The organism is Belnapia arida, assembly GCF_016773205.1.
Classification (GTDB): Bacteria; Pseudomonadota; Alphaproteobacteria; order Acetobacterales; family Acetobacteraceae; genus Belnapia; species Belnapia arida.
Map to the genome: position 1 here is coordinate 53,737 of NZ_JAETWB010000005.1, position 54,516 is coordinate 108,252.

The 54,516-nt window shown below is 71.0% G+C and carries 53 protein-coding genes and 2 riboswitches (2 of these 55 cut by a window edge); of the genes, 21 read left to right on the top strand and 32 right to left on the bottom strand.

The window, feature by feature from the left end; genetic code table 11:
• Window positions 1–190, bottom strand: partial view of a TRAP transporter substrate-binding protein gene (locus tag JMJ56_RS13385; protein WP_202832270.1) — the 5' end (the start) only. 902 nt of this gene lie to the left of the window's left edge; the window shows 190 of its 1,092 coding nt (coding positions 1–190); it begins with the start codon at window positions 188–190; the stop codon falls past the left edge of the window.
• A 127-nt stretch (window positions 191–317) separates the two neighbouring features.
• On the opposite strand from JMJ56_RS13385, the gene JMJ56_RS13390 reads away from it, so the two are divergent.
• The gene (locus JMJ56_RS13390) at window positions 318–1,220 is read left to right on the top strand and encodes an NAD(P)-dependent oxidoreductase (protein ID WP_202832271.1); all 903 of its coding nucleotides are present in this window, start codon (window positions 318–320) and stop codon (window positions 1,218–1,220) included.
• Here the strand turns inward: JMJ56_RS13390 and JMJ56_RS13395 are convergent.
• From JMJ56_RS13395 to JMJ56_RS13430, 8 genes are all read right to left on the bottom strand, one after another.
• Complete coding sequence (locus JMJ56_RS13395) at window positions 1,217–1,402, bottom strand: hypothetical protein (protein ID WP_202832272.1); 186 nt, start codon at window positions 1,400–1,402, stop codon at window positions 1,217–1,219. The genes JMJ56_RS13390 and JMJ56_RS13395 overlap by 4 nt on opposite strands.
• The gene (locus JMJ56_RS13400) at window positions 1,402–2,340 is read right to left on the bottom strand and encodes an alpha/beta hydrolase family protein (RefSeq protein ID WP_202832273.1); all 939 of its coding nucleotides are present in this window, start codon (window positions 2,338–2,340) and stop codon (window positions 1,402–1,404) included. The genes JMJ56_RS13395 and JMJ56_RS13400 overlap by 1 nt, the downstream gene beginning before the upstream one ends.
• 50 nt (window positions 2,341–2,390) lie before the next feature.
• Complete coding sequence (locus JMJ56_RS13405) at window positions 2,391–2,717, bottom strand: cupin domain-containing protein (protein WP_202832274.1); 327 nt, start codon at window positions 2,715–2,717, stop codon at window positions 2,391–2,393.
• A gap of 17 nt (window positions 2,718–2,734) precedes the next feature.
• The gene (locus JMJ56_RS13410) at window positions 2,735–3,292 is read right to left on the bottom strand and encodes an NUDIX hydrolase (RefSeq protein ID WP_202832275.1); all 558 of its coding nucleotides are present in this window, start codon (window positions 3,290–3,292) and stop codon (window positions 2,735–2,737) included.
• Complete coding sequence (gene gcvP / locus JMJ56_RS13415; RefSeq protein WP_202832276.1) at window positions 3,289–6,186, bottom strand: aminomethyl-transferring glycine dehydrogenase; 2,898 nt, start codon at window positions 6,184–6,186, stop codon at window positions 3,289–3,291. Before gcvP ends, JMJ56_RS13410 begins: the two co-directional genes overlap by 4 nt.
• Window positions 6,183–6,560: a glycine cleavage system protein GcvH gene (gene gcvH, locus JMJ56_RS13420; protein ID WP_202832277.1), complete on the bottom strand. Its 378-nt coding sequence runs from the start codon at window positions 6,558–6,560 to the stop codon at window positions 6,183–6,185. Before gcvH ends, gcvP begins: the two co-directional genes overlap by 4 nt.
• A 12-nt stretch (window positions 6,561–6,572) precedes the next feature.
• Complete coding sequence (gene gcvT, locus JMJ56_RS13425; RefSeq protein WP_202832278.1) at window positions 6,573–7,679, bottom strand: glycine cleavage system aminomethyltransferase GcvT; 1,107 nt, start codon at window positions 7,677–7,679, stop codon at window positions 6,573–6,575.
• Window positions 7,680–7,718: 39 nt separating this feature from the next.
• Window positions 7,719–7,823: riboswitch (glycine riboswitch) on the bottom strand.
• Window positions 7,824–7,926, bottom strand: a riboswitch (glycine riboswitch).
• A 55-nt stretch (window positions 7,927–7,981) separates the two neighbouring features.
• On the bottom strand, window positions 7,982–8,509 hold the full coding sequence (locus JMJ56_RS13430) for a hypothetical protein (protein ID WP_202832279.1): 528 nt from the start codon (window positions 8,507–8,509) through the stop codon (window positions 7,982–7,984).
• A gap of 107 nt (window positions 8,510–8,616) precedes the next feature.
• Between JMJ56_RS13430 and ispH the strand changes: the two genes are divergently transcribed.
• Genes ispH through rnhA form a run of 3 tightly spaced genes read left to right on the top strand, consistent with a single transcriptional unit; the run spans window position 8,617 to window position 11,030 of the window.
• On the top strand, window positions 8,617–9,600 hold the full coding sequence (gene ispH, locus JMJ56_RS13435) for a 4-hydroxy-3-methylbut-2-enyl diphosphate reductase (RefSeq protein ID WP_202832280.1): 984 nt from the start codon (window positions 8,617–8,619) through the stop codon (window positions 9,598–9,600).
• Window positions 9,601–9,607: 7 nt separating this feature from the next.
• A complete protein-coding gene (locus tag JMJ56_RS13440; protein ID WP_202832281.1) occupies window positions 9,608–10,588 on the top strand; it encodes a homoserine kinase in 981 nt (326 codons plus the stop codon).
• Window positions 10,578–11,030 (top strand): ribonuclease HI, encoded by a 453-nt coding sequence (gene rnhA / locus JMJ56_RS13445; RefSeq protein ID WP_202832282.1) that lies wholly within the window; start codon window positions 10,578–10,580, stop codon window positions 11,028–11,030. Before JMJ56_RS13440 ends, rnhA begins: the two co-directional genes overlap by 11 nt.
• 125 nt (window positions 11,031–11,155) lie before the next feature.
• On the opposite strand, the gene JMJ56_RS13450 is transcribed toward rnhA, so the two are convergent.
• Entirely contained in the window at window positions 11,156–11,554 is a 399-nt protein-coding gene (locus JMJ56_RS13450; RefSeq protein WP_202832283.1) for a RidA family protein, read from the bottom strand.
• Window positions 11,555–11,722: 168 nt separating this feature from the next.
• Between JMJ56_RS13450 and JMJ56_RS13455 the strand changes: the two genes are divergently transcribed.
• Together JMJ56_RS13455 and JMJ56_RS13460 are read left to right on the top strand one after the other, a co-directional pair.
• Window positions 11,723–12,295 carry a TetR/AcrR family transcriptional regulator gene (locus JMJ56_RS13455; RefSeq protein ID WP_236037733.1) on the top strand — a complete coding sequence of 191 codons (573 nt, stop codon included), beginning with the start codon at window positions 11,723–11,725 and terminating at the stop codon, window positions 12,293–12,295.
• A 460-nt stretch (window positions 12,296–12,755) separates the two neighbouring features.
• A complete protein-coding gene (locus JMJ56_RS13460) occupies window positions 12,756–14,117 on the top strand; it encodes an HlyD family type I secretion periplasmic adaptor subunit (protein WP_236037758.1) in 1,362 nt (453 codons plus the stop codon).
• Between the two features lie 2 nt (window positions 14,118–14,119).
• On the opposite strand, the gene JMJ56_RS13465 is transcribed toward JMJ56_RS13460, so the two are convergent.
• The 8 genes from JMJ56_RS13465 to JMJ56_RS13500 form a co-directional block, all read right to left on the bottom strand.
• A complete protein-coding gene (locus tag JMJ56_RS13465; RefSeq protein WP_236037734.1) occupies window positions 14,120–15,001 on the bottom strand; it encodes an NAD(P)-dependent oxidoreductase in 882 nt (293 codons plus the stop codon).
• Window positions 15,002–15,006: 5 nt separating this feature from the next.
• Window positions 15,007–15,201: a hypothetical protein gene (locus JMJ56_RS13470; protein WP_202832287.1), complete on the bottom strand. Its 195-nt coding sequence runs from the start codon at window positions 15,199–15,201 to the stop codon at window positions 15,007–15,009.
• Window positions 15,202–15,270: 69 nt separating this feature from the next.
• Window positions 15,271–16,623, bottom strand: a complete 1,353-nt coding sequence (locus JMJ56_RS13475; RefSeq protein WP_202832288.1) for a sensor histidine kinase — start codon at window positions 16,621–16,623, stop codon at window positions 15,271–15,273.
• Window positions 16,623–17,864: an FIST signal transduction protein gene (locus JMJ56_RS13480; RefSeq protein WP_202832289.1), complete on the bottom strand. Its 1,242-nt coding sequence runs from the start codon at window positions 17,862–17,864 to the stop codon at window positions 16,623–16,625. The genes JMJ56_RS13475 and JMJ56_RS13480 overlap by 1 nt, the downstream gene beginning before the upstream one ends.
• Before the next feature lie 175 nt (window positions 17,865–18,039).
• Complete coding sequence (locus tag JMJ56_RS13485) at window positions 18,040–18,441, bottom strand: response regulator (protein WP_202832290.1); 402 nt, start codon at window positions 18,439–18,441, stop codon at window positions 18,040–18,042.
• 177 nt (window positions 18,442–18,618) lie between these two features.
• Window positions 18,619–19,113 carry a response regulator gene (locus tag JMJ56_RS13490; protein ID WP_202832291.1) on the bottom strand — a complete coding sequence of 165 codons (495 nt, stop codon included), beginning with the start codon at window positions 19,111–19,113 and terminating at the stop codon, window positions 18,619–18,621.
• Between the two features lie 49 nt (window positions 19,114–19,162).
• Window positions 19,163–21,031: an MHYT domain-containing protein gene (locus JMJ56_RS13495; protein ID WP_202832292.1), complete on the bottom strand. Its 1,869-nt coding sequence runs from the start codon at window positions 21,029–21,031 to the stop codon at window positions 19,163–19,165.
• A 560-nt stretch (window positions 21,032–21,591) separates the two neighbouring features.
• Window positions 21,592–22,512 (bottom strand): pyridoxamine 5'-phosphate oxidase family protein, encoded by a 921-nt coding sequence (locus JMJ56_RS13500; protein WP_202832293.1) that lies wholly within the window; start codon window positions 22,510–22,512, stop codon window positions 21,592–21,594.
• A 514-nt stretch (window positions 22,513–23,026) separates the two neighbouring features.
• Between JMJ56_RS13500 and JMJ56_RS13505 the strand changes: the two genes are divergently transcribed.
• The 4 genes from JMJ56_RS13505 (at window position 23,027) to JMJ56_RS13520 (ending at window position 26,579) form a co-directional block, all read left to right on the top strand.
• Complete coding sequence (locus tag JMJ56_RS13505) at window positions 23,027–23,527, top strand: cupin domain-containing protein (RefSeq protein WP_202832294.1); 501 nt, start codon at window positions 23,027–23,029, stop codon at window positions 23,525–23,527.
• Window positions 23,528–23,815: 288 nt separating this feature from the next.
• Window positions 23,816–24,820 carry a TRAP transporter substrate-binding protein gene (locus JMJ56_RS13510; RefSeq protein WP_202832295.1) on the top strand — a complete coding sequence of 335 codons (1,005 nt, stop codon included), beginning with the start codon at window positions 23,816–23,818 and terminating at the stop codon, window positions 24,818–24,820.
• Window positions 24,821–24,951: 131 nt separating this feature from the next.
• Complete coding sequence (locus JMJ56_RS13515) at window positions 24,952–25,251, top strand: hypothetical protein (RefSeq protein ID WP_202832296.1); 300 nt, start codon at window positions 24,952–24,954, stop codon at window positions 25,249–25,251.
• Between the two features lie 212 nt (window positions 25,252–25,463).
• Complete coding sequence (locus tag JMJ56_RS13520) at window positions 25,464–26,579, top strand: fatty acid desaturase (RefSeq protein WP_202832297.1); 1,116 nt, start codon at window positions 25,464–25,466, stop codon at window positions 26,577–26,579.
• 48 nt (window positions 26,580–26,627) lie between these two features.
• Here JMJ56_RS13520 and JMJ56_RS13525 read toward each other — a convergent pair whose 3' ends face one another.
• A complete protein-coding gene (locus tag JMJ56_RS13525; protein ID WP_236037735.1) occupies window positions 26,628–27,836 on the bottom strand; it encodes an MFS transporter in 1,209 nt (402 codons plus the stop codon).
• 302 nt (window positions 27,837–28,138) lie between these two features.
• On the opposite strand from JMJ56_RS13525, the gene JMJ56_RS13530 reads away from it, so the two are divergent.
• On the top strand, window positions 28,139–31,498 hold the full coding sequence (locus tag JMJ56_RS13530; RefSeq protein ID WP_202832298.1) for an ATP-binding protein: 3,360 nt from the start codon (window positions 28,139–28,141) through the stop codon (window positions 31,496–31,498).
• Here JMJ56_RS13530 and JMJ56_RS13535 read toward each other — a convergent pair.
• On the bottom strand, window positions 31,495–32,196 hold the full coding sequence (locus JMJ56_RS13535; RefSeq protein WP_043338340.1) for a response regulator transcription factor: 702 nt from the start codon (window positions 32,194–32,196) through the stop codon (window positions 31,495–31,497). The two genes, JMJ56_RS13530 and JMJ56_RS13535, sit on opposite strands and share 4 nt — an antisense overlap.
• Window positions 32,197–32,279: 83 nt before the next feature.
• Here JMJ56_RS13535 and JMJ56_RS13540 point away from each other — a divergent pair, with 83 nt between their 5' ends.
• The 4 genes from JMJ56_RS13540 to JMJ56_RS13555 all read left to right on the top strand — a co-directional run bounded on the left by JMJ56_RS13540 (window position 32,280) and on the right by JMJ56_RS13555 (window position 37,587).
• A complete protein-coding gene (locus tag JMJ56_RS13540) occupies window positions 32,280–33,005 on the top strand; it encodes a HugZ family pyridoxamine 5'-phosphate oxidase (protein WP_202832299.1) in 726 nt (241 codons plus the stop codon).
• A gap of 156 nt (window positions 33,006–33,161) precedes the next feature.
• A complete protein-coding gene (locus JMJ56_RS13545; RefSeq protein WP_202832300.1) occupies window positions 33,162–34,757 on the top strand; it encodes a phosphoenolpyruvate carboxykinase in 1,596 nt (531 codons plus the stop codon).
• 173 nt (window positions 34,758–34,930) lie between these two features.
• Window positions 34,931–37,060: a hypothetical protein gene (locus JMJ56_RS13550; protein ID WP_202832301.1), complete on the top strand. Its 2,130-nt coding sequence runs from the start codon at window positions 34,931–34,933 to the stop codon at window positions 37,058–37,060.
• A 128-nt stretch (window positions 37,061–37,188) separates the two neighbouring features.
• Entirely contained in the window at window positions 37,189–37,587 is a 399-nt protein-coding gene (locus JMJ56_RS13555; RefSeq protein WP_202832302.1) for a DUF2237 family protein, read from the top strand.
• Window position 37,588: 1 nt separating this feature from the next.
• On the opposite strand, the gene JMJ56_RS13560 is transcribed toward JMJ56_RS13555, so the two are convergent.
• The 7 genes from JMJ56_RS13560 to JMJ56_RS13590 all read right to left on the bottom strand — a co-directional run bounded on the left by JMJ56_RS13560 (window position 37,589) and on the right by JMJ56_RS13590 (window position 43,589).
• The gene (locus tag JMJ56_RS13560; protein WP_202832303.1) at window positions 37,589–38,332 is read right to left on the bottom strand and encodes an ABC transporter ATP-binding protein; all 744 of its coding nucleotides are present in this window, start codon (window positions 38,330–38,332) and stop codon (window positions 37,589–37,591) included.
• Window positions 38,310–39,044 (bottom strand): ABC transporter ATP-binding protein, encoded by a 735-nt coding sequence (locus JMJ56_RS13565; protein ID WP_268885010.1) that lies wholly within the window; start codon window positions 39,042–39,044, stop codon window positions 38,310–38,312. The genes JMJ56_RS13560 and JMJ56_RS13565 overlap by 23 nt, the downstream gene beginning before the upstream one ends.
• The gene (locus JMJ56_RS13570) at window positions 39,023–40,006 is read right to left on the bottom strand and encodes a branched-chain amino acid ABC transporter permease (protein WP_202832304.1); all 984 of its coding nucleotides are present in this window, start codon (window positions 40,004–40,006) and stop codon (window positions 39,023–39,025) included. Before JMJ56_RS13570 ends, JMJ56_RS13565 begins: the two co-directional genes overlap by 22 nt.
• A complete protein-coding gene (locus JMJ56_RS13575; protein ID WP_202832305.1) occupies window positions 40,003–40,884 on the bottom strand; it encodes a branched-chain amino acid ABC transporter permease in 882 nt (293 codons plus the stop codon). Before JMJ56_RS13575 ends, JMJ56_RS13570 begins: the two co-directional genes overlap by 4 nt.
• A 7-nt stretch (window positions 40,885–40,891) precedes the next feature.
• Window positions 40,892–42,154, bottom strand: coding sequence for an amino acid ABC transporter substrate-binding protein (locus JMJ56_RS13580; RefSeq protein WP_202832306.1), 1,263 nt, complete (start codon window positions 42,152–42,154; stop codon window positions 40,892–40,894).
• Window positions 42,155–42,186: 32 nt separating this feature from the next.
• The gene (locus tag JMJ56_RS13585; protein ID WP_202832307.1) at window positions 42,187–43,101 is read right to left on the bottom strand and encodes a dioxygenase family protein; all 915 of its coding nucleotides are present in this window, start codon (window positions 43,099–43,101) and stop codon (window positions 42,187–42,189) included.
• 68 nt (window positions 43,102–43,169) lie between these two features.
• Window positions 43,170–43,589: a cupin domain-containing protein gene (locus tag JMJ56_RS13590; protein WP_202832308.1), complete on the bottom strand. Its 420-nt coding sequence runs from the start codon at window positions 43,587–43,589 to the stop codon at window positions 43,170–43,172.
• Between the two features lie 215 nt (window positions 43,590–43,804).
• On the opposite strand from JMJ56_RS13590, the gene JMJ56_RS33845 reads away from it, so the two are divergent.
• From JMJ56_RS33845 to JMJ56_RS13605, 4 genes are all read left to right on the top strand, one after another.
• Window positions 43,805–45,103: a glycoside hydrolase family 1 protein gene (locus JMJ56_RS33845; protein WP_236037737.1), complete on the top strand. Its 1,299-nt coding sequence runs from the start codon at window positions 43,805–43,807 to the stop codon at window positions 45,101–45,103.
• Window positions 45,100–46,326: an MFS transporter gene (locus tag JMJ56_RS13595; protein WP_328702375.1), complete on the top strand. Its 1,227-nt coding sequence runs from the start codon at window positions 45,100–45,102 to the stop codon at window positions 46,324–46,326. Before JMJ56_RS33845 ends, JMJ56_RS13595 begins: the two co-directional genes overlap by 4 nt.
• Entirely contained in the window at window positions 46,307–47,134 is an 828-nt protein-coding gene (locus tag JMJ56_RS13600; RefSeq protein ID WP_202832310.1) for an aldo/keto reductase, read from the top strand. The genes JMJ56_RS13595 and JMJ56_RS13600 overlap by 20 nt, the downstream gene beginning before the upstream one ends.
• 223 nt (window positions 47,135–47,357) lie before the next feature.
• Window positions 47,358–48,095 carry a Crp/Fnr family transcriptional regulator gene (locus JMJ56_RS13605; protein ID WP_236037738.1) on the top strand — a complete coding sequence of 246 codons (738 nt, stop codon included), beginning with the start codon at window positions 47,358–47,360 and terminating at the stop codon, window positions 48,093–48,095.
• 108 nt (window positions 48,096–48,203) lie between these two features.
• Here JMJ56_RS13605 and JMJ56_RS13610 read toward each other — a convergent pair whose 3' ends face one another.
• From JMJ56_RS13610 to JMJ56_RS13620, 3 genes are all read right to left on the bottom strand, one after another.
• Entirely contained in the window at window positions 48,204–49,358 is a 1,155-nt protein-coding gene (locus JMJ56_RS13610; RefSeq protein WP_202832311.1) for a patatin-like phospholipase family protein, read from the bottom strand.
• Between the two features lie 6 nt (window positions 49,359–49,364).
• Window positions 49,365–49,502: a hypothetical protein gene (locus JMJ56_RS13615; protein ID WP_202832312.1), complete on the bottom strand. Its 138-nt coding sequence runs from the start codon at window positions 49,500–49,502 to the stop codon at window positions 49,365–49,367.
• 78 nt (window positions 49,503–49,580) lie between these two features.
• Window positions 49,581–50,081 carry a Pvc16 family protein gene (locus JMJ56_RS13620; protein WP_202832313.1) on the bottom strand — a complete coding sequence of 167 codons (501 nt, stop codon included), beginning with the start codon at window positions 50,079–50,081 and terminating at the stop codon, window positions 49,581–49,583.
• A gap of 217 nt (window positions 50,082–50,298) precedes the next feature.
• Here JMJ56_RS13620 and JMJ56_RS13625 point away from each other — a divergent pair, with 217 nt between their 5' ends.
• Window positions 50,299–51,342, top strand: a complete 1,044-nt coding sequence (locus tag JMJ56_RS13625; RefSeq protein WP_202832314.1) for an isocitrate/isopropylmalate dehydrogenase family protein — start codon at window positions 50,299–50,301, stop codon at window positions 51,340–51,342.
• Here JMJ56_RS13625 and JMJ56_RS13630 read toward each other — a convergent pair.
• Both JMJ56_RS13630 and JMJ56_RS13635 read right to left on the bottom strand, forming a co-directional pair.
• Window positions 51,317–52,465 (bottom strand): CaiB/BaiF CoA transferase family protein, encoded by a 1,149-nt coding sequence (locus JMJ56_RS13630; RefSeq protein WP_202832315.1) that lies wholly within the window; start codon window positions 52,463–52,465, stop codon window positions 51,317–51,319. The two genes, JMJ56_RS13625 and JMJ56_RS13630, sit on opposite strands and share 26 nt — an antisense overlap.
• Before the next feature lie 75 nt (window positions 52,466–52,540).
• Entirely contained in the window at window positions 52,541–52,906 is a 366-nt protein-coding gene (locus tag JMJ56_RS13635; protein ID WP_202832316.1) for a cupin domain-containing protein, read from the bottom strand.
• A gap of 169 nt (window positions 52,907–53,075) precedes the next feature.
• Between JMJ56_RS13635 and JMJ56_RS13640 the strand changes: the two genes are divergently transcribed.
• On the top strand, window positions 53,076–54,516 hold the 5' portion of the coding sequence (locus tag JMJ56_RS13640; protein ID WP_202832317.1) for a PAS domain-containing protein. The gene runs 110 nt beyond the window's last position; only the first 1,441 of its 1,551 coding nucleotides appear in the window; it begins with the start codon at window positions 53,076–53,078; its stop codon lies beyond the right edge, outside the window.

Below are 54,516 nucleotides of genomic sequence, written 5' to 3' on the forward strand. Positions count from 1 at the left end.
CGTCGGTCATCTCCGAGACGCGCTTCGCGATGAACTCCTGCGTGCCATAGAGCGTGTCGAGCGATTTCGGGAAGCTGCCCGGGCAGCGCCAGCGGATGCGTGGTTGGGCGGAGGCGAGGTTCGGCGTGGCCAGCACAGCGGCGCCGGCCGTGCCGGCGGCACCCGTCGCGATGAAGCGGCGGCGATTCATGCAGGATGACTCCCTTGGTCCGGTTTCCTGGCGCCAGATTGCGCGGAATGCGCTCCTGGCGCAACGACCGGGTGGCTTTTCCGCCGCGCGGCGCGGTGGCACTTTGCGCGCCTTTGAGGAGGGACGCATGAGCGACAGGATCGGGTTCATCGGGCTGGGGCGGATGGGGCGGGGCATGGCCTCCAGCATCCGCCGCAAGCAGCATCCGCTGACGGTGCACGACATCGCGCCGGGGCCGGTGGCGGCGCTAGAGGAGCTGGGCGCGGCCTCGGCCGGCAGCGCGGCGGCGGTGGCGCAGGCGAGCGACGTGGTGCTGACCATGCTACCGGGGCCGCGCGAGGTGCAGGCCTCGATCCTCGGCACCGACGGCATCCTCGCCAACATCAAGCCGGGCGGGCTGGTGATGGACATGTCGACCGTCGATCCTGAGACGACGGATGCGCTGGCGGCCGCCTGTGCGGCGCGCGGCATCGGCTTCGTCGACGCGCCGGTCGGGCGACTGGCCTGGCATGCGGACCGGGGCGAATCGCTCTTCATGGTCGGCGCGAGCGATGCCGACTTCGCGCGCGTGAAGCCGCTGCTGGAGGCGATGGGCAGCACCATCCACCATTGCGGCGGCCCCGGCGCGGGGACGCGGACCAAGCTGGTCAACAATTACCTCGCCATCATCCTCTGCCAGCTGAATGCCGAGGCGCTGTCGCTCTCGGCCGCCTTCGGCCTCGACCTCGAGAAGACGCTCGAGGTGCTGCATGGGACGACGGCGACCAACGGGCAACTCAAGGTGAACTGGCCGAACAAGGTGCTGGCGGGCGACACCGAGCCGGGCTTCGCCATCGATCTGGCGCACAAGGATCTGTCGCTGATCGTGCAGGCGGCGAACGCGGCGAAGGTGACGCTGCCGGTGGCGGCGATCGCGCGCGAGGCTTTCAGCAGCGCGCGTGGCCGCGGCTGGGGGCAGAAGGACTTCTCGGCAATGCTCGACGCACAGTGCGAGCTGGCGGGGATCAAGCCGCCGCGGCTGAAGGGCTAGTCGTCGCGCCCGCCCGGCGTGCTGTCGGTGACCCCGGGCGGGTCGGGATAGAGGTCGGAAGGCACCTTCGCCTTAGGGTTCGTGGTGGTGCCGCCCTGCTGGACCTTGGCCGCCGTCGTCTTCGACTTGGGGTCGGCGGAGTTCATCGTCTCCGAGGCACCGGTCGGGCTCTTGTCCGTCATCAGCCGAAATCCTTGCAGGTAAGGCGGTCGCCCGGCACGAGCAGGCCGGACATGCCGGCGAACAGCGCCGCGCGCGCCGCGGCATCTCCGAGCAGCGTGGCGCGGAGGAAGGCCACGGCAAGCCCCGCCGTGCGGGCGTGGAAGGCCGGGTCGGCCCAGCGCGGGCCGGCGGCGCGCTCATCGGCGAAGGCGGCATGGGTGGCGCCGGCCAGCACGGCCAGCGCCTGGGGCGGGCCGCTGATGGAGTGGAAGGGCAGCTCTCGGTCCTCCGCCGTGGCGCCGTCGATATAGCCGGAATCGAGCGTGCCAGTGACATGCAGCATCGGCCGGGCGATGCGGCCGAAGGCGAAGCGGGGCGACAGGCCGCGCGGCGGGATGGGCGAGAGGGCGATGCCCGCCTTCAGCCGCGCATCCGGCAGGGCGAGGCCGTGGTCGCCGCCGGGCAGGCGCTGGCCGAGCATGTGCTGCACCAGCCAGGCGCCGTAGGAGTGACCGGCGATGGCGAGGCGCGATGCATCCACCCGCTCCCGCAGGCCGGGGCGGCGGGTCAGCTCGCCCAGGGCGAAGATGCCGTCCTGGAGCCGGGCGAAGGCTTGGCCGGTATCGAGCGCGGCAGCGGCCATGGTGGCGGAGATGTCGGTCCGGCCCTGCCAGATGCCGGCATCGGTGCCGGGATGCTGGATGTGGAGGACGAGGAAGCCCGCCTCGGCCAGCGCCTGGCCGAGATAGGCGAGGCCCTCGCGCGAGCCGCCGAGCCCGTGCGAGACCAGCACCGCAGGCGCGGGCGCCTCGGCATCGGGCAGGCGGATCAGCGCCGGCAGGCGGCGGTTACGGGCCGGGTCAGTCCAGTCCTCGCAGATCATGGGCACAGGCGCGGCGGCCAGGGGGGCGGGGATCGTGGCGAGGCCCGCGAGGGCGAGGAGGCGGCGGCGCTGCATCGGGTCCGGGACGGGTTCACCCGGGCGGAACGCCGCGTGCCGCTGGCGGTTCAGGCGGCCTCGCCGCCCTTCGGTCCGTAGAGGATCATCCAGGCGCCGAAATCGGCCGAGAAATCCTCGAAATGGTGCTCGCTGCCGGCGGGGGCGAAGATCAGGTCTCCGGCACGGCAGGGGGTGAGGTCGCCGTCGCAGCGGAAATGTCCCTCGCCGGAGGCGACGACATAGACCTCGTCGCGATCATGCGGCGTCTGGTTGTCTATGCCGAAGGGAGCATACCAGCGCAGGTCGAGCGAGCCGTGGCGGAAGACGTCGACGGAAACGCGGCCGGGCAGATTGGGCAGCCGTGCGGCGTGGGCGGCGGCGAAGACATGCGGCATGAAGGCGTCCCTCCCCTTCAGGCGCCTATCCGACCGCGTTCCCTCAGGGCGAGCAAGAGGCTACCCACATGGTTGGCATTGCCGATCAATCCCTCGGCCAAGCCGGCGAGGACGCTGGCGAGGGGCAGGACCTCCACCGCGATTTCCTCGCCATGGTCGAGACGCTGGCCGGAGGTCGGGACGGCGCCCTCGGCGAGGACGACATGGACGCGGTTGCCGGCATGAGCGGGGTCGTTCCGCAGGCTGGTGACCAAGTGGAAGGAGGGGGCGTCGTAACCCGTCTCCTCGGTGAATTCGCGGCGCGCGGCCTCGGCCGGGTCGGCCTCGCCCGGTTCCACCATGCCGCCGGGGAGTTCGAGCGCGATGGCGCCAAGGCCGGGGCGGAACTGGCGGACCAGCACCAGCCGGCTATCCGGCGTCAGCGCCACGACATTCACCACGTCGGGCCAGTCGAGCATGTACCAGGGGTCGAGGACCGCGCCGTCCCCGGTTTCCCAGGATTCGGCGCGGAGATGGACCCAGCGGTCGCGGTGGACGGTGCGGTTGCCCGTCCGCCGCCAGGGCTTCGGCGTCACTCCGCGGCCTGGAGGTGCATCCGCTCCGCATAGGCCTCGAGCGGTGCGCAGGTGCAGACCAGGTTGCGGTCGCCATGCACGTTGTCCACGCGCTTCACCGGCGGCCAGTACTTGTGGGCGCGGACGAAGTGCAGCGGGAAGGCCGCCTCCTCCCGGCTGTAGGGGTGCGTCCACTCGCTCGCCATGACCTCGGCGGCGGTGTGGGGCGCATTCTTCAGCGGGTTGTCGGCGCGGTCGCTGCGGCCCTGCTCCACCGCGCGGATCTCGGCGCGGATGGCGATCATGGCGTCGCAGAAGCGGTCTAGCTCCTCCTTCGGCTCGCTCTCGGTGGGCTCCACCATCAGCGTGCCGGAGACGGGCCAGGACATGGTCGGCGCGTGGTAGCCGTAGTCCTGCAGCCGCTTGGCGATGTCCTCGACCATGACGCCGCCGCCCTGCTGGAAGCCGCGGCAGTCGAGGATGCACTCATGCGCCACCATGCCGCGCAGGCCCCGGTAGAGCACGGGGAAGTGCCCCTCAAGCCGGCGGGCGATGTAGTTGGCGGAGAGGATGGCGACCTGGGTCGCCCGCGTCAGCCCATCGGCGCCCATCATGCGGATATAGGCGTAGGAGATGGGCAGGATGGCGGCGCTGCCGAAGGGCGCCGAGGAGACGGGGCCATAGCCCGTCGCCGGGCCGGCGCCACGATGGAAGGGGTGGTTCGGCAGGTGCGGCGCCAGGTGGGCCGCGACGCCGATCGGGCCGACGCCCGGCCCGCCGCCGCCATGCGGGATGCAGAAGGTCTTGTGCAGGTTCAGGTGGCAGACATCGGCGCCGATGGCGGCGGGCGAGGTCAGGCCGACCTGGGCGTTCATGTTGGCGCCGTCCATGTAGACCTGGCCGCCATGCTGGTGGACCAGGGCGCAGATCGCCTTGATCTCCTCCTCGAACACGCCGTGCGTGCTGGGGTAGGTGACCATCAGCGCGGCGAGCCGGTCGGCATGCTGCTCCGCCTTTGCGCGGAGGTCGGCGAGGTCGACATTGCCGTCGCGGTCGCAGCCGACGACGACGACCTTCATCCCCGCCATCACCGCCGAGGCCGGGTTGGTGCCATGGGCGCTGGAGGGGATGAGGCAGACGTTGCGCTGTTCATTGCCTTGGGCGCGGTGCCAGGCGCGGATGGCGAGCAGCCCGGCATATTCGCCCTGGCTGCCGGCATTCGGCTGCAGCGAGACGGCGGCGAAGCCGGTGACGGCGCAGAGCCAGCCCTCCAGCCGCTTGATCATCTCGAAATACCCCTCCGCCTGGTCCTCCGGCGCGAAGGGGTGGATGTCGGCGAAGCCGGGGAAGGTGACCGGGATCATCTCCGCGGTCGCGTTCAGCTTCATCGTGCAGGAACCGAGTGGGATCATGCTGCGGTTCAGCGCGACATCCTTGTCCTCGAGCCGCTTGAGGTAGCGCAGCATCGCATGTTCGGAGTGATGGCTGCGGAAGACCTCGGCGGTGAGGTAGGGGGTGCGGCGGGCGAGCGCCTCGGGCAGGCTGGCCTCCGGGCGCAGCGCATCAAGGGCGCCGCCGCCGAGCAGGTCGGCCAAAGCGGCGAGTTCGTCGCGCGTCACCGTCTCGTCGAGGGCGATGGAGACGCAGCCGGCCTCTGTGCGCCAAAGGTTGAAGCCGCGCGCGACGGCGCCCTGCATCAGCGCATCGGCGCGGTCGCCCGCCTCGACGGCAATGGTGTCGAAGAAGGCGTCGTGCCGCAGGGTGAAGCCGCCGCGGCGGGCGGCATCGGCCAGCAGCCGGGCCTGGAGGTTCACGCGGCGGGCTATGCGCGCCAGCCCCTCCGGCCCGTGCCAGACGGCGTACATGCCGGCCATGACGGCGAGCAGCACCTGGGCGGTGCAGATGTTGGAAGTCGCCTTCTCACGGCGGATGTGCTGCTCGCGGGTCTGGAGGGCGAGGCGCATGGCGGGGTTGCCGGCGGCATCGACGGAGACGCCGACAAGGCGGCCGGGCAGCAGGCGCTTGAGTGCGTCCTTCACCGCCATGTAGGCGGCATGCGGCCCGCCATAGCCGAGGGGGACGCCGAAGCGCTGGGTGCTGCCGATGACGACATCGGCGCCCATCTCGCCGGGCGGCGTCAGCAGGCAGAGGGAGAGCGGGTCGGCCGCGACGATGGCGAGGCCGCCCACGGCCTGGACCGCGGCGATCTCGGGGGCGAGGTCGCGCACCTCGCCGGTGGTGCCGGGGTAGTTCAGCAGCAGGGCGAAGGGCTTCTCGGCCGCGGCGGCCTCGGCGATGCCGGCGGGCGGGGCGACGACGACGCGGAGGCCGACGGGCTCGGCGCGGGTGCGGACCACGGCCAGGGTTTGCGGATGCAGGTCGGCGGCGACCAGCAGCGTGGTCGATTTGCCCTTATGCGCGGCATGGGCGAGCGCCACCGCCTCGGCCGCCGCCGTGCCCTCGTCGAGCAGGGAGGCATTGGCGACCGGCAGGCCGGTGAGGTCGGCGACCATGGTCTGGAAATTGACCAGCGCCTCCAGCCGCCCCTGGGCGATCTCCGCCTGGTAGGGCGTGTAGGCGGTGTACCAGCCAGGATTCTCCAGCACGTTGCGGAGGATCACCGGCGGGGTATGGGTGCCATGGTAGCCGAGGCCGATCAGCGACTTCGCCCGGCTGTTGCGCTCCGAGAGGGCGCGCAGCTCGGCGATGACCTCGGCCTCCGTCGCCGGCGGCGGCAGGGCCGAGAGGTCGGCTCCGGCGATGGCGGCCGGCACGGTGCGGGCGGCCATCTCCTCGAGGCTGGCGGCGCCGACGAGGCGCAGCATCTCGGTGATGTCGTCCGGCCCCGGGCCGATATGGCGGCGGGCGAACTCCGTGCCTTCCTCCAGCGCGGCCAGTTCGGCGAGGGCGCTCATGCCTGGCTGTCCACGAAGGCGGCGTAGGCGCTCTCGTCCATCAGCGCGGCGACGGCGCCGGCATCGGCGGGCTCGATCTTGAAGAACCAGCCCTCGCCGGTCGGCTCGCGGTTGATGAGGCCCGGATCGTCGGTCAGGGCGGCGTTCACCTCGACGATGCGGCCGGCGATCGGGGCATAGACGTCGGAGGCGGCCTTCACGCTTTCCACCACGGCGATGGCCTCGCCGGCCGCCACCTCGCGCCCGACCTCGGGCAGGTCGACGAAGACCACGTCGCCGAGGGCGTTCTGCGCATGGTCGGTGATGCCGATGGTGGCGGCGTCGCCGTCCGCCCGCACCCACTCATGGTCCTGGGTGTATTTCAGCTCTGGCATGGGTCGGTGTCCTCAGCGGGCGTAGCGGTGGGGAACGAAGGGCATGGGCGCGATGCGGGCCGCGAGGGGCTTGCCGCGCACGATCAACTCGATGGCGGTGCCGTCGGTGGCATGGGAGCGGGCGACATAGGCCATGGCCATCGGCCCACTGAGCGAGGGGCCGAAGCCGCCGGAGGTGATGCTGCCGATGGTCTCGCCGCCAGGGGCATGGATCATCGTCTCGCCGCGGGCCGGCTGGCGCCCCTCGGGGCGGAGGCCGACGCGGACACGCGCGGTGCCGTTGGCCAGCTCCCCGCGCACCCGCTCGGCGCCGGGGAAGTCCCAGGCCATGCGGCGGCGCTTGCCGATGGACCAGGTGAGAGCAGCCTCCACTGGGCTTGTCGCCTCGTCGATATCGGTGCCGTAGAGGCAGAGCCCGGCCTCGAGCCGCAGCGAATCGCGGGCGCCGAGGCCGGCGGGCTGGACGCCGGGCAGGGCGAGAAGGACCTTCGCCAAGCGCTCGGCCTCGCCGGCGGGGGCGCTGATCTCCCAGCCATCCTCGCCGGTATAGCCGCTGCGGCTGGCGATGACAGGAATGCCCTCGATCTCCGCCTCGGCCACGCCCATGAAGGAGAGCGCGGTGAGCGCCGGGGCGAGCGGCCCGATCGCCGCCGCGGCGCCAGGGCCCTGGAGGGCGAGCAGGGCGCGGTCCGGCAGGCGGCGGAGGGTGACGCCCGTAGGCAGCACCGATTCGATCAGGGCGAAGTCGTCATGCTTGCGGCTGGCATTGACGACGAGAAGGAGTCGGTCGCCGCGGTTGGCCACCATGAAGTCGTCGAAGATGCCGCCCTCCGGCGTCATCAGCAGGCCGTAGCGCTGGCGGCCGGGCTTCAGCGCCTGGATATCGGCGGGCGTCACCTGCTCCAGCGCCGCCGCCGCGCCTTCGCCGACGAGTTCGGCCTGGCCCATATGGGAGACGTCGAACAGCCCGGCATGGCTGCGGACATGCAGATGCTCGGCCATGATCCCGGCCGGGTACTGCACCGGCATGGCATAGCCGGCAAAGGCGACCATCCGCCCCCCAAGGGCACGGTGCAGGCCGGCGAGCGGCGTCTCAAGCAGCGATTCGGTCTCGGCCACGGGTCCCCCGGCCGCATCTGCGGCGTGAGTTGAAGTCCGTGGCCCCCCTCTGTCCGGTGAACCTGAGAGATTCGGCGGCGGCCTTGGGCCGGGCCTTACTCCTTCGGTGCCGGTGCCTTGCGGCACCAGGCTTTCCAGAGGTCCCTTCTCCGCGCGGCCCTTCTGCCTGAGCGTTTCCGGGGGCCGGTTGCGCCTTCGGCGGGGGCGCCCGGTTGGCCGGACCTCCCCTCTCTCCCGCGCGGTATCTGCGGGTGCGCTTGTCTAGCCCGGCCGGGGCCGGCGGCGCAATGGCGTGCTGCCGATCAGCGCGGCCCGCGACGGCGGTTCAGCGCCAGGTCCTGCTCGGTAAGCTGGAAGGAGACGAGGATGCGGTAATCCCCCGCCTGCCGATTCGCCCCGACCGGCAGGCTGATGGAGACCGGCGCGCTGTCCACCGTGCTGCGCGTCTCGTTGCGGCCGAAGACCACCCGGTCGGTGAAATTCTGGCGGCTGAGGATGGTTTCGGTCTGCCGGTCGAGCACCGCAACGAACCAGGGCAGGTCGACGCTCCGGCCCTCGGAGGCCGGTCCGCGCTCCACGCTGAAGCCGGCGGTCATCTGCATCTGGATGCTCCGCTCGCCCCGCCCGGCCTTGCAGCTGCCGTTGATGCTGACCAGCTTCGCATCGAAATCGAGGCCGGTGAGGTCCTGTGCCCCGCCCGGGCGGTAGCGGGTGAGATCCGCCCCCTCACCCAGCAGGCCAGGGCTGGGGCAGGCGATCGGCAATTGGGTGCCGGTTCCGGCGCCGCACCCGGCCAGAAGCAGCGCCAACAGGACAACTCTCCACCGCATCACCATATCCCCCTTGAGCCCGGACGGCGGGCCGCTAGTGTGCGCCCCGCCCACTGTGCCCGCCGGCCCTTCGGCACGGCAAATAGCGCCAGCGAGCGAGAGGCACCATGGACCTGCACCCCCACGCGCCCGAGCGCAACCTGCCCCGGCTGAATGTCCTTCTCGCCGGTCCCCGCGGCTTCTGTGCCGGCGTGGACCGCGCGATCAAGATCGTGGAGGAGGCGATCCGCCGCTACGGCGCCCCCGTCTATGTCCGCCACGAGATCGTCCACAACCGCTTCGTGGTCGAGAGCCTGGAGCGGCAGGGCGCCATCTTCGTCGAGGAGCTGGACGAGGTGCCGGACGATGCGCCGGTCGTCTTCTCCGCCCATGGCGTGCCGAAATCGGTCCCGGCCGAGGCCAGCCGCCGCAAGCTATTCTACCTGGACGCGACCTGCCCACTGGTCAGCAAGGTCCACCGCGAGGCGGAGCAGCATTTCAGCCGCGGCCGGCACATCCTGCTGATCGGCCATGCCGGGCATCCGGAGGTGGTCGGCACCATGGGCCAGCTGCCCGAGGGCACCGTCACCCTGATCGAGGATGCCGAACGCGCCCGCACCACCCCGGTGCCGGTGGACCGGCCGCTCGCCTTCATCACCCAGACCACGCTCTCGGTCGACGACACCACCGACATCGTGGCGGCGCTGCGCGAGCGCTTCCCCGACATCCACGCGCCGGCGAAGGAGGATATCTGCTACGCCACCACCAACCGCCAGGCGGCGGTGAAGGCGATCGCCGACCGGGCGGAGCTGATGGTGGTGGTGGGGGCGCCCAACTCCTCCAACTCGTTGCGCCTCGTCGAGGTCGCGGAGCGTGCCGGCTGCCCGAAGGCGGTAATGGTGCAGCGCGGGCGGGACCTCGACCTGTCGCTGGCCGGGGGACTGCGTACCATCGGCGTCACCGCCGGCGCCAGCGCGCCCGAGGTGCTGGTGGAGGAGGTGCTGGCCCGGCTGCGCGAGCGCTTCGAACTTGCCATCGAGGAGGTGGTGGTGGCGGAGGAGACCATCACCTTCAAGCTGCCCAGCGCGCTGCAGACCGAGGGCGCGCGCTGACCCGACCATGGCCGTCTATACCGAGGTCACCGACGAGGCGCTGCGGGCCTTCCTCGCCGCCTACCCGCTCGGCGGGCTGCTTGCCTTCCGCGGCATTGCCGAAGGGGTTGAGAATTCCAATTACGCGCTGAAGACCGAGGCGGGCGACTTCATCCTCACTCTCTACGAGAAGCGTGTCGACCCGGCGGAGCTACCCTGGTTCCTCGGGCTGATGGAGCACCTCGCGGCGCACGGGCTGCGCTGCCCGCAGCCGGTGCAGGCGCGCGACGGGGTGGCGCTGCGCCAACTCGCCGGGCGGCCGGCGGCGATCTGCACCTTCCTTCCCGGCGTCTGGCCGCGGCGCGTCCGCCCCGAACATGGGGCGCCGCTCGGCGAGGCCCTGGCGCGCCTGCACGCAGCGGGTGCCGAATTCACAGCGGAGCGGCCGAACGGGCTTGGCCCGGCAAGCTGGGGACCGCTGCTCGATCGCTGCCGGTCGGGGGGCGATGCGGTGCAGCCGGGCCTGATCGCCGAGCTGGACAGGCGGCTGGCGGCGATCCTCGCTGCCTGGCCGGCGCCGGGGCTGCTGCCGGTCGGGCAGATCCATGCCGACCTGTTCCCGGACAATGTCTTCTTCCTGCCAGGCGCGGACGGGAAGCCCGAGGTGTCCGGGCTGATCGACTTCTACTTCGCCTGCACCGACCTGCTCGCCTACGACATCGCCGTCTGCCTCAATGCCTGGTGCTTCGATGCCGACGGCGCCTACAACGTGACGCGGGCGCATGCGGTGCTCGCTGCCTACCAGCGCATCCGCCCGCTCGCTGCCGAGGAGCGCGCGGCGCTGCCGGTGCTGTGCCGCGGGGCGGCCATCCGCTTCCTGCTCACCCGCCTCTACGACTGGACGGCGACGCCGGCCGGCGCGCTGGTGACTCGGAAGGATCCAATGGAATACTTGGCGAAGCTCCGCTTCTTCGCCGCTGCGGAAGGACCGGGCGCCCTTGGCCTCTGACGAGACGCAAGCACCGGTGGAGATCTGGACCGATGGCGGCTGCAAGCCCAATCCCGGCCCGGGCGGCTGGGCGGCCATCCTCCGCTATGGCGAAACGGAGCGGGAATTCTCCGGCGGCGATCCGGCGACGACCAACAACCGCATGGAACTGATGGCGGCGATCAGCGCGCTTGAGGCGCTGAAGCGCCCCTGCCGCGTGGTGGTGCACACCGACAGCGAGTATGTCCGCAACGGCATCAGCCGTTGGATCAATGGCTGGGTGCGGAACAACTGGCGCAATTCGGCGAAGGAGCCGGTCGCCAACATGGCGCTGTGGCAGCGGCTGCTGGCGGCGGCCAAGCCGCATCAGGTGGAATGGCGCTGGGTGCGCGGCCATGCCGGCGACCCGATGAACGAGCGGGCGGACCGGCTGGCAACGGAGGCGCGGCTGCGGCTGGGCTGAGGTGCTGCCGGCCTATCCATGTCCCGTCCCCGGACAATGCAGGCCACCGCGCGCAGGTCGGCCCATCTCCGGCCTGCGCCGGGAAGCAGGATCCGGCCGGGCCGCCCCTGCCGCCTCCGGCTCCATCAGGCCGCCTGGGGAATGCGCGCGATGACCTTGATCTCGAAGTCGTAGCCTGCGAGCCAGGTCACGCCGACCGCGGTCCAGTTCGGATAGGGCGGTGCGCCGATGGCCTTGTCGCGGATGGCCATCACCGTCTCGAACTGTGCCTGCGGGTCGGTGTGGAAGGTGGTGACGTCCACCACATCGTCGAAGCTGCAGCCCGCCGCCTTGAGCACGGTATTGAGCCGGTGAAAGGCCAGCTCGACCTGCTTGGCAAAGTCCGGCTCAGGCGAGCCATCCTCGCGGCTGCCGACCTGGCCGGAGACGAACAGCAGGTCGCCTGATCGGATCGCCGCGGAATAGCGATGCTGCTCGTACAGTGCCTGCCGTCCGGGCGGGAAGATCGCGTCGCGCTTGGCCATGGCTGGACTCCTCACTGTCAGGGCCGGGAACCCTTTCCCGGCGGCGAGGCCGTATTCATATACGTCCCGTATGCAGGAACATTGTCGCATACGTCCCGTATGTCAACTGGCATACGCAGCGGATGTCAAAATCGGGGGGTGTCGATGGCTGCGGGACAGCGCGCACGGATGATGGAGGAGACCCGGGCCAAGCTCATCCGGGCCGCGCGGACGGCCTTCGCGGAACAGGGCTACGCCGCGGCATCGATGGACGAGCTGACCGCCGCGGCCGGGCTGACGCGTGGCGCGCTCTACCACAATTTCGGCGACAAGAAGGGCCTGCTGCGCGCCGTGATCGAACAGCTCGACGCGGAGATGGTGGCGAAGGCGCGCGCCGCGCGCGACCGGGCGGAGACCCCCTGGCTTGGCTTCCTGGAGGAGGGAGCGGCCTATATCGAACTGGCCTTGGAGCCGGAGATCCAGCGGATCATGCTGCTGGACGGGCCGGCCGTGCTCGGCGACCCCTCGCAGTGGCCGGGCCAGAACGCCTGCCTCCGGACGACGACGGAGACGATCGAGGCGCTGATCGCCGCGGGGACGGTATGGCCCGTGGATGCCGAGGCCGCGGCCCGGCTGGTCAACGGCGCCGCGCTCAATGCCGCGCTCTGGGTTGCCGCCTCGGAGGATCCGCCCGCCGTCCTCGCCAAGGCCGTCGAAGCGTTCCGGTGCCTCGCCTCGGGCTTGCTGAAACCCAGGGAATGAGCGCGTTCGGCCTTCCGCTTTCAGGAAGGGCGGCCCGAGCGGCCGGACGGAGCAGTCGGCCGCCTCCGTCGGGTCAGAGGGATAGCGCCTTTTTCCAGGATGGTCCGCCAGGACAAGGAAACGGCGCGCCTCACGCGGATCGTGCCCACCCGGCACGCTGCCGATGCGGCACCGTGAAGGTCAAGCGCCAGCTTATCCCCAATGTCGTGGAGAAGGCTGGGGATAAGCCTTGGGACAGCTCGCATGGCTGGCGGTGCCGACACGCCAGCGAACGGCGTTCTCGGACCGTTCGACTCGGCTGCCACGCCGGCCGCGAAGCGGGCGCCGTGGCATCTCGGCCACATCGTCGCCGCCGGAGGAATGCGCCTTCCCGGCAAAAGACTGGTAAACCGCACCAACTAGAAGGAGAGGCTGGCTCTCTATGGAGTCCGCCGACGAGGAGTGACCGCCGTTGCAGCTCATGGTCCCGCAAGGCCGGCCCACCACCCTGCCCCCGGTGCCGCTGGAGGTGTTGCGGCAGCAGGTCGGGTTCGTGGCGGAGCGGCCGGGCTTCGGCCATATGCTGCGGCTCACCGCGCTGGGGCTCGGGCTGACGCTGATCCCCTTCCTCGGCTGGGCGACCATGACGAGGATGGAGCAGGCGGTGCCGGCGGCGGGCCAGCTCGTCCCGGAGGGCCGGCGGAAGACGGTGAACCTGATGGAACCCGGCATCCTGCGCCGGATCATGGTGCAGGAAGGGAGCGTGGTGCAGGCCGGGCAGCCGCTGCTCCAGCTCGACGTCACCCAAGCCGAGGCCGATGCCATCGGCGCCCGCGCCGCCTATTGGAGCGGGCGGGCCCGCGCCGCCCGGCTCGCTGCCGAGCAGGCGGGGGAGCGGCAGCTGGCCTTCCCGGCCGAGGTGGCGACGGAGGGCCGGGCGGGTCCTGCCATCGCCGTTTTCCTCCAGGCCGAGCAGGCACTCTTCGCCGCCCGCTGGGCCGCCTTCGACGGCCAGGCGGCGGTGCAGGAACGTGCGCTTTCCCAGTTGCGCGAACGGGTGGCCGGCGCCCGGGCGCAGCGCGAGGGCGCGCAGCGCCAGATGCTCGCCGTGCGGGAGCAGATCGCCGGCTACAACCGGCTGGTGACCGAGGGTTTCGCCTCGCGCTTCCTCATCCTGAACCTGCAGCAGCAGGAGGCGAGCTTCGTCGCCGCCTTCGGCCAGGCGGAGGCACGGGAGGCACAGCTGCGCGAGGGCATCCTCCAGGCGCAGCGGCAGCTGGAGGGCATCCGCCTGCAGCGTCTCGCGGAGATCGCCACCGATATCCAGACCACCGAGGCAGCCATCGCCGCCGCGCGGCAGCAGCTCCGCGCCGCGGAGGACGTGCTCGCCCGGCGCGAAGTCCTCGCCCCTGAGGCCGGCCGGGTGACCAACATCCAGGCCTTCACCCCCGGCGCCACAATCCTGCCTGGGCAGCCGGTCCTCGACCTCGTCCCCCTCCGCGACCGGCTGGTGATCGAGGGCCGGGTCCAGCAGGAGGGGACCGAGCGGGTCGCCATCGGCCAGGCGGTGAACATCCGGCTCACGCCCTACAAGATGCGCAGCGTGCCGATGGTGCATGGCCATGTCAGCAGCGTCGGCGCCGATGCGATCGCCCCGGCCGGCGGCGTGCCCTATTTTCCGGTGCGCGTCGAATTCGATCCCCGCACCATGGAGCTGGCGCCGGAGGTGCATCTGGTCCCCGGCATGCCGGCGGAGCTCTACATCATCGGCACGCCGCGAACGCCGATCAGCATGGTGCTGGCACCGCTCCGCAGCTTCCTCCGCCGGTCCTTCCGCGACTGACCCTACCCTGCCGGCGGCACGCGGAAATCGGCCATGCGGGTGAAGTCGTCCGCATCCGCGATACGGCCGCGCGCCTCGGCCCAGATCCGGGCGGCGGCGGCGCTGAGCGGCAGGGGGCAGCCAACCTCCTCGGCGAGGGCGATGGCGAGACCGACATCCTTCCGCATCAGGCCGGCCGAGAAGCCGCTATCGAAGCTGCCCGGCAGGACCCAGCGCGGGACCATCGCCTCGCTCACCGCGCTGCGGCCGGTCGCGGCATTGACGACGGGCAGCACCGCCTCGGCCGGCAGCCCGGCAGCCTCGGCGAGGCGAAGCGCCTCCCCCGTCGTCACCAGATGCGCGGCGACCAGCATGTTGTTGACGAGCTTGGCGATGTTCCCGGCGCCGGAGGGGCCGACATGCACCACCGTGCCGGACATGGCGGCGAGGACGGGGCGGGCGAGTTCCAGATCCGCTTCGCTGCCGCCGATCATCATGGTGAGCGTGCCCGCCGCCGCGCCGGAGGGGCCGCCGCTCACCGGCGCGTCGAGCAGGCCATGCCCGGCCTCGGCAAGGCGGGCCGCCAGGCGGCGGGAGGTGCCGGGGTCCGAGGTGGAGGTGTCGATCACCACCACCTTGCGATCGCGCCGCTCAAGCAGCCCGCCGGCGGCAGTGACGACCGCCTCCACATCGCGCGCATAGGGCAGGGAGAAGACCAGCGCCTCGGCCGCGCCGAGCAGCTCGGCGAGGCTGCTCTGGAAGCGGATGCCAGCCGCCTCGGCCGCGCCCTGCCGGGCCGGGTTGATGTCGTGGCCCTCCACGGCGAAGCCGGCGCGGGCGAGGCTGGACGCCATGCCGAGGCCCATATTGCCGAGGCCGACCACGCCGACGGTGCGGATTTCCATGTCGATCATCCTAAGGGCTGAAGGCCGGTCGACGGGCAGGCCAACCCCTCCAGCGCGCCAGCGGCCGGGGCCCGCGGCGCCGTGAGGCATTTGTGCAGGCGGATGGCGCCGGCCGGGGCAGTCAGCAGCACGAAGTCGGTGGAGGTGTGGCCAGTATCGGAGCCGTGCCGGTAGCGCGCGGTCGGGGTTTCGGCAGCCATGGGTGCATCCTTCCGGCGGTATCGCGCCCCGGAGTCTTTGCAACCCTCATGCCGATTGGCAACCGGGCTTCAGGGGCAGTTCTGCTCCCGCACCCGCTCCGCTGGCAGGGTCACCCGCGCCGTGGTCCCCTCCCCCGGCGCACTCTCAAGGGAGAGATTGCCGCCATGCGCCTCCGCCAGCCCCTTGGCGATCGGCAGGCCGAGGCCGACGCCGCCCAACTTCCGCCCCTGGCTGCCATCGAGCTGCTGGAAGGGCTCCAGCGCGCGCGGAATATCCTCGGGCCGCATGCCGATGCCCTGGTCGCGCACGGTGAAGACGGCGCCGCCCGCAAGCCCCTGGGTGACGGAAAGCTCCACCGCGCTGCCGGCCGGGGTGAACTTCACCGCATTGCCGAGCAGGTTCTGCAGCACCTGGCGAAAGCGCAGTGGATCGATGAAGACCGCGACGGGCTGCTCGGCGGGCAGGATCTCCACCGCCACGTCCCGCGTCCGCGCCAGGCCGGCGACCAAGCTCGCCGTCTCCGTCAGCACCGCCTGGGCTGGCACCCATTGCGGCGAGAGCCGCGGCAGCGCCTGCTCCAGGCTGGAATAGTCGAGGATGCCGTCGATCAGCGCGAGCAGGTGCTTGCCGCCATCCTGGATATGGCCCGCATAGCGCTCGACATTCGACTGCGTCAGGCTGTAGCGCGAGCCGGGGAGCATCATCTCGGAGAAGCCGATGATGGCGGTCAGCGGCGTCCGCAGCTCATGGGTGAGGGTGGCGAGGAAGCGGGCGCGCGCCTCGCTCGCCCGTTCGGCCGCGGCCTTGGCGGCCCGCAACTCCGTCTCCGCGCGCTTGCGCAGCAGCACGTCGATATAGACTGAGAGCGCGCCCTCGATCAGCTCCTGGTCGCCCGGCTCGTAGGGCCGGCTGACATTGCTCTCGGAGCGGTTGCCGAGGATCAGCGCATGGCCGGTCGAGCGGTCATAGGCCCAGAGGATGTAGGGCAGGCCAAGGATGCTGGTCAGCGCATAGGCCTGCGGCTCCAGCACGCTGCGGGCGGTGGTGAAGAAGAATCCGGGCGGCATCGCCAGGCGGATGGTTGGCGTGGCGACCGGGCCGATGGCATGGACGACGCGGAAGCTTCCCTCGTCCAGCTGATCCTGCAACAGCAGGGCGGCGCCGTCGCAGAGCGCGTTCTCGACGATCACCTCGAGCAGCGAGGCACCGATCTCCTCCGCCGTCATGTGCATATCGGCCAGGCGATAGGCCTCGCGGATCAGCTTCGCCACGGTGCGGCTGCGCCGCGCCTCGCGGAAGGCCTGGCTCTGCTCCTCCTGGAGGCGCAGCAGCCGGGCGCCGAGGTCGTTGCATTCGCGGCGGTAGTAGGCCAGCTCGCGTTCAATCTGGCCGAGCGAGGCGAGCGGTGCGCTGGTGGCCATCAGGAACGCCTCCGCAGGACCGCCAGGACGCCGGTCCAGTCGAGCGGGCGGCTCGGGTGGTTGGCGAAGGGGGCGATCTCCACGCCCGAATAGAAGCCGAGGAACGGCACCCTGGGATCGAGCCCGTGTCGGATGACCTCCGCCTCCTCGATCGACGCGCCGCTGCGGGCGCTGGCCCGGCCGGCGCAGTCGATATAAAGGGCGAGCAGGCTGTCCGGCCCGACCAGGCGCCGGTTGGCATCGGCCACGCCGTGCTCCACCGAATCGAGCATCAGCCGGTTGTCGCGGCTCATGATCTGCACCCGGTCGCCCTCGGCGAAATCCGGCTCGAACAGCGTCACCGAGCCCGTAGCCGGGTTGGCACGCAGGATGAGGCGGTTGACATAGGCATTCTCGTCATGCGGGGCGAATGGGTCGCCCTGCTTCTGGCCGAGCGTCGCCACCAGGGAGAGCTCCTGCCCGCGCGAGCCGCCGAGCGGCAGGCCGAGCATCGCCTCGATCACCTGCAGGGCCGGCCTGCCGTCCAGCTCGTACACTTCGGCGCCCTGGATGCGGGTGATCTCCATGAAGGCGCTGACCGGGCGGCAGCCATGCATGATGACCGTCTCGGCGGCGACGGTGGGCGGGAAGACCAGGGCGATCGCCGCATGCTTGGCGATGCCGGCGCCGTCGAAGACCCAGCCGTCAGACAGGTTCATGTCGGTCAGTAGGCCGCCGCCGAACAGGCAAACGGGTTTGTTCCGCGCGCCGATATGGAACCCTTCCACGATGCGGCTGGCATGGTGCAGCCGCGGCGGGGAGCCGCTGGCGACGCTGTCGAACAGCAGCAGCACCGCGGCCCCGTCCGCCGCCAGGGCAGCGACGGCCTGGCCCAGTTCCTCGCCGGCGGCGCGCGCATCGGCGAGGAGGCTGCGCGTCACCACCGCCTGCGGCGCCAGCGCCGGGTCCTCCATGGCGATGAGGCCGATCTCGAAGCCGCCATAGCCGAAGCCGTCGCGCCCGATCACCCCGGCGGCCGAGCCGCCATAGACCGGCACCGGGCCGAATTCGTCGTGCAGCGCCGCCTGCACCGCCTGCGGCTCGTGGCGCCCGCCGCAGAAAGCCAGCATCATGGCCGGCCGCGTGGCCCCCATGGCGGCGATGCATTGGCGGATGGCGATACGCGGGTCGGCGTGCCGGCCGTAGCCCAGGCGGATCGTGCCGGAGGCTTGCGCAGGCGTGGCCGCATGGGCATCAAACATACGGCGACGCCTCACTCGGTCCGTGATGGATTGGCATCGCGGGACACTCCGAACCACGATCGGGAGAGCGGTTGTAGCGAAGGACGCTGCCGCCCCGTCAGATTGCATTGCCCCTTAAGGCATACATCATCAGTAGAGATTATTCACAACTTCGTCGCTGCCACTCTCGCCCACCTCACGACCTCGTCAACGTTGCGGCCGGGCGGTCGTCCTGCTGCCGCTGATCCAGAGCATAGAGGACGGCTGCGACCAAATCATCTGGATTGAAGGGTTTAAGGAAGACCCGTTCCGTAGGCGGCGGCGGCCGGACGCGAAGACGCTCGGGGCTTCCAGTGACGTAGAAGATGGCGAGGCCTGGCACCCGCTGCCGCGCCTCGGCGGCGAGGGTCAGGCCGTCCTCCCCCGGGCCGAGGTTGATGTCGGTCACCAGCACCACGATGCCCTCCGCCGGATTCATCAGGATGGTACGGGCCGATGGCGTGCTCTCGGCTTCGCGCAATTCGCATCCGGCAGCTTCCAGGAAATCCGCGAGGGTGGAGCGGACAATCGCATCGTCCTCGACAAGCAGCACGGTCATGGGACGTTTCCCGATTGGTGCGAGCGGAGCCATGAGGTGAGCAAAGCGGAGGAAAGGCCCGAAGGTCGAGAGCCAAGGCCCCCTCCCACGGACAGTTTACCCGCATAGGTTGTACCGCCACCTAAAGCACAACCTCACTCATCCTCGCGTGGCGACCCTATGCGCCAGATTGGATCGTCAGCCGCCTTCGCTCCGTGGCAGCAACGCTTGGCGCAGGGCCAGGTCCAGCGCGTCGAGCTCGAACGGCTTCCGCAGTGTTGGCCAAATGGTGCTGTAATGCGTCGCGTAGCCAGTGACGAAGATCACCTTGAGCGACGGCCGCAGCACCAGCGCCCGCTCGACCAGTGCGGGGCCATCCAGCCCCGGCATCCGCACATCGGTCACCAGCACCTCGATCTCCGGGTGCCGTTCGATCTCGCGTAGTGCCGGCTCGCCGTCTGGCGCCTCGTAGACGGTGAGGCCGAGCGAGGCGCAATGCTCGACCAGGATCTCGAGGATCATCGGCTCGTCATCGACGACGAGGACGCGGCGGCCGGCGAGGGAGGGCCCGCCGGGCGGCTGGGCGGGCTGGGTGTCTGGCCCCTCGCCCGCGCCGGGACGCGCCAGGCCGTCCCCGCCCGTTACCGGGCCGGCGTTGGAGGTGAAGCGGCGAAGCGCTCTGCGGGTAGCCATGCTCATACCCTAGGGAGAGACGGGGCCGAGGACCGAGGCGGCACGGCACTCATGCGACGCGCTCACCGGACGGCAAGGCCTCGGCACTGGCGAAGGTCGCGCGCGGCAGCCAGAGCGTCACCTGCGTCCCCTCGCCGGGACGGCTGGCGAGCTGTGCCGTGCCCCCCGATTGCCGGGCGAAGCCATAGACCTGGGACAGGCCGAGGCCGGAGCCCTGGCCAACCGGCTTGGTGGTGAAGAAGGGCTCGAAGGCCCGTGCGAGCACCTCCTCGCCCATCCCCGCGCCGCTGTCGGTCAGGGCGAGGGCGACGTAGTCCCCCGGCAGCAGCCCGCTGCGAAGCCGCTCCGGCAGCTCGGCCATCGGCACATTGGCGGCGGCGATGGCAAGCCGCCCTCCCTCCGGCATGGCGTCGCGCGCGTTGATGGCGATGTTCAGCAGCGCCACCCCCAGCTCCGACTGGTCCGCAAGCACGGGCCAGAGCCCCTCCTGCAGCCGCGTCTCGACATGCACCTGCCCACCGAGCGTCCGGGCCAGCATGTTCTCGGCGATATCCGGCAGCATCTCGGCCAGCGCCACCGGCTCCGGCTTCAGCGCCTGCTCGCGGGCGAAGGCCAGCAGGCGGCCGGTGATGTCGGCGCCGCGCCGCACCGCCCCGGCGGCGCCGCGCGCCAGGCGCAGCAGCGTCTCATCCGTCGTGCGCCGCATGAGCAGCTGGAGATTGCCGGAGACGACCATCAGCAGGTTGTTGAAGTCATGCGCGACGCCGCCGGTGAGCTGGCCCATGGCCTCCAGCCGCTGCGCCCGGCGCAGGACCTGCTCCGCCTGCACCCGGGCGGTCACGTCCTGCAGGGTGGCGATGGCAAGCCTCTCCTGCCCGGCGCCATCCGGCATCGGGGCGAGGCTCAGTTCGAGATGCAAGGTCGTGCCGTCCGGGCAGCGATGGACAATGGGCATGCGTTCCACGGCCTCGCCACGCCGGAGGGTGGTGGCGAGCGTGTCGCCGGTCCGGTCCAGCGCCTCGAGCATCGCCGCATCCAGCCGGAGGCCGAGAATGCGCTCCGCTTCCGGATTGGCGAGGACGATCCGCCCCGAGCCGATCCCGGTGACCAGGACGCCCACGGGCATTCGGTCGAGCACGCCCCGCAGGCGCTCCTCGCTGTGGCGCAGCGCCTCGGCCTCGCGCAGCGCCAGCGCCTCGATGCGGCGGTCGACCATGGCGGCGACCAGCGCCAGGGTCAGAAGCAGCAGGGTGCAGGTGGCGATGCCGATGGCGAGGGCCTCGGCCGGAATCTCGGCCGGCCGGGCGGGCGGGCCGGGCTCCGGCAGGAAGCTGACGGCCGCCATGCCGGTATAGTGCATCCCGGCGATCGCCAGGCCGAGGGCGAGGGCGCCGAGCGCCCGGGCGGGCGTGGAACGCTCGTCGAGGGTCAGCACCAGGGCCAGCGCCGAGGCGCCGATGGCCACCGCGGCGGAGGCCGTCACCAGCAGCGGATCGTAGGTCGGCATCGCCGCCAGCCGCATCGCGGCCATCCCGACATAATGCATGAGGCAGATGCCGAGCCCCATGGCCAGGGCGGCCGCGGCGATGCGCCCGCGCCCCGGCACCTTGCTCCGCCCGGCCGCCAGCGCGAAGCCCAGCCCGGTCGCGCCGATCGCCAGCAGCAGCGAGAGGACGGTCAGCCGCACCTCGTAGCGGACCGGAGTGCCGAGGTCGTAGGCCAACATGGCGACGAAATGCATCGACCAGATGGAGCCGCCGGTCGCCGCCGCCGCCCCGGCCAGCCACCAGAGCCGGAAGGCGCCGGCATTCGCCCGCACGCGGTGGAACAGGTCGAGCGCGGTCCAGGACCCGAGCACTGCGATGAGGACCGAGAGTGCGACGAGGACGGGCTCATGCGCGCTGTGCAGGTGATGCATCGGCAGGGGCCGGGCCTTTCGGTTGAAGCGCCTCCTTGCTCTTTCATCACAGGCCGAGGCATGGATGCAACCCACCACGCTTCATTCCTGCAGCGGCGGGTTGGCGCGCAGCCGCATCACGGTGAGGTCGACGAAGCTTCGCACCCAGGCCGCGGCGTGGCCCACCCTGGGGGAAAGGGATCGGCAGCGGCGCTTTCTCGAATTCGGCCTGCACCCGTTGCGGCGGGGTGATGTCCCAGCCGGCCAGTGCCGCTGCAGACTACCCGCCGCACCGTACCGACCTGCGGCGCCGCCAGGCCGGAATCCAGCAGGGAGTCAGTGCAGATCGCATGTTGATCCCCTCTCGGCGAGATTCACACTCGGACGAGAAAGAGGTTGTGCATGCGGGCCGTCGGGTGGCATGGGCGCCGGCGCGGGTGACGGCAGGCGAGCTGAGGCCGGGCGGCCGGCCCACCGTGGCGACGCTGCCGGTCTCGGCGGCCTTGGCGAGGACCTGCATCACCTGCCAGCGGTCCTTCATGCCCCTCCTGCCGGCAGCAGCCTGGCAGGAGGGGGCCGTTTCACGCCCAGCGCAGCGGCAGCGCGGCCTCGCGGCGGACGATCCGCCGCGGCGTGACGCGCCACAGGCGCTCGGCGCCTTTGAAGGCGTCGAGCTCGGGCCCCTCCGGCAGCAGCTCCGCGGCGCCGGTGAGTTGCAGCAGGGTGCCGGTCGCGCCATCGACGAAGAGCAGCCCGGCCCGCCGCGTCACCAGAATGTTGCCGAGAGTGTTGAAGAACATGTTGCCGGCATAGTCGGGGATGGTGAGCGCGCCATCGGCCTCGACGCGGATGAAGCCCGCAGGGCCGCCGCGATGCGAGACATCGACCTGCCGCTCCGGTCCGGCTTCCCCCACATAGCTGGCGACGAAGGCGGTATCCGCGCGCCGGATCATCGCCAGGGCGGCGGTGTCGAGGCGCGGCAGGACCGTGGCACCCTCCGGGGCCGGCTCGGCCGGGTCGCGGGCGAAGCCGACGCCGTGCGGGGTGATGTAGCGCGGGCAATTGCCGAAGCTCTGCTCGACCGCCACGGCGAAGCCTTCGGTGCCGGGCATGTGGCGGATATGGCCGTTCAGCCGGTTGCGGCGGCGCGTCGGCAACTCGATGCCGAGCAGGCCGACGGCATCATCCGCCTCCATGCCCCGCCCGGCCGGGTCCGCGGCATCGCGCCGGGCGGCGACGTGCAGCGTCCCGGCATCCGGCACGGACAGGAAGCCGGGATGGCCGGCGAGGATGGTGGCCCAGGGGTCGCCCTCGGGGTCGACCGCGCCCAGGATCAGGAAGGGAAGCTGCGGGTAGAACAGGCGGTGCTGCTCGATCAGGTGGTCACGCAGGACATGCTGGCCGACCACGGCCATGCGCTCCGCCATCCCGAGCGAGGATTGCAGGGCGACTTCTCCGGCATGCCAGGGTGAAAGCCGGTCGCGGCCTGGCTGGAAGGTCATGGTGGGAGTCTCCGGTGCGGCGGCACGGGCATTGCGCCCTGCCTCGTCCCGGACGTTATTGGCACCCGCCGATGCACTGAAGCCGTTCGCTGAGGAAGGCACTGTTCCACTGCGGGGAACAATGCCTGGCCCTGATGGACCAGCTTGCCCAGCGCCGCCTCGAGGGCGAGGACGGAGACGCTGAAATGGGCGGTGGCATAGCCACCGGCCTCGCCAAGGCGGCCGGAGGCGCTGGATGCCCATTTGAGAATGCAGGATTTGTGGTGCCTTGGGCTAAGGGACTGCCCAGATGGGCGGGATGTGGACGAGGGAGCACCGTGCGCTGCAGGCCGCGTTTGCGCGGCGCCGCCGCTGAGGGCGAAGCTTTTCAGCTTGGCTCCGCCTTCTGAAAAATCCCCAGCATAGATTTCACATGAAACATTAAATACGAATTTCGAAGCCGATATGCATCGCACATCTTTCAGACAGAGTTAGCCTGACGCAGCGTCAGGCAATACGAGAAAGGAAAACTCGAATGAATACGTCAGCGACTATGCTGCCAAAAATCCCTGACGCTGGCGGTGAATGGTTGCAAGTCACGCCTGGTGAGCGATTCAAGATCCGTACCGCCGCCACAGAGACAGAAGGCATCTACACAATGCTTGAGGTAATTGCCGATCCTCGCAACGGCGTGCCCATGCATGTTCATGCCAACGAGGAGGAACATTTCGTGGTTCTCGAAGGCAGCGTTCATCTCACCACGGGTGACCAGGGGTCAGACCTAGCAGCAGGCGATGCGGCGACAGTCAGAAGGGGAACGCCGCACGCGTGGTGCAATCTGTCGGATGGCATCGTCCGGATGCTGATTATTTTCTCGCCCGGACATCTTGAGAAGGTATTCAGACTTATCGGCTCATTGAAAGGCGACGAAATGGCAGCCATTGCGGAGGCAAATGAAGATGCTGGCTCCATGATTGTTGGGCCCCCACCTTTCGATGACATTTACTCCGTGTTGTCGCCCAGGCCGAAATATTAGTGACTGTTTGAAACGGCTTTGGCCACGAACTTAGTTCGGTCGCAGCCCGCGGCGGCGAACAGGTGTTTCGAACACGGCCGCACCCCAGGCGGGTCCACCGAGGGCTTGCGGCCTCGACGGCTCGACCTGTGCCCGCTCCGTCGGCGGCGCGCTGGACGCTTGCCCTGGCCGGAAACATCGGCCCACCCGCCGCAAGAGGCCGAGCGAAAGGTCGGATGGGCTCCTTCCCGCGATGGATCGGCGGAGGCGCCGCCGGCCGCGCTTGATCCGGCGCGGGGATGTCGGCAGATGGGTGCCATGCTGTCGCGTCGCCCCCTCATCGCCGCCCTGCTCGCCTCCGGCGGCACCCTCGCACCAGGGCGGGGACGGGCCACGGTCGCCTGGCGCATCGCCACGGAATATCCGGCGAGCGCCATGCCGGGCGAGGGCATCGCGCATTTCGCCGAGGCCGCCGGCCGGCTCGCCAATGGGGCGCTGACGGTGGAGCCGCGCTTCAACGCGCCGGACGGGTTGCGTTCCGCCGCCATGCCGCGCGCCGTGGCCGAGGGCAGGCTGGAAGCGGCGGATGCCTTCACCGGGGCCCTGGCCGGCGAGGCACCCGTCTTCGAGCTGTCCGCCCTGCCCTTCCTCACCGCCTCGGCGGCGGAGACCGGGCGCCTGCTGCGCGCCGCCCGGCCGGCCTATGAGCGCGCGCTCGGCGCCAGCGGCTTGGTGCTGCTCTACGCCACGCCCTGGCCGCCGAGTGGCCTCTGGTCGCGCCAGCCGCTGTCGGGACCCGAGGCGCTGCGGGGCCTGCGCATCCGCACCTATGACGCCGCCAGCACCGCCGTCCTGCGCGGCGCCGGGGCCGATGCGGTGCAGATCTCCTTCGCCGATGCGCTGCCACGGCTGCGGGCGGGCGCGCTGGATGCGGTGCTCTCCTCCGGCGATGGCGGCGCCGGAGCCAGGCTGTGGGAGGTCCTGCCGCATTTCACCGTGCTCGACTACGCCTCGCCGCTCAGCCTCGCCTTCTGCCAGGCCGCAGCCCTGGCCGCCCTGCCGCCCCCGGTGCGGGAGGCGGTCGTCGAGGCAGGCCGGCTGACCGAGGCGCGGCAGTTCGAGGCCATGGCGACGCGCGGGGCCGAGAACGCAGCACGGATGCAGGCGAATGGCGTCGCCATCACCCGGACGCCAGGCCTCCGCGTAGCCCTCGCCGAGGTCGCCGCGCCCGTCATCGCCGGGTGGTCGGCGCGCATGGGGCCGGAGGGCGAGGCCATCCTCGTCGCCTATGGCCGCGGCGAGGCGAGCCGGTAACCACTCCGGCAGGTCGGCGCATTGCTGTTTCATTTTTCGTCCCGCTTTGCCATCCTGTGTCCCTGGTCGAATGCCACGGGACGTCGGCTGATGCTTTCGGCGACAGACCGCCATGATGCGGGGAGATCCGGATGAGAACCCAATGGGACGGGATTCCCTCGCAACCCGAGCGCAGCAGCTGGCACTGGGTCGAGGACGCCTCCGGCCTGCGGCCGCTGCTCTGGCGCGGCGATGACTGGCCCGAGGCCATGGATCGGCGGGAATGGGAGGATGGCGTCGTGGTCTGCGCGCCGGAGGACATGCGGGAGGCGACCTATTTCGGGCCGGTGGCGATGCCTCCCGCCGTGGCCCGCCGCTTCGCCTCCACCAGGCTGGCGCTCGCCGCGGTGCAGCCACCCCATTTCTGGGAAGCCTGGCCCGGCCTGTCCTGACCGGCTCCGGCCCGCGCCAGCAACGGCGGCGGTGCGGGATGTTGCGGCGCGTCACGTCAAGTGAAGCGTAACAGTTGCTGAAGCATGTGGCTTGAAGCGCGCTATAGCTCTCCGGTGGTTTCGGAGTGCTTGAGATGACCTTTGTCAGGCCTAGTGTTTCTGCGGATCAGCTTCTCGCCTCGAAGACGGATGACAACAATCCAAGGGCTGCCATGGCCGCCCGAATTCACCCCCTGGCGCAACCCTTCCTGACTTGGCTGACGGCGCGGCCAGCCCCGGGCGAAGCCGCGGTGGAGCGGCCCGGCGAAGCCTTCGTCGCCATCGCCCTGCTCTGGACCTTCGGCGGCGTCGCCCTCTCCGCCGCGCCCTTCCTGCTTGCAGAGGCGCCGCTCGCCCTCTGGCTGCTGCTGCCGGCCGGGCTACTGGCGACGAGCTGCGGCCTCGGCCTGTTCCAGGTGGTGATCTTCCACCATTGCTCGCACGGCACCGTCTTCCGCAGCCGGGCCCGCAACCGCCAGGCCGGCCGCCTCGTCTCGGCGCTCCTGCTGTTCAAGCGCTTCGACGACTACCAGCATGAGCACATGCTGCATCACAGCCCGAAGAAGCTGCTGACCGAGGAGGATGAGTTCGCCGATTTCGTCCTCGGCCTCTGCGGGCTGGAGCCGGGGCTGCCGAAGCGGGAGCTGTGGCGGCGGGTCTGCGTCAGCCTGGTCTCGCCGGCCTTCCATGCGCGCTTCCTGCGGCGGCGGATCGGGGCCAGCCTCTTCACCGGCGATGCGGCGCATGACCGGGTGGGGCGCATCGCCTGGACGGGCGCGTTCCTCGGCGCCGCGGCGGGCGGCGTGCTGCCGGCCTTCCTCGTCGCCTGGGTGCTGCCGGTGACGGTGCTGCTGCAGGCGGCAACCGTGCTTCGCATCCTCTGCGAGCACCGCTTCCCCGAGCCGGAGCTCATCGCCATGCGCAACCGAGAATTCGTCTGCCATGCGACGGCGGGCGTCTTCCCCGGGCGGGAACCGCCGACTGCGAATGCGACTACCCTGCAAGGCTTGGTGCTGTGGGCCGGGTGGTGGCTGGAGATGCTGACCGTGCATCTCTTCGTCCGGCTCTTCGTGCTGGTCGGCGATGCGCCGTGCCATGACTTCCACCACCGCCGCCCGGCGACGCGGCGCTGGACCGACTACATCCATGCGCGCCAGCAGGATCTCGATGCCGGCTCGCCCGGCTTCCCGTCCGGCTATATCGAGAATTGGGGCCTCTTCAGCGCCATCGATGCCAACCTGGCGAGCCTGGCGGCGACCCGGCCGGAGACGATCGGCCGGGCGCCCTGACCGCCGGCAGGCAAGGCGCGGGGGCGCCCGCCCCCGCTTCGCTTGCCGTCAGGCCCGGGCCGAGCCCCGTCCCTGCACCAGCAGGGCGATCAGCGCCAGCGCGGCGCCGAAGGCCGAGACCGCGCCCCAGCCGCCGAGCCGCCAGGCGGCCATCGCCCCGCCCGAGCCGGCGGCGCCGCCGAGGAACATCCCCGTCATGAAGACGGTGTTGACGCGGCTGCGCGCCTCGGCCGCCAACGCATAGATGACGTGCTGATTGGAGACGAGCGCGCTCTGCACCCCGAAGTCGAGCAGGACGACGCCGATCACCAGCCCGGCGAGGCTTGCCCAGAGGCCGAACACCGTCCAGGCCAGCAGGGCAAGCGCGGCCCCGAGGCCGATCACCAGGTCCGGCCCGCGCCGGTCGGCCAGGCGGCCGGCCAGCGGCGCCGCCGCGATCCCCGCCGCGCCAACGATGCCGAAGAGGCCCGCCACCTCGGCTCCGAGACCGAAGGGCGGCCCCTCCAGCCGCAGGGCGAGGATGGTCCAGAAGGCGGAGAAGGCACCGAACAGCGCCGCCTGCATCCGCGTCGCCCGCCGCAGCGCCGGCTGTCCGCGCCAGAGATGCATCAGGGAGCGGATGGCCTCGCCATAACCCATTGCAGCCGCCACCGGCCGGCGCGGCAGCCGTGCCGCCATCACTGCCGCGGCGCCGAGCGCCATGGGCACCGCCAGCCAGAACATCGCCCGCCAGCCGGCATGGGCGGCGACGAAGCCGCCAAGGGTCCGGCTCAGCAGGATGCCGGCCAGAACCCCGCCGGTGACGACGCCGACCGTCGCTCCACGGCGCTCGGGCGGTGCGAGATGGGCGGCGAAGGGCACGATCTGCTGCGCCACCGTCGCCGCCATGCCGACGAGGAAGGAGGCGGCCACCAGCACAACGGCGCCCGGCGACAGTGCCGCCAGCGCCAGCGCGGCCGCCAGCGTCACGAACTGCACGATGATCAGGCGCCGCTGGTCCAGCAGATCGCCGAGCGGCAACAGTAGGAAGAGGCTCGCCGCATAGCCGAGCTGGGTGGCGGTCGGGATCAGCGCGGTCGCATGGGTGCCGGCGAAATCCTGCTCGATGATCCCGAGCATGGGCTGGTTGTAGTAGATGGTGGCGACCGCGATGCCGGCGGCGGCGGCCATGGCAAAGGTCGGGGCGGCGTCCGGCGGGTCCGGATGGCCGGGCGCATCCGCCCGGCCGGGGGCGGCCTGCATGGGGGCATCGAGCATTGGGAGCGGTCCTTGGGCGGGCCGGTTCGAGAAAGGAAGGCTGGGCCCGTCGCCTTCCGGCCATATACGGCACGCGCCCCCGGTTGCGGCAGCCCGATCCCGCACCCGGAACGGCCCGCCGCTCGCTCCACGAAACGGATACGTCCCAATGTCGTCCACATGCCTGGCCGAATGGGCCATCGGTGACGACCCATCCTTGCGCCGAAGCCTGGGACACAGCGTCGTGCGCAGCGCTGTTCTGCCTCATTCCATACTCGATGCCGGCCTAATATCCTTGGCCGAACGAGAGAGATCCCCCGCCCATGCCCCTCGCACGCGATCCCTTTGCCGGCCCGGGGGAGATGGCGGAGCGCATGCGGCACACCGACTGGGCCGCCACCCCGGTCGGCCCGGTCGAGCGCTGGCCGCAGGGCCTCCGCGCCACCGTCCGCACGCTGCTCGGGTCGCGCTACCCCATGGTGCTGCTCTGGGGCGAGGACGACCTGATCCAGATCTACAACGACGCCTATACCGGCCTCATCGGCGCCAAGCACCCCTACGCCCTGGGCCGCTCCATCAAGGAAACCCAGGCGGAATCCTGGGACATCATCGGCCCGATGATCCGCGAGGTGATGGCGACGGGCACGCCCAATTGGGTCCCGGCCCAGTGCCTCGCCGTCAACCGCGCGGGCTATGACGAGGAGGCCTATTTCTCCCTGTCCTACAGCGCGGTCGAGGATGACGAGGGCAGCATCCGCGGCATGCTCTGCGTCTGCAGCGAGGTCACCGCGCAGATCCTCGTCGAGCGGCGGCTGAAGCTCCAGCGCGACATCGCCGCCCGGGTGGGCGAGGCGCGTGACGCCGGGGCGATCTGCCGCGGGATCGGCGAGGCCATCGCCGGCTGCCCCTCCGACATCCCCTTCGCCCTGCTCTACTTGCGCGAGGGGGAGGGCTTCCGCCTCGCCGCCGCAGTGGGGCTGCCGGCGGGCCATCCCGGCGCGGAGGGGGCGGCCTGGCCGCTTGGCCGCACCGCAGCGGGCGAGGCCGTCCTCATCGAGGATGCCGCCGCCCGCATCGGCCCCTTGCCTGGCGGGCCCTTCGGCCAGCCGGTGCAGGCCGCCCTCACCCTGCCGCTGGCCGGCAGCGGCGGCGCGGAGGCGCTCGGCGTGCTGGTCTGCGGCATCAACCCGGCCCGGGCGTTGGATGAGGGCTATCGCGGCTTCTACGACCTGCTGGCAGGGCAGGTCGCCGCCATCATCCGCAACGCGCAGGCCTATGAGGACGAGCGCCGCCGCGCCCAGGCGCTGGCCGAGCTGGACCGGGCGAAGACGCGCTTCTTCGCCAATGTCTCGCATGAATTCCGCACGCCGCTGACCCTGCTGCTCGGGCCGGTGGAGGACCTGCTCGCCCGGCCGGGCCTCGGGCCGGAGCTGCGGGAGGAGCTGGCGATGGTCCGCCGCAACGCGCTGCGGCTGCTGCGGCTGGTCAATTCCCTGCTCGACTTCGCCCGCGTCGAGGCCGGCCGCGCCGAGGCCTGCTTCGTGCCGGTGGAGCTCGGCCAGGCCACCGCCGAACTTGCCGGCGCCTTCCGCTCCGCCATCGAGCGGGCCGGGCTGCGGCTCGATGTCGATTGCCCGCCACTTGCGGAGCCGGCCCATGTCGACCCCGATCTCTGGGAGAAGGTCGTCTTCAACCTGCTCTCCAACGCCTTCAAGCACACCTTCGAGGGGCGGATCGCGGTCAGGCTGCGCCAGGATGGCGCGGCGATCCGCCTCACGGTGGAGGATAGCGGCATCGGCATCCCCGCCGACCAGCGCGACCGCGTCTTCGAGCGCTTCCACCGCATCGAGGGCGCCCGCAGCCGGACGCATGAGGGCTCCGGCATCGGCCTCTCCCTGGTGCGGGAGCTGGTCGGGCTGCATGGCGGCCGCGTTTCCGTGGAAAGCGAGCCGGGGCGCGGTGCCGCCTTCACCGTCGAGATTCCGGCCGGCCACGCGCATCTGCCGCCGGAGCGCATCGGCGCCGCGCCGCGCCTGCCCTCCACCGCCCTCGGCGCCGAGCCCTTCGTCGCCGAGGCCATGCGCTGGGTGGAGGATACGCCGCCCTCCGACCCCAAGGTGGTGCCGATGCCGCCGCGGCGGGAGGCGCCAGCCCATCGCTCCCGCGTGGTGCTGGCTGACGACAATGCGGATATGCGCGCCTATGTCGCCCGGCTGCTCGCGCCGGAGCATGAGGTGGTCGCCGTACCGGATGGCGCGGCGGCCCTCGCCGCGCTGCGCGCCACCCCGGCCGAACTGCTGCTGACCGATGTGATGATGCCGGTGATGGACGGCCTCGCCCTGCTGCGGGCGGTGCGGGCGGACCCGGCGCTGCGCACCCTGCCGGTGGTCGTGCTCTCCGCCCGCGCCGGCGAGGAGGCGAGCAGCGAGGGGCTGGAGGCCGGCGCCGACGACTACCTCGCCAAGCCCTTCTCCGCCCGCGAGCTGCGCGCCCGCATCCGCACCAATCTGGAACTCGCCCGGCTGCGGCGCGAGGCCGAGGAACAGGCGCACCAGGCGCGCAAGATGGAGGCGGTCGGCCAGCTCACCGGCGGCGTGGCGCATGACTTCAACAACCTGCTCGCCGCCATCCTAGGCTCGCTCGACCTGGCGGAGCGGCGCGTCGCCGATGAGCGGGTGCTGCGGCTGCTGCGCAACGCGATGCAGGCCGCCCGCCGCGGCGCCGGGCTCACGGCGCAACTCCTCGCCTTCGCCCGGCGGCAGCGGCTGGAAGCGCGGCCGACCGACCTGAACCGGGTGCTCTCCGGCATGGGCGACCTGCTGCACCGCACGCTCGGCGGCCGCATCGGCGTCTCGCTCCACCTCGCCAAGGAGCTATGGCCCGCCATGGCGGATGCCGGCCAGCTGGAACTCGCCGTGCTCAACCTCGCCATCAACGCCCGCGACGCCATGCCGGAGGGCGGCGAGCTTTCGATCGAGACGTGCAACCTGCCGGCCGCCTCGGGCCGTGGCGACCGGGTCGCGGTGGCGGTGCGGGATACCGGCACGGGCATGCCGCCCGAGGTTCTGGAACGGGTCTTCGAGCCCTTCTTCACCACCAAGGGCATCGGCAAGGGCACCGGGCTCGGCCTCGCCCAGGTGCATGGAACGATCAGCCAGCTCGGCGGCGAGGTCGCGGTCGAGAGTCGGGTCGGCGAGGGCTCGCTGGTGCGGCTGATGCTGCCGCGGGCGCTCGACTGTCCCGCGCTGGAGCCGGCGCCCGATCCGGGCATTGGGGAGGAGGGGGCCGGGGCCGACGCCCGGACGGTGCTGCTGGTGGATGACGACCCGCAGGTGCGCACCTCCATCGCCGCCATGCTGCGCGAGCTTGGCCACCGCGTCGTCGATGCGGAGAGCGGGCGGGAGGCGCTGCACCTGCTGCGGGGCGATGCGCGCTTCGACCTGCTGCTGAGCGACCATGCCATGCCGGCGATGGCCGGCGGCGATCTGGCGGTGCGGGCGCGCGCCCTGCATCCCGGCCTCAGCGTGCTGATCATGACCGGCTATGCGGGGACGGATGCACTGCCGGTCGGCAACGCGCTGCTGCGCAAGCCCTTCGACCTGGCGGAATTGCGCGCCGCCCTGCGCTTCGCGCTGGAGGGCCAGGCGCCGCATGGCGACGCCCAGCCGCGGCAGGCGGGCTAGCTTTCCTTGTAGCGGTAGCCGATGCCGTAGAGCGTCTCGATCTGGGCGAAGTCGTCGTCGGCCTGGCGGAATTTCTTCCGCACCCGCTTCACGTGGCTGTCGATGGTGCGGTCGTCGACATAGATGTTCTCGCCATAGGCGGCATCGATCAGCTGGTCGCGGTTCTTCACCATGCCGGGGCGCAGCGCGAGGGCCTTCACCAGCAGGAACTCCGTGACGGTGAGCTGGATGTCGGTGCCCTTCCAGTGGCAGGTGTGCTTGGTCTCGTCGAGCACCAAGTCGCCGCGGACGATGACGCCGCCGGCCGGCGTGCCGCTGCCCTCCGCCCGGCTCGCCTCGTTGCGGCGGAGCAGGGCGCGGATGCGCTCCAGCAGCAGGCGCTGGCTGAAGGGCTTGGTGATGTAGTCGTCCGCGCCGAGTCGCAGCCCCATCAGCTCGTCCACCTCCTCGTCCTTGGAGGTGAGGAAGACCACCGGCATGGCGCTGCGCTGGCGGAGGCGCTGGAGCAGCTCCATCCCGTCCATGCGCGGCATCTTGATGTCGAGCACCGCGAGGTCCGCCGGGCGGGCGAGCAGGCCCTGCAGGGCGCTCTCGCCATCCGTATAGGTGCGCACGGTGAAGCCCTCCTGCTCCAGGGTCATGGAGACGGAGGTGAGGATGTTGCGGTCGTCGTCCACCAGGGCGATCGTGGCTGGCATGGTCGGGTCTCCGCCGGCTCGTCCGTAGGATCAGACGCTCCATATAGTGCGGCATTATGGCACAACCCGGACGGGATCGCGTGATGGGGACGGAAAACCTGGGCTTCGAAGCCCGTTGCCTGCTTCGGGCCGCGGCAGCGGCCACCCTGGCGACGGCGGCCGAGGGCCAGCCCTTCGCCAGCCTGGTGACGCCAGGGACGGCGCCGGACGGGGCGCCGCTGCTGCTGCTCTCCTCCCTCTCCGAGCATACCCGCCAGCTCCGGGCGGAGCCGCGCTGCGCCCTACTGGTCACCGGCACGCCCGAGAGCATGAACCCGCAGACCGCACCGAGGGTGACGCTGACCGGCCTCGCCGAGCCGGTGCCGGAGGCGGAGGTTCCGGCGCTGAAGGCCCGCTGGCTGGCCCGGCACCCCTATGCGGCGATGTATGCCGATTTCGGCGACTTCGCCCTCTGGCGCATCCGGCCAGGTGGGGCGCTGCTGGTCGGCGGCTTCGCCCGCGCCCATCGCATCCGCCTCGCCGACCTCGTGCCGCCGCCCGGGGCGGTGGCGGCGATCGAGGCGGCGGCGGCGGACATCATCGGCCATGTGAACGCGGACCACGCCGATGCCATCGCAGCGATCGCCACCGGCCTGCTCGGCGGCAGGCCCGGCGAGTGGCGCATGGCCTCGGTGGATGTGGACGGCGCCGACCTCGCCGCGGGCGAGGAGGTACGCCGCCTCGCCTTCCACGCCCCGGTCGCCGATCCGGGCGGCGTGCGGACAGAACTGGTGCGTGCGGCACGCGAGGGCCGCTCGCGCATAGGTTAGGAAAACTGGCGCCAATGTGCGGCGGTCTGCGTTGACCGGAACGTCCATCACGCCTTAATTTAAGCAAAGACACGGCGGATAGAGGCCCCATGGCGGTGCCTCGTCCCGAAGGGGCCTGGCTGCCTCTCGCCAGTAACAAACCGGAGAAGACACTGCATGTCAGCGCCCGAGACCGCCCTTGCCGGGACCGGTGTGGCCAGCGCCGCCACCATCCATGCCAACCTGACTGCCGCCGGCCTCTATGCGCATGCGCTGCGGCGGGGCGAGGGGCGGCTCTCCGCCAAGGGCGCCTTCATGGCAGTGACCGGCGTGCATACCGGCCGCTCCGTGCAGGACAAGTTCGTGGTCGACGACCCCGAGGTGCATGACCAGATCTGGTGGGGCAAGATCAACCAGCCGATGGCCCCCGAGAAGTTCCGTGGCCTCGCCGCCAAGGTCCGCACTTGGCTCGGCGCCCGCCCGGAGCTCTTTACCGAGGACCTCTATGCCGGGGCCGACCCGGCCCACCGCATCAAGGTCCGGCTGGTGACGACCAATGCCTGGCACGCGCTCTTCGCCCGCAACATGTTCATCCGCCCGGAGCGGGCGGAGCTGGAGGGCTTCACGCCCGACTTCACCATCCTGCACGCGCCGGAATACGAGGCGAACCCGGCCGAGGACGGCTGCCGCACCAGCACCTGCATCGCGCTGTCCTTCGCGGCGAAGACCATCCTGATCGCCGGCACCTCCTATGCCGGCGAGATCAAGAAATCGATCTTCACCGTGATGAACTGGCTGCTGCCCGAGAAGGGCGTGCTGCCGATGCATTGCAGCGCCAATCTCGGCAAGGGCGGCGACACGGCGCTGTTCTTCGGCCTCTCGGGCACCGGCAAGACGACGCTCTCCTCCGACCCGGAGCGCAGCCTGATCGGCGATGATGAGCATGGCTGGTCGGATACCGGCGTCTTCAACTTCGAGGGCGGCTGCTACGCCAAGGTCATCCGCCTCTCGCGCGAGGCGGAGCCGCAGATCTGGGACGCCTCGCACCGCTTCGGCGCCGTGCTCGAGAATGTCGTCGGCGACGAGCTCGGCCGGCTCGACCTCGATGACGGCTCGCTGACCGAGAACACCCGCTCCTGCTACCCGCTCGACTTCATCCCGAACACGGTGAAGGCGGGCCGCGCGGGCTTGCCGAAGAACGTGGTGATGCTGACGGCGGATGCCTTCGGCGTGCTGCCGCCGATCTCGAAGCTTTCGGCGGCGCAGGCGATGTACCACTTCCTCTCCGGCTACACGGCGCGCGTCGCCGGCACGGAGAAGGGCCTCGGCAAGGAGCCGCAGGCGACCTTCTCCACCTGCTTCGGCGCGCCCTTCCTGCCGCGCCACCCGGAGGTCTACGGCAAGCTGCTCGAGGATCTCATCAAGCGGCACGGCGCGGATTGCTGGCTGGTGAACACGGGCTGGTCCGGCGGCGCCTATGGCACCGGCAAGCGCATGTCGATCCAGCACACGCGGGCGCTGCTGCGCGCGGCGCTCGACGGCTCGCTGGCGCAGGTCGAATACGTCACCGACCCCTTCTTCGGCCTGCAAATCCCGAAATCCGTCCCCGGCATCCCCGCCGAGGTGCTGAACCCGCGCGAATCCTGGGCCGACAAGGCGGCCTATGACCGCACGGCGAAGGAGCTCGTCTCCCGCTTCGAGGCGAATTTCGAGACCTTCTCGGGCGGCGTCAGCGAGGCGGTGCTCGCCGCCGCCATCCGCGCGGCGGCCTGACCCAACGGGCGCCGCGGCGAGGGCTGCGGCGCCCACTTTTTTCTGACCGGACCGCGTCTTGCCGCACCGCCATCACCGACGGTTAAACCGTCCGGCAGATGAGGAGCGCGAGGCCATTGCCCCAGTCAGGACAGGCGACCGAAGCGAGGCCTTCCTTCGTCCTGGCTGATGGCGTGCGACAAACTCTGGCGGTCCGCGCCGACTGGTCGCCGGCCTGGCTGCAGGTGATCCTGGCGGGGTTGTTCGGCCTGGCCCATGCGGCGGTGCTGCTGCGCCTCGGCCTGGCGACGGCTCGTGACGCCTTCTGGCAGCGGCCGCCCGGCGACTTGGCGATGGCCACGATGGGTGCCGAGGCGCTGCTGCGCGACGGCTGGCGCTTTCCCCTCTCGGCGACTGCTCTGCTCTCGGCCGGCGATCCCTTGCCCATCGTCTATACCGACAGCATGCCCTGGCTGGTGCTGCTGTTGAAGGCGCTCGGCCTCTCGGCGGAGCTGGTGGCGCCGATGGGCCTCTGCATCCTGCTCGGCTTCGTGCTGCAGCCGGTCGCGGCGCTGGCCCTGCTGCGGGCCGCGGGCATCCGGCGCTGGGAGGTGTTGCTGGCGGGCATCGCCTTCGCTTCCTTCCTGCCGGCCTGGATCCTGCGCCTGCACATGCATCACCTGGCGCTGGCCTCGCATTGGGCGCTGCTGCTGGCCCTGGCGCTGGCCGTGCAGGCGGTGCGGCGCGGCGTCTCGGTGGCGATCATCGCCGGCTTCGCGGCGCTCGGCGCCCTGGTGATCGGGCTGCACGCGTATCTCTGGGCCATGGTGACGGGCATCGCGCTGGGCGGGCTCCTCGCCGATGCCGGAAGGCGGCCCACCTTGGGCTCCGTCCTGCGCGGCGGCCTCGGCTTCGGCGCCTTCCTGGTGAGTTCCGTGCTGGCGGCCTGGCTGCTTGGCTACCGGACGGAGAACGGGGCGCCGACCGGCTTCGGCTACTTCTCGATGAACCTGCTGAGCCCGGCCGTGCCGCAGCTCTCCGGCCTGTTCGGCACGCTGCCGGCGGGGCCGGTGGCCGATGGCATCCTCGACGCCACGGGCGGCCAGTATGAGGGCTTCAACTATCTCGGCCTCGGCATCCTGCTGCTGCTGGCCGCTGCGGCGCTGCATCTGGCCCGGCGTGGAGTACGGGCATCGTCGGGCCTCTGGCGTGCCGCCTTGCCACTCGGGCTGGTGCTGTTCGGCTGCCTGCTCTTCGCGCTGAGCAACCGCGTCCTCATCGGCGGCTTCGCGCTGCCGGCTATCCCCCTGCCCCGCAGCCTTGATGGGCTGGTGAACCAGCTGCGGGCCTCCGGGCGCTTCTTCTGGCCGCTGGCCTATCTGCTGCCCGTCCTGGCGCTGGCGGTGTTGGCGCGGGCACGGCATCGGCAGGCCGTCGGTGCCATGCTGGCAGGGCTCGTCATCCTGCAGGCGGGCGACATGGCGCAGCTGGACGGGATGCTGCGGAAGACCTTCCGCGCGCCGATGCCGGCGAATGTCGACCCGGCGCTGCTGCGGCATCCCCGGCTTGAGGGCCGCACCGTGACGCTGCACCCGCCGCTGACCTGCACGCGCCCAGGCGGCTGGCCCCTCGACTTTTCCCAGTTCGCCATGGCGGCGATGCGGGCCGGGATGCGCGTCGAGGGCGGGCCGGTGACGCGGCTGACCGGCGGGCGGAGCTGCGAGGCTGCCCGCCGGGACGCGCTGGCGGGGCTGCAGGACCGCGACGGGTTGCATGTCTTCCTCGCCGGCCAATGGCCGGAGGCCCTGCTGCTGCGCGCGGCCGCCCAAGGCTCGTGCCGTGGCTTCGAGATGGGGCTGGTCTGCGGGGATCCGGCCCTCATCGCCGGCTTCGTCCAGCCTCCGCCGGCCCCGCCGCCGCCGTTGCGGCCGGGGGCCGAACTGTCCTTCGCCGCGGGCGAGGGCGGCATCAGGCTGCTGGGCGCCGGCTGGTCCATGCCGGGGCGCTGGGGTGTCCGCTTCACCGCACCCGAAGCCGAACTGGTCCTGCCCATGCCGGCCGATTGGGAGGGGACGGCAAGGCTGACGCTGCGGATGCGCGGACCGGCGGCGCCAGGTCGGACCGTGACCGTCGAAGCGGGAAGGCGCGAGCTCGCTCGCCAGTCCGTCGCTGCGAGCGACGGCATCACCCTCACCGTGCCGGCGGAAGCCTGGGAGGACGGCCTCCTCACCCTCCGCTTCGTAGTGCTGGAGACGGACAGCAGCGCAATGGATGACCACCAGCGCGACCTGGGCCTTGAAGCCATCATCCTGGAGGCACGCTGAGAGCCTCGCAGTCCCCCAAAGCTTGTGGACGGCGCCCGGCGATCCGGCGCAGACTCGCCTCTCCCGGTGCTTTGGCCGGGCCTTGTCCACCTGCATTGCACGGAGGCCTGCCGATGCCGGATGGCGGAATGGGACCGGGACGTTGGCCGCCCAAGGGCCAACCTTCCGCGACCAATGTCCTGGGAGGCCCGCTGCTGCCCTGCTCCGTCGCGCCGCTCACCGGCTTCTACCGCGATGGCTGCTGCAATACCGGCGTGGAGGATCGCGGCCTTCACACCGTCTGCGTCGAGGCCACGGCGGAGTTCCTTGCCTTCTCCCGCACCTGCGGCAACGACCTCTCGACGCCGGTGCCGCAATACGGCTTCCCCGGGCTGAAGCCGGGCGACCGCTGGTGCCTCTGCGCCGCGCGCTGGGAGCAGGCGCGGCAGGCCGGCGTTGCGCCGCGCGTGCTGCTGGAGGCGACGCATGTGGCGACGCTCGAGATCTGCGCGCTGGAGGATCTGAAGGCGCACGCCGTCTCGGACTGACCTACAGCCCGAGGTAGACCTGCCGCACCAGGTCGTTGTCGCGCAGCGCCGCGGCGCTCTCGCCCTCGAACTCGATATGGCCGTGGACGATGACATAGCCGCGATCGGCGATGCGCACCGCCTGATGGAAATTCTGCTCCGCCATCAGCACGGTGAGGCCGAGCCGCGCCTTCATCTCGGCGATCATCTCCATTGTCCGCGCCACCAAAATCGGCGCAAGGCCGACCGAAGGTTCGTCCACCAGCAGGATGCGCGGCGCCGACATCAGCGCCCGGCCGAGCGCCACCATCTGCTGCTCGCCCCCGCTCATGCTGCCGACGAGCTGCGCCCGCCGCTCCGCCAGCCTTGGGAAAAGCTCATAGCAGAGGGCGAGGTTCTCACCGAGCGCCGCCCGCGCGGTCGCGCGATAGGCGCCGAGCCGCAGGTTCTGCTCGACGCTGAGCCGTGGGAAGAGCCGCCGCCCCTCCGGTACCAGCACGATGCCGAGTTCCACCACCTGCTCCGGCGACAGGCCGACCAGCTCCCTCTCCTGGCCCTCGATGCTCGCGCGGATGCGGCCCGCCGTCGCGCGGATCTGGCCCATGATGCTGCGCATCAGCGTCGTCTTGCCGTTGCCGTTGGTGCCGAGCAGCACCACCGTCTGCCCCGCCGGCACGCTGAGCGAGACGCCCTGCAACACCCGCACCGCGCCGTAGCCGGCATCGAGGCCCGCGATCTCGAGGCTATTGCCGGCCAAGATAGGCATCTTCCACCTCCCGGAGCGCCAGCACCTCGCGCGGCACGCCGTCGGCGATCTTGCGGCCGGCGACGAAGACCACCAGCCGCTCGGCGAAGGCCGTCACCGCCCGCATGATGTGCTCGATCATGATGATGGCCGTGCCCGCCGCGTTCAGCCGGAACAGCAGGGCGAGGATCTGGTCGACCTCGGTATTGGAGAGGCCCGCCATCGCCTCGTCGGCGATGAGCAGCTGGGGGTCGAGCGCGATGGCCCGCGCTAGCTCCAGCCGGCGCAGCTCCACCTGGGTCAGCTCGCGCGGCAGGCACTCCGCCTTGCCTGCCATCTCCACCTGCTCCAGGCATTGCATCGCCCGCGCGGTCGCCGAGCCCGCCTGCCCGGCGAAGAGCACCGGCACCCGCACATTCTCGAGCACCGAGAGGCTGCCGAAGGGCTGCGGCAACTGGAAGGTCCGCGCCAGGCCAAGCCGCGCCCGCCGATGCGGCTTCAGCCCGTCGAGCGCCTGGCCGTCGAGGCTCACCCGTCCGTCATGCGCCGCGAAATCGCCGGAGATGCAGTTGACGAAGGTGGACTTGCCGGAGCCGTTCGGCCCGATCAGCCCCAGCCTCTCCCCGGCACGCAATTCGAGATCGACCGCATGCAGGGCGGTGAAGCCGCCGAAGCGCTTGCCGACGCCCTCGGCCCTGAGCAGGGCCCCGCTTATCGCCGCCGCCTGAACCAGCCGAGGATGCCGCGCGGCGCCACCGCGACGAAGATCACCAGCATCCAGCCGACGATGAAGAGGTTGAGCGCGGAGGAGATCGTCACCGTCGCCGCCTGCTGCAGGCTGCCGAGCAGCACCGCGCCGATCACCGGCCCGGCCCAGGTGCCGGCGCCACCAATCAGCGGCATGGCGATGGCATTCACTGCATAGGCCAGGCTGAAGGCGCCCTCCGGGTTGAGGTAGCCGCTGTAATAGGGCAGCGGCGCGCCAGCGACGGCCATCAGCGCGCCGCAGAGCGCGGTCGCCACCAGCTTGAGCCGCAAGGTCGGCACGCCCACCGCCTCGGCCGCGCGCTCATTGTCGCGGATGGCCTGGAGGCCGCGCCCAAGCCGCGTCACCTCCACCGTGCGGGCGATGCCGACAGCGAGCACCGCCAGCAGCAGCATGACGAGGAACAGGTATTCGCCGTAGCTGGTGAAGGGCGCCACCTCGCGCGGACGCACGATATAGGCGCCGCGCGAGCCGCCGACATAGTCCCAGTTCACCACCAGGGTCTGCAACACGACGGCGAGGCAGAGCGTGGCGATGGAGAAGTAGACCCCGCGCAGCCGCAGCGTCAGGTAGCCCGTCCCCAGCCCGAGCAGCGCGCCAACCACGGCGGCCGCAGCGATGCCCGGCAGCAGGTCGAGCCCCGTCGCCTTACGCAGCGCGATCGCGGTGTAGGCTCCGGCCGCCATGAAGCCGGCTGCGCCGAAATTCACATAGCCCGCGTAGCCGCCGAGGATGTTCCAGGCCGTCGCCAGCACGACATATTGCAGGATGAAGTAGCCGGCGAAGTAGCCGTAGTCGTTGCCGATCGCCCGGAGTGCGACGAAGACCAGCACGGCGACGCCGACCGCGCCGAGCCAGAAGGGCAGGTGCCGCCGTCCGCCCGCGGCCATCGCCGGCGCCGGGGCGAGGGGCAGTGAGGCGTCGCTCATGCCAGCTTCCCGAACAGGCCCTGCGGCCGCACCGCCAGCACCAGCAGCAGCCAGCCGAAGGCGACCGCCGGCGACCAGGACGGGCCGTAGAAGCTCGCCGTCACGTTCTCGACCACGCCGAAGAGGAAGGCAGCGAGGATACAGCCCGGCAAACTCCCCATCCCGCCCATGATGCAGACTGCGAAGACGCGGCCGATGAAGACCTGGCCGGAGGATGGCTCCACCGGCTGCACCACCACCAGCGCCCCGCCCGCGATGGCGGCCAGCGCCACCGAGAGGCCGAAGGCCAGCCGCTTGATCCGCACCGGGTCCACCGCCATCAGCCGCAGCGCCTCGGCATCCTGCGCCACGGCGGAGATGGCAAGCCCGGTGAAGCTGCGGCGAAGGAAGACCCACAGCGCCCCGATCGCCGCCATCGCCAGCAGCGCCGGCGCCAGCATCCGCAGCGGGATGTCGATCTCGCCGATGCGCCAGGTGACGAAGGCATAGGGCGGGTCGAGGAAGCGCTGCTCCGGCCCGAAGGCCATCACCAGCCCGACCTCGATGATGAACATCACCCCGAAGAAGAAGGCGAGGCCCTGCAACGCCTCGTCGCCGCGCCGCTCGAAGAAGTGGTGGTAGAAGGTGTAGATGGCGACGCCCAGGACGTAGAAAGGCACCGCCAGCAGCACGGCGGCCAGCAGCGGGTCGATCCCGAGCGCGGTGCCGACCAGCACGACGAGGAAGCCGCCCGCCACCATCAGCGCCGGATGCGCGATGTTGACGATGTCGAGCATGCCGAAGGACACCGCGAGCCCCGCCGCCGCTGCGGCATAGAGCCCGCCCAGCAGCAGGCCGGAGACGATGCCGTTCAGCAGGAGGGCAAGATCGCCGTCCATTGGCCGTTCAGGCCGGGGCGCCGTAGGGGATGCGCAGCTCGCCGGACTTCAGGCTCTCCGGGAAGAGGATGACCTTGGCGCCGGGCTTCTTGTACTTCTCGAGGTCGCCGTCGCGGATGCCCTGGAACTGCACCAGCAGGTTGCGCGGCTCCGCCCATTCGCCGTGCGCGCCGAAGCGGATGTCGCCGACGACGGTGTTGAAGATGCTGGCGTGCATGTCCCCGGCCAGCGCCGCCTGGTCCAGCTTCCCGACGCGGTTCAGCGCCTGCTCCACCACCTGCATCTGCGCATAGGCATAGGGCTGCAGGTAGTTGCCGAGCACGTCCACCTGCTCCTGCACGGCGCGCGCCCGGTACTTCTCCTGGAAGGCGCGGATGCCGGGGAAGTCCATCGTCGGCTCCGGCGAGTAGATGTCCCAGGTCACCAGGTTGTTCAGGATGGGGCCGAGCTGCGCCTGCACCGCCGCGATCTGCGGCCCGATCATGCCGCCGCCGAACATCTGCGCGGTGATCCGCAACTCGCTGGCCGCGCGCAGGATGCCGTTGGAATCCGGCGGGTAGGAGCCGATGAAGATCAGGTCCGGTCGCGCCGCCTGGATGGAGCGCAGGGTCGGCGTGAAGTCGACCGTCGTCGGCGGGTAGGAGCGGTCATAGACGATGCGCAACCCGCGCTGCTTCGAGAGGTAGCGCGCGCTCTCGGCCGCCTTCTGGGCGAATTCGTTGTCCACGGCGAGGATGGCGATGGTCCGCGGCGGCGTCGGCAGCCTGGCGGCGACGTCGAGGAAGCCCTTGGCATAATTGGCGCGGATGTCGTCGCCAGTGACGTTCATGTTGAAGTAGCGGTCGTACTTGAACGCCTCGTTCACCCCGGCCCCGAGCAGCGTGACGTAGCACATGTTGCGCTGCATCACGACGGGCATGGAGGGCGCGATCATCACCGTCGCATAGGAAGAGGTGACCATGTCGACCCGGTCGACATCGAGCAGCTTCGTGTAGAGGCCGGGCACGTTCGCCGGGCTGCTCTGGTCGTCGTAGTAGACCAGCTCGACGGGGCGGCCGAGGATGCCACCGCGGGCGTTCACGTCCTCCTGCCAGATCCTGTGCGCGAGGAGGGAGGAGCGGCCGTTTGGCGCCAGCCCGCCCGAAAGCGACATGGAATAGCCGATGCGGAGCGGGTTGGAACCCTGGGCGAAGGAGAGGCCCGGCGCCGCCGCCAGCACGGTCGCCCCGGCCGCAAGCCGGCCGAGCGCCCGCCTCGTCATCCTGGTCATTGTTGTTGTCCTCCCCGAAACCCCTGCCGCGGCTATTCCGCCGCTGGCATCAGCTTTGATGGATCAGAGCCTACCCTCCCGCCGCCATCCCCGGCGCCGAGGCGCGAGAGGCGGAAATCGTATTGCACGGCCGGCAGGTCCGCCCGCGGCGCGCCGGGCAGGCCCATCGCCTCCCGCACCACCAGCGAGTGGGAGACGCCGAAGACGGTGTCGCTGTCGATATTGGGGTCGTCGCCGAAATAGAGCGCCGTCACCAGCTCGCGGTGCCCCGGCACGGCGACGAGGATGTGGATATGCGCTGGCCGCATCCCATGCCGGTTTTGCTGCTTGACGAACTTGCCGACCGGCCCGTCCAGCGGGATGCTGTAGCCGATCGGCTTCACCGTGCGCATGTGGAAGCGCCCCTCGGCATCGGCGCGGAAGCGGCCGCGCATGTCCATCACCGTCGCGTCGCCCGCCTGCAGGTCGTAGAGTCCCGCGGCATTGGTCTGCCAGATGTCGATCTCGGCGCCCGGCAGCGGCCGGCCCTCGCTATCCGTCACCCGGCCGAAGATGACGATCTCCGTCCCACCCGTGTCGTGCACGGCGATGCTTTCGCCGAGCGCGAATTCCGGCGCCTGCTCGCGGAAGAAGGGGCCGAGCAGGCTGGTCTCCGTCCCCGCCGCCTCGCGCCCCTCGGCATCGTGCATGAGATTGACGAGGCGCGAGAGGCCGAGCACGTCGGAAAGCAGAATGTACTCCTGCCGAAAGGGCGTGCAGGCTTGGCCGACCGCGGTGAGGAAGGCGATGCCCGCCAGCCATTCATCCGGCTTGAGGTTCACCTCCTGGGCAAAGGCGTGGAGGTGGCGGGTCGCCGCAGCCATGATCTCCCGCAACCGGGGGTCGGGCGTCGCCGCCATCTGTGCCAGTGCCTCGCGGGTGACGCTCTCGCGGTCGAGATCGGCCATGGCGCCCTCCTCCCTTGTCCCTGGCAGCGAGGATGCTCGTTCCGCCCTGCGGCGGTCAATCCTCCGGGTCAGTCCCTTTGCGGCGGGTCGCAGGCCCGGGTCGCCATGTCGCCGGGGATGGAGAGCTCGAGGATCTCCACGTCGTCGGAGGTGGCGATCTCGTTGTGCTTCATCCCGCCGGGAATGAGGATGGCATCGCCCAGCTCGGCGCGGGTGCGGGTGCCGTCCTCGAATTCCAGTTCCACCCAGCCCTTCAGGACGTAGATGAACTGCGCCTCGCACTCATGGGTGTGCCAGCCGGTCGGCTCGGTCATGCCGGTGATGGCTTCCATCACCTGGGCACGGAGCTTGCCGCCGGTGGCCGCCTGGACGCCGAGGTCGCGGTAGCGGAAGAATTTGCGCCGGCCCTTTACGAAGGGCTGCTCCTCCTTCTTCGCAACGGTGAGCCTGATCTCCGGGCGCGAGGCGCCCGCGACGGTGCCGTCCATGGACTTATTCTCCTCCGGTATTGCGAGAAGGCTACACCCGGCCGGGCTGCGGACAAGCATGATATTCCGCCGCAAGCGTGTACGGCGCCGTACCATGTGAAGACCTTACCCCACCGACAGGAACTTCGTCTTCCCGCGCCGCGATTGGGAAGGATCGACCGGGAGCATGACGGCATGGCGGAATTACGGACGCAACGGCAACGGAACGGTCGCGCATGACGGTGGCGCTTTGGGGGGGCCTCGAATGCAGCGTCCTCCGCTCCGCCTGCGGCTGGCGCGACCAGATCCGGGAAACCGGGCATCACGACCGCATCGCCGATCTCGAGGCCATAGCCGGCCTCGGCATCCGTCAACTCCGCTACACCGTCTCCTGGGAACGGGTGGCGCCGGACAGCCCGCTGGATTGCGACTGGGCCTGGCATGACGAGCGGCTGGCCGAGCTGCGCCGGCTCGGCATCGCGCCCATCATCGGCATCGTCCATCACGGCAGCGGGCCGGCCCGCACCGGGCTCGACGATCCGCGCTTCCCTGTCCTGCTGGCGGAATTCGCCGGCCGCGTCGCGCGCCGCTACCCCTGGATCACCGACTGGACGCCGGTGAACGAGCCGCTGACCACCGCACGCTTCTCCGGCCTCTACGGCCACTGGTCCCCCTTCGGCACCGGCGAGGCCAGCTTCCTCCGCATCCTGGCGAATGAATGCCATGGCGTGCTGCTGTCGATGCAGGCGATCCGCGCCGCCATCCCCAATGCGCGGCTCGTGCAGACCGAGGATATCGGCCACACCTTTTCCACGCCGCTGCTGGCCTACCAGGCGCGCTACGAGAATGCCCGGCGCTGGCTGAGCCTCGACCTGCTGTGCGGCCGCGTCGGGCGCGACCATCCCTGGCACGGCAAGCTGCTGGCCGCCGGCGTGCCGGAGGCGCTGCTGGAGAATCTCGCAGCCGGCATCCCGGAGCCGATGCTGCTCGGCCTCAACTACTACATTACCAGCGAGCGGTTCCTCGACCAGCGGCTCGGCCTCTATCCGCCCGGGACGCATGGCGGCAACGGCCGCCACCGCTATGCCGACACCGAGGCCGTGCGGGTGCCGATGCCGCCCGGCAGCACCGGCTGGCTGCCGCGCCTGCGCGAGGCCTGGCAGCGCTATCCCGGCCTGCCGCTCGCCGTCACCGAGGTGCATATCGGCTGCACGGAGGACGAGCAGCTCCGCTGGCTCGCCGGATGTTGGGCCGCGGTGGCAGCGCTCCGCGTCGAGGGCGCCCCCTTCGAGGCCGTGACGCCCTGGGCGCTGTTCGGCGCCGTCGACTGGTGCAGCCTGCTGGCCCGCCGCGAGGGGCGCTACGAGGCGGGCGCCTTCGACATCCGCGCGCCCGGCGGCCCGCGCCCGACCCTGCTGGCCGAAGGCATTGCCACCCTCGGCCACCGTGGTCGCATCGACCATCCCTTGCTGGACTCGCCCGGCTGGTGGGCACTGGAGGAACGCGTGCATCCCGAGCTGCGGCAAGCCGGGTGAACCCCACCCGGGCGCTCGACCTCCTCAACATCCTGCTTTCCGATGTCCGCTACGGGCTCGGCGCCTATCTCGGCGTCTACCTGCTGACCGAACATCACTGGGATGCGGCGGAGATCGGCCTCGCCCTCTCGATCGGCGGCTTGGCCGGGCTGCTGGCGCAGACGCCGATCGGCCTCCTGGTCGATGCCATCCGGGCCAAGCGCGCCCTGCTCGCCGGCGCCGTGCTGGTGGTGATGACGAGTTGCCTCGTCATCCCGCTGGCGCCGCATTTCTGGCCGGTCGTCCTGGCGGGCGTCATCGGCGGGCTGGCCGGCACCTCCATCGCGCCGACGCTCGCCGCCATCTCGTTAGGCATGGTCGGGCCCGGCGCCTTCGCCCGCCGTGCCTGCCGGAACGAGGCGCTGTTCCATGCCGGCAACGGTGCGGTCAACCTGCTGATCCTGGCGATGGCGCCCCTCTTCGGCACGCCCGTGCTGTTCTGGGTGATGGCCGGGACGGGCCTTGCCAGCGCCGGGGCGGCGCTCGCCATCCCCGCCCGTTCCATCGACCACGCCGTTGCCCGCGGCCTGCTGCCAGGGAGCGTGGGCGCCGCGCCGCGCCAGGGCTGGCGGGTGCTGCTAGGCAGCCGGCCGCTGCTCGCCTTCGCCCTCACCGGCGCGCTCTTCCACATGGCGAATGGCTCCATGCTGGCGCTGGTGGCGCAGAAGCTCGCCCTGCAGAATATCGGCTGGGGCGTGGCGCTGACCGCCATCTGCGCCATCGCCGCGCAATCGGTGATGGTGCCGGCCGCGGCGCTGGCCGGTGCGCGGGCCGAGGCCTGGGGCAGGCGGCCGCTGCTTCTCGTCGCCTTCCTGGCGCTCGCGCTGCGCGGCGTGCTCTACACCGCCTCGGACCATCCGGCCTGGCTGATCGGCGTGCAGCTCCTGGACGGCGTGGGTGCCGGGCTGATCGGCGCGCTCTTCCCCGTCGTCATCGCCGACCTGACGCGCGGCACCGGGCATTTCGCCGCGGCGCAGGGTGCGGTCGGCACCGTGCATGGCCTCGGCGGGGTGGTGAGCGGGGCGCTCTCCGGCCTGGTCGTGGTGCATTACGGCTATGATGCCGCCTTCCTGGCGCTGGCGGCGATCGCGGGGTTGGGCGCGGCGTTGTTCTGGCTCACCATGCCGGAAACCCGAAATCTCGCCCCCGAGAAGGAGCTTGCCCATGACCATCCCGCTGCTTGAGACGGCGCTGACCCGCATGCCGGCGCTTGGCTTCGGCACCTGGCCGATGCGCGGCGCGGAATGCCGGGCGGCGGTGGAATCCGCCCTCGGCATGGGCTACCGACATGTCGACACCGCCGAGATGTACGGCAACGAGGACGCGGTGGGCGCGGCGCTGGCCGCCTCCGGCCTGCCGCGCGAGCAGCTCTACCTCACCACCAAGGTCTGGAACGACAAGCCAAAGGGCGCCGAGATCCGCCGTGCCGCGGAGGCCAGCCTGGAGCGCCTGCGCCAGCCCTATGTCGACCTGCTGCTGATCCATTGGCCGAGCCCGCAGCTCGACCTGCCCGATGCGCTCGCCTCCCTCGCCCGGATGCGGGAGGAAGGCTTGGCGCGCGCGGTGGGGGTGGCGAATTTCCCCCTCGGCCTGCTGCGCCGCGCGATGGAGTTGGGCATCGCCCCGCTCGCCTGCCTCCAGGTCGAGCATCATGTCTACCTCGACCAGTCCCGGCTGCTGGCCTATTGCCGCGAGAAGGAGTTGCTGCTGACCAGCTACACGCCGGTTGCCAAGGGCGAGGTGCTGCAGGACCCGGTGATCGGGCGCATCGCCCGCAAGCATGGCAAGACGGCCGGGCAGGTGGCGCTGGCTTGGCTGCTCGGCATGGAGGGCGTCGCGGCCATTCCCAAGGCGGCCTCGCCGGAGCGGCAACGGGAGAACATGGAGGCCGCGACGCTCCGCCTCGATACCGAGGATCAGGCGGCGCTGGCCGCCCTGCCTAAGGACCGGCGCATGGTGAACCCCGGCATCGCCCCGGACTGGGAGTCCTGAGCAGGGATCCCGGCGCAGAATGACGCAGGTTTGATCGTCAAAACAGCAATCATTCCTGAATCTATCGGATGCGTACAGCCGTCGCGCCGGAAAAGGGAGCAACGTGAAGGGGTGACGGCCTAATCCTGCCGCTGGGCGGGCTCACTTTGGCAACAATCAGGTTAGACTGGCTTCGCCCTTGCCTGGGCCAGGCTTTTCCCGCCGCCCGGCAAGGATTTTCCCATTGTCCATCGCCACCGCGCCGGAATCGGCTCCCCGCAACCGGCTGCTCGCAGCCTTGCCTGCCGAGGACCTCGCGTGGCTTCGCCCGAAGCTGAAGCTGGTCGAACTCGAGCTCCGCCAGACCCTGGCGTCGCCCGAGCAGCGCATCGAGCATGTCTACTTCCTGGAGACCGGCTGGGTCTCCGTGCTGGCTCCGCTCGATGACGGCGACAGCGCCGAGGTCGGCCTTGCCGGAGTTGAGGGCATGACCGGCTGGCCGGTAGCGCTCGGCGACGACACCGCCGAATTCGAGGTGATGGTGCAATGCGCCGGCACCGCCTGGCGCCTGACCAACGCCGATTTCCGCGATGCGCTGGAGGCCAGCGCGGCGCTGCGCGACCTGATGATGCGCTTCGTGCTGGCGCAGCACAGCCAGATCGCCTGGACCGCGGCCTGCAACGGCCGGCACAATATCGAGCAGCGTCTCGCCCGCTGGCTGCTGATGGCGCACGACCGCAGCGAGGGCGACACCTTCCCGATCACCCACGAATTCCTGTCTGTAATGCTCGGCGTCCGCCGCGCCGGCGTCACCGTCGCGGCCGGCATGCTGCAGCGGGCGGGGATGATCCGCTATGGCGGCGGGCGGATGACCATCACCGACCGCCCCGGCCTCGAGGCGTCCTGCTGCGAATGCTACGGCTCGGCCCGTCGCGTGCAGGAACGGCATTTTCCATCCGGCGACAACCGCTACTGGCGCTGACCGGTGGAGCACCGTCGGGGTCCGGCGTGAAACGCCTGACAGCCCTGACGATGCGAACGAACATCAAGCCGGACCATGATCCGCGATTCGGCAGTCATGGGTCATGGTCTAGCGGGCGGAGCGCGCCTCCACCTCATGCAGCAGCAGGCCAGGGGCGAGCACCGCCGCGGCCGCCGGCTCGCGCAGGCGTCCGAGCACCTCGTGCATGCCGCGCTCCCCCGCCGCCCAGCGGTCCGCGAGGGTGGCGCGGGAGAAGTCGAAGACCTTGCCCGCCCCCGCCTCGTCCTCCGCCGCATGGTAATTGAGCAGGACCACCGTTGCCTCGGCATGGGCCAGCAGCGCGGCCAGCTCGGCCTCGCGCTCCCGCTCCGGCGGCAGCTCGGCGGCGAGGCGGCCGATCAGCGCGCGCATGCGGTACTCGCGGACGCGACTCTCCAGCGCCTGCCGCGTCTGGTTGCCGAAGGCGAGGTCGCCAGCCCGCGCCACTGCCGCGCTGAGCGAGGCAGGCCGCCGCCCTGACCGGGCGAAGAGCTCCACGACCAGGCATTGCAGCGGTCCCGTCCCCGGCGCATCCAGCACGATGTCGATCGGCGCATTGGTCGAGATGCCGCCATCCGCCAGCAGCCGCCCCTCGACCTCGACAGGGGTGAAGAGCGGCAGCAGGGCGGAGGAGGCGGCCAGATGCTCCGGCCCAATCCGCGCGCCCGCAGCGGTGTCGAAGGCCACGCGCTCGCCCGTCTCCACATCCGTCGCGGTGATGGTGAGGCGCACCTCGCCGCCGTTCAGCCGGTCGAAGTCGATGAATTCCGGCAGGAGCCGCATCAGCGGTCCGAGTTCGTAGAGCGAGGCGGCCGGGCCGAATTCCGGCATCAGGCGCGGCCGGAACAGCACCGGGTTGCCGAGGAGCAGCGTCTGCATCGCGCTCAGCTGGTTGTAGCCGCGGCGCCAGAGCCCGGCGTCCGGCGGCGGACCGAAGATCGCGGCGGCGAGCGGCATCGGCTCGGTCGCCGCCCGCTCCCAGAAGCGGCGCAGCGCAGCGACGCGCTGCCCCGGCGCATTCCCGGCGATGATCGCCGCGTTCAGCGCCCCGGCCGAGGCGCCCAGCACCCAGGGCGGCGCCCCGCCCTCCGCCGCCTCGTAGGCGGCGTAGGCCCCAGCCTCGAAGGCGCCGAGGGCGATGCCCCCCGAAAGGACGAGGGCGCGGCGCGGGTCGGCAGGCACGGGGGCGGTCTCGGCCGCCAGGTTCGGATGATGCATGTCCATGGCGGCTTACCGCGAAACCGGGCCGGGCCGGGCCGAAGGCGCCATCGCCTCCGGCGCGGTGGCGCAGCGGGCGAAAGCAAGGGCGGTCGCGCGGCCGATGCCGCTAGAGGCGCCGGTGACGAGGATCGTGCGAGTTTCGGGCATCGGGAATCCTGGGCCAGTCATGTTGCAATGCAATATGACTGGGGGAACGAGCCGCTCCAGGCGGGGTTCCTTCCGCTCTCAACCCATGCCGGGCCGCAACCGCATGCTGTGGACCATGTAGGGAAGCAGCAGCGGCGGCGGGTCGCCACAGGCATCCAGCAGGCGCAGATAGGTCTCGTCCGGCAGGTGTTCGAGCGTGACCACCAGCGCCTCCGCCTCGATGTCGCCCGGCTCGCCAGCGGATTGGATCAGCGGGTTCCGCTCCAGCGCCTGCATGCAACGGCCGAGCAACGCCTGCTCCGCCGCGCTGTCATGGCCGCGCACAGCCAGCAGGTAGCGCAGCCGCATCCCGGCGCCCTCGGGCGGGTCGGCCTTGGAGGCGGTGCGCAGCGGCGAGGTGTCGCCGGGATTCTCCTCCGGCTGGACGCGCCAGAGGATGAGGGCGATGCCATGGCCCGGATTGGTCCGCGCCTGGGTGAGAGTCATCGCCTCCACCGCCATCCCGTGCAGCGCGCCGTCGCGTTCCAGGCTGGTGCGGAGATGGTTGGTGAGGGCGGCGCTGGCGGCTGCGATGGGCATGGCGGACTCCGACGCTGTGCCGGCGCCAACGACCAGCCCCGATTCGCGGTTTCCGCCGCCGCCGCCATTTCGCCGGTGCCGGCCCCGCGGCTGCCGGTCTGGCCACGGCCGAGCGTGGTGTGGCACCTTGGGCGTCGGTTCGACCCGTTTAAGGTGCTGGTCCATAGCAAAGGCCAGCCGGCGGGTCATACCGATTTCACACAGAGCGGAGCCCCAGATGGGTGGACAGGATACACAGGGCGCCATCCCGGCGACGCTGATCCCCGGTGACGGCATCGGGCCGGAGATCACCAGGGCCGTGGTCGCCATCCTGGAGGCGCTCGGGGCGCCCTTCACCTGGGATGTGCAGCAGGGCGGCCTCGCCGGCATCGAGGCGCATGGCGACCCGCTGCCCGGCGTCACCCTCGATTCCATCCGCCGCACCCGGCTTGCCCTGAAGGGCCCGCTGACCACGCCGGTCGGCGGCGGCTTCCGCTCGGTCAATGTCCGCCTGCGCGAGGAATTCGGCCTCTACGCCAATCTGCGCCCGGCCAAGAGCATGGTGCCCGGCGGCCGCTACGAGGATATCGACCTCGTCATCGTCCGCGAGAACATCGAGGGGCTCTACGTCGCCTTCGAGCACTACATCCCGATCGAGGGCGATCCGCACGCGGTCGCTATCTCCTCCGGCGTCAATACCCGCGCCGGCTCGCGCCGCATCCTGGAATACGCCTTCGACTACGCGGTGAAGCACGGGCGGAAGAAGGTGACGGTCGTCCACAAGGCGAATGTGCTGAAGGCGCTGACCGGCATCTTCCTCGAGACGGCGAAGGAGGTGGCGCCGCGCTATGCCGGCCGCGTGGAGTGGGACGACCGCATCGTCGATGCCTGCGCCATGCAGCTGGTGCTCGACCCCTGGCGCTTCGACGTCATCGTCACCACCAACCTCTTCGGCGACATCCTCTCCGACCAGGCGGCGGGGCTGATCGGCGGGCTCGGCATGGCGCCGGGGGCCAATATCGGCGCCGACGCGGCGATCTTCGAGGCGGTGCACGGCTCGGCCCCCGACATCGCCGGCAAGGGCATCGCCAACCCGCTGGCGATGCTGCTCGCCGCCGGGCTCATGCTGGAGCATGTCGGCCGCCAGCCCCTCGCCGCCCGGCTGCGCGTGGCGGTGGACCGCGCCCTCAACGGCGACGGCATCCGCACCCGCGACCTCGGCGGCAGCGCCTCCACCATGGACTTCGCCGAGGCGGTCATCCGCCGCCTGCCGGAGGCCTGACCGGCACCGGCGCGCCGTACTCGGCATTCGCCTCGCCGAGCGCCGGCGCGCCGCGCTCCACCGGCGGCCTGACGCGGTCGAAGGAGACCGGCAGGCCAATGCCGCGCGGGGCCTCCGGCGCCGCCACCACCATGCCCAGCGCCTCGGTCTGCGGGTGCGCCGCGACCGCCGCCAGGTCATGGATCGGCGAGCAGGGCACCCCCGCCGCCTCCAGCGCCGCCGCCCAGTCCTCGCTGCCGCGCGCCAGCATCGCCGCCTCCAGCAGCGGCAGCAGGATCTCGCGGTGCGCGATGCGGTCCTTGTTGGTGCGGAAGCGCGGGTCGGCGCCCCATTCGGGATGGCCGAGCACGGTGGCGAATTTGGCGAAGAGCCGGTCGTTGGCCGCGGCGACGACGATCTCGCCATCCGCCGTGTCGAAGGCCTGGAAGACGATCAGCTTCGGGTTGCCGCTGCGGTGCCGCGGCGGCTGCCGCCCGGTCTCGAAGAAGCCCGCGAAATGCTGACCCATCCAGCCGAGGCCGGTCTCGAAGAGCGAGGTATCGACCGTCGCTCCCTCCCCCGTCAGGTGCCGCCGCTGCAGGGCGGCGAGGCAGCCGAGCGCCGCCCAAACCCCGGTGCCGAGGTCGAGCACCTGCATCCCGACCCGCGCCGGCTGTGCCTCCGCGCTGCCGTTCACGCTGAACATCCCGGCGAAGGCCTGCACGATCGGCTCGTAGCCTGGCTTCAGCGCCAGCGGCCCGGCGGCGCCGAAGGCATGGAGCGAGCAGTAGATCAGGCGGGGATTCAGCGCCCGCACCGCCTCCGCCCCGAGGCCCATCGCCTCCAGCGAGCCGGGCCGCATATTCTGGATGAAAATGTCGGCACCCTTCAGGAAGCCGCGCAGCCACTCGGCCGCCGCCTTGTCCTTCAGGTCGAGCGCGATGCTGCGCTTGTTGCGGTTGACCGCATGGAAGGTGGTCGCCGTCCCGGCATGGAAGGGCGGCCCCCAGCCGCGAGCATCATCGCCCTCCGGCCGCTCGATCTTCACCACCCGGGCGCCGAGCAGGCCGAGGATCTCGCTGGCATAGGGGCCGGCCAGGTTCTGCCCGAGCTCGACCACCGTCACCCCTTGCAAGGGCAGCATGGCAGCGCATTCCTTCTGCGGACGTTTCGCGCGAAAGTCTGGGCGCCGCCGCCGCCCAGGGTCAAGCGGGGAGGGTCAAGCCGGGTGGAAGTCGAACTCGCCGTCGCGCGACTGCCATTGCTGCACGGTCAGCACCTGCGCGCCACTCTCGCTCTCATGCGGCCCGTGGACCTGCCCGGCCGGATGGGTGAGGAAGCCCCCCGGCCCCAGCCGCTGCCCGCCATCGATCAGCTCGCCGCTGAGCACGTAGTGCATCTCCGAGCCCTTGGTATGCGAATGCGCCGGGATGAAACCGCCTGGTGGGATGTGGACGATGCTCGTCACCACGCCCCGCTCCGCATCCTCGTTCAGCACCTGGATGCGGAACTCGCCCCGTGCCCCTGGAATGACGAAGGGCGCTGCCGCCACCTCCTCCGCCGCCTGCCTGATCCCGTCCGCCATGCCTGTCGCTCCCCGCTTGTCGCCGGGCCAACGCCCGCCCGCCACGCCGGGTTGCCGCCCCGCTCCCGATCTGTTGACCCGCCGATCGTCGCCTGACAGGTCCCGTGACTGACGCGATGCAGCATTGTGCATGCGGTTTCCTTCAACCTTGGCGCGTCAAACGGCATTGGTGACACGCGGATCAATCGGCCTGCGCGCGTTGCCGCCCCTGTTGCTGGCCCTGGCGGCGCTTGCCCTGTGGCTGGCGGATGGGAGGGACCGCCCCCGGATCGCCCTGCCCATCCTGCTGCTGCTCGCCCTGGGCTTGGCCCTCGCCGCTATCCTGGCCCGCTGCCTGGCCGAGCGCGACCGCGCCCGCGCTGGCGAGGCGGCGAGCGAACGCCGCTTCCGCGCCCTGTCCCAGGCCGGCGCGCTGGTGCTCTGGCATGGCGATGCCGAGGGCGCGATCCTCGAGGCCGAGGGTTGGACCGAGCTCACCGGCCAGGATTCCGGGGCCCTGCGCGGCGCTGGCTGGCTGGAGATGGTGCACCCCGCCGACCGCGAGCCGACCATTGCCGCCTGGGCCGCGGCCCGCGCCGCCCGCGTGCCGGTCGACATCGAGTACCGCGTCCGGACCAGTGCGGGCGCCTGGCACTGGGTCCGCGCCCGCGCCGTGCCGACCGGGCAGGAATGGGTCGGCCTGCTCGAGGATGTGCATGAGCACCGGCAGGCCAGCCTCGACCTCGCCGAGCGGCAGGAGAAGCTCCGCCTCGCCCTCGAGGCCGCCCGGCTGGTGAGCTGGGAATACGATGTCCGCGCCGACCGCGGGCGTCGCATCAGCCGCCCCGACGACTCGCTGGACGCCCCTGCGCAGTCGGGCTTCACCCTCGCCGACTGGGTCGCCGCGGCGCATCCCGAGGACCGCCCCGTGGTCCTCGCCCGGTTGCAGTCGACCATTGCCGGCGAGGCGGCGGATTTCGCCGCCGAATTCCGCGTCCGCCGCCGCCCGCCGGCCGAGGGTTATGCCTGGGTCGCCTCCCAGGGCGCGGTGACCGAGCGGGATCCGGCGACCGGCCGGGCGTTGCGCCTCTCCGGCATCTCCCGCGACGTGAGCGAGCGGCGCGAGGCGGAGCAGCGCCGCCTGCTGCTGATGCGGGAGGTGGACCACCGCGCCAAGAACGTCCTTGCCGTGGTCCAGTCCGTCCTGCGCCTGACCCGGCGCGACCGGCCGGAGTCCTACATGGCGACGGTGGAGGCCCGCGTCGCCGCCCTCGCCCGCGCCCATACGCTGCTGGCCGAGAAGGGCTGGGTCGGCGCCGATCTCCGCCTCATCGCCGAGCGCGAGCTCAGCGGCTGCCCACCGGGGGCGGTGCGGATGGAGGGGCCGCCCCTCGCCATCGGTGCCGGCGCGGTGCAGCCGCTCGCCATGGTGCTGCACGAGCTGGCGACCAATGCGGTGAAGCATGGGGCCGCTTCGGCACCGGCGGGGCGGATCATCCTCGCCTGGCGGCTGGAGGAGGACGAGCTTCGCCTCGACTGGACCGAGCGTGGCGGCCCGCCGGTAAAGGCCCCCTCCGGCCGCGGCTTCGGCACGCGCATGCTGGATGCGGTGCTGCGCGGCCAGCTCGGCG

Excerpts from the sequence above, each read along its gene's own strand:
- JMJ56_RS13570 (WP_202832304.1), bottom strand. The coding sequence starts at position 40,006 with ATGAGCGACGCCTCACTGCCCCTCGCCCCGGCGCCGGCGATGGCCGCG.
- JMJ56_RS13625 (WP_202832314.1), top strand. The coding sequence starts at position 50,299 with ATGGGTGGACAGGATACACAGGGCGCCATCCCGGCGACGCTGATCCCC.
- JMJ56_RS13580 (WP_202832306.1), bottom strand. The coding sequence starts at position 42,154 with ATGACCAGGATGACGAGGCGGGCGCTCGGCCGGCTTGCGGCCGGGGCG.
- JMJ56_RS13540 (WP_202832299.1), top strand. The coding sequence starts at position 32,280 with ATGGGGACGGAAAACCTGGGCTTCGAAGCCCGTTGCCTGCTTCGGGCC.
- JMJ56_RS13510 (WP_202832295.1), top strand. The coding sequence starts at position 23,816 with ATGGGTGCCATGCTGTCGCGTCGCCCCCTCATCGCCGCCCTGCTCGCC.
- JMJ56_RS33845 (WP_236037737.1), top strand. The coding sequence starts at position 43,805 with ATGACGGTGGCGCTTTGGGGGGGCCTCGAATGCAGCGTCCTCCGCTCC.
- JMJ56_RS13635 (WP_202832316.1), bottom strand. The coding sequence starts at position 52,906 with ATGGCGGACGGGATCAGGCAGGCGGCGGAGGAGGTGGCGGCAGCGCCC.
- JMJ56_RS13535 (WP_043338340.1), bottom strand. The coding sequence starts at position 32,196 with ATGCCAGCCACGATCGCCCTGGTGGACGACGACCGCAACATCCTCACC.
- JMJ56_RS13405 (WP_202832274.1), bottom strand. The coding sequence starts at position 2,717 with ATGCCGCATGTCTTCGCCGCCGCCCACGCCGCACGGCTGCCCAATCTG.
- JMJ56_RS13440 (WP_202832281.1), top strand. The coding sequence starts at position 9,608 with ATGGCCGTCTATACCGAGGTCACCGACGAGGCGCTGCGGGCCTTCCTC.
- JMJ56_RS13395 (WP_202832272.1), bottom strand. The coding sequence starts at position 1,402 with ATGACGGACAAGAGCCCGACCGGTGCCTCGGAGACGATGAACTCCGCC.
- JMJ56_RS13485 (WP_202832290.1), bottom strand. The coding sequence starts at position 18,441 with ATGACCGTGCTGCTTGTCGAGGACGATGCGATTGTCCGCTCCACCCTC.
- ispH (WP_202832280.1), top strand. The coding sequence starts at position 8,617 with ATGGACCTGCACCCCCACGCGCCCGAGCGCAACCTGCCCCGGCTGAAT.
- JMJ56_RS13390 (WP_202832271.1), top strand. The coding sequence starts at position 318 with ATGAGCGACAGGATCGGGTTCATCGGGCTGGGGCGGATGGGGCGGGGC.
- JMJ56_RS13480 (WP_202832289.1), bottom strand. The coding sequence starts at position 17,864 with ATGTTTGATGCCCATGCGGCCACGCCTGCGCAAGCCTCCGGCACGATC.
- JMJ56_RS13525 (WP_236037735.1), bottom strand. The coding sequence starts at position 27,836 with ATGCTCGATGCCCCCATGCAGGCCGCCCCCGGCCGGGCGGATGCGCCC.
- JMJ56_RS13505 (WP_202832294.1), top strand. The coding sequence starts at position 23,027 with ATGAATACGTCAGCGACTATGCTGCCAAAAATCCCTGACGCTGGCGGT.
- JMJ56_RS13590 (WP_202832308.1), bottom strand. The coding sequence starts at position 43,589 with ATGGACGGCACCGTCGCGGGCGCCTCGCGCCCGGAGATCAGGCTCACC.
- JMJ56_RS13475 (WP_202832288.1), bottom strand. The coding sequence starts at position 16,623 with ATGGCCACCAGCGCACCGCTCGCCTCGCTCGGCCAGATTGAACGCGAG.
- JMJ56_RS13460 (WP_236037758.1), top strand. The coding sequence starts at position 12,756 with ATGGTCCCGCAAGGCCGGCCCACCACCCTGCCCCCGGTGCCGCTGGAG.
- JMJ56_RS13465 (WP_236037734.1), bottom strand. The coding sequence starts at position 15,001 with ATGGAAATCCGCACCGTCGGCGTGGTCGGCCTCGGCAATATGGGCCTC.
- gcvH (WP_202832277.1), bottom strand. The coding sequence starts at position 6,560 with ATGCCAGAGCTGAAATACACCCAGGACCATGAGTGGGTGCGGGCGGAC.
- JMJ56_RS13450 (WP_202832283.1), bottom strand. The coding sequence starts at position 11,554 with ATGGCCAAGCGCGACGCGATCTTCCCGCCCGGACGGCAGGCACTGTAC.
- JMJ56_RS13470 (WP_202832287.1), bottom strand. The coding sequence starts at position 15,201 with ATGGCTGCCGAAACCCCGACCGCGCGCTACCGGCACGGCTCCGATACT.
- JMJ56_RS13575 (WP_202832305.1), bottom strand. The coding sequence starts at position 40,884 with ATGGACGGCGATCTTGCCCTCCTGCTGAACGGCATCGTCTCCGGCCTG.
- JMJ56_RS13615 (WP_202832312.1), bottom strand. The coding sequence starts at position 49,502 with ATGCCCGAAACTCGCACGATCCTCGTCACCGGCGCCTCTAGCGGCATC.
- JMJ56_RS13600 (WP_202832310.1), top strand. The coding sequence starts at position 46,307 with ATGACCATCCCGCTGCTTGAGACGGCGCTGACCCGCATGCCGGCGCTT.
- JMJ56_RS13400 (WP_202832273.1), bottom strand. The coding sequence starts at position 2,340 with ATGCAGCGCCGCCGCCTCCTCGCCCTCGCGGGCCTCGCCACGATCCCC.
- JMJ56_RS13610 (WP_202832311.1), bottom strand. The coding sequence starts at position 49,358 with ATGGACATGCATCATCCGAACCTGGCGGCCGAGACCGCCCCCGTGCCT.
- JMJ56_RS13560 (WP_202832303.1), bottom strand. The coding sequence starts at position 38,332 with ATGCCTATCTTGGCCGGCAATAGCCTCGAGATCGCGGGCCTCGATGCC.
- JMJ56_RS13520 (WP_202832297.1), top strand. The coding sequence starts at position 25,464 with ATGGCCGCCCGAATTCACCCCCTGGCGCAACCCTTCCTGACTTGGCTG.
- JMJ56_RS13430 (WP_202832279.1), bottom strand. The coding sequence starts at position 8,509 with ATGCGGTGGAGAGTTGTCCTGTTGGCGCTGCTTCTGGCCGGGTGCGGC.
- JMJ56_RS13585 (WP_202832307.1), bottom strand. The coding sequence starts at position 43,101 with ATGGCCGATCTCGACCGCGAGAGCGTCACCCGCGAGGCACTGGCACAG.
- JMJ56_RS13515 (WP_202832296.1), top strand. The coding sequence starts at position 24,952 with ATGAGAACCCAATGGGACGGGATTCCCTCGCAACCCGAGCGCAGCAGC.
- JMJ56_RS13530 (WP_202832298.1), top strand. The coding sequence starts at position 28,139 with ATGCCCCTCGCACGCGATCCCTTTGCCGGCCCGGGGGAGATGGCGGAG.
- JMJ56_RS13490 (WP_202832291.1), bottom strand. The coding sequence starts at position 19,113 with ATGGCTACCCGCAGAGCGCTTCGCCGCTTCACCTCCAACGCCGGCCCG.
- JMJ56_RS13620 (WP_202832313.1), bottom strand. The coding sequence starts at position 50,081 with ATGCCCATCGCAGCCGCCAGCGCCGCCCTCACCAACCATCTCCGCACC.
- JMJ56_RS13630 (WP_202832315.1), bottom strand. The coding sequence starts at position 52,465 with ATGCTGCCCTTGCAAGGGGTGACGGTGGTCGAGCTCGGGCAGAACCTG.
- JMJ56_RS13555 (WP_202832302.1), top strand. The coding sequence starts at position 37,189 with ATGGGACCGGGACGTTGGCCGCCCAAGGGCCAACCTTCCGCGACCAAT.
- gcvP (WP_202832276.1), bottom strand. The coding sequence starts at position 6,186 with ATGAGCGCCCTCGCCGAACTGGCCGCGCTGGAGGAAGGCACGGAGTTC.
- JMJ56_RS13455 (WP_236037733.1), top strand. The coding sequence starts at position 11,723 with ATGATGGAGGAGACCCGGGCCAAGCTCATCCGGGCCGCGCGGACGGCC.
- JMJ56_RS13545 (WP_202832300.1), top strand. The coding sequence starts at position 33,162 with ATGTCAGCGCCCGAGACCGCCCTTGCCGGGACCGGTGTGGCCAGCGCC.
- JMJ56_RS13495 (WP_202832292.1), bottom strand. The coding sequence starts at position 21,031 with ATGCATCACCTGCACAGCGCGCATGAGCCCGTCCTCGTCGCACTCTCG.
- JMJ56_RS13500 (WP_202832293.1), bottom strand. The coding sequence starts at position 22,512 with ATGACCTTCCAGCCAGGCCGCGACCGGCTTTCACCCTGGCATGCCGGA.